57 protein-coding genes, 1 riboswitch and 1 other annotated feature (1 of these 59 running past the window's edge) are annotated in these 57,671 nt (G+C 44.0%); of the genes, 13 read left to right on the top strand and 44 right to left on the bottom strand.

Features of this window, described 5'->3' with window-relative positions:
- The 3 genes in view from ACI3E5_RS07465 to ACI3E5_RS07455 are tightly spaced (at most 10 nt apart) and all read left to right on the top strand, a layout consistent with a single transcriptional unit that may run on beyond the window.
- Positions 1-664, top strand: the 3' portion of a protein-coding gene (locus ACI3E5_RS07465) for an ABC transporter substrate-binding protein (RefSeq protein ID WP_008376147.1). 341 nt of this gene lie to the left of the window's left edge; the window shows 664 of its 1,005 coding nt (coding positions 342-1,005); its start codon lies off the left edge, out of view; it ends in the stop codon at positions 662-664.
- A gap of 10 nt (positions 665-674) precedes the next feature.
- Positions 675-2,123 (top strand): sensor histidine kinase, encoded by a 1,449-nt coding sequence (locus ACI3E5_RS07460; RefSeq protein WP_218212378.1) that lies wholly within the window; start codon positions 675-677, stop codon positions 2,121-2,123.
- Positions 2,101-3,654: a response regulator gene (locus ACI3E5_RS07455; protein WP_015508871.1), complete on the top strand. Its 1,554-nt coding sequence runs from the start codon at positions 2,101-2,103 to the stop codon at positions 3,652-3,654. The genes ACI3E5_RS07460 and ACI3E5_RS07455 overlap by 23 nt, the downstream gene beginning before the upstream one ends.
- A gap of 81 nt (positions 3,655-3,735) precedes the next feature.
- Here ACI3E5_RS07455 and ACI3E5_RS07450 read toward each other — a convergent pair whose 3' ends face one another.
- On the bottom strand, positions 3,736-5,808 hold the full coding sequence (locus ACI3E5_RS07450) for a DNA topoisomerase III (RefSeq protein ID WP_325907473.1): 2,073 nt from the start codon (positions 5,806-5,808) through the stop codon (positions 3,736-3,738).
- Positions 5,741-6,118: a DUF1033 family protein gene (locus tag ACI3E5_RS07445; RefSeq protein ID WP_005227251.1), complete on the bottom strand. Its 378-nt coding sequence runs from the start codon at positions 6,116-6,118 to the stop codon at positions 5,741-5,743. Before ACI3E5_RS07445 ends, ACI3E5_RS07450 begins: the two co-directional genes overlap by 68 nt.
- A gap of 312 nt (positions 6,119-6,430) precedes the next feature.
- On the opposite strand from ACI3E5_RS07445, the gene ACI3E5_RS07440 reads away from it, so the two are divergent.
- Entirely contained in the window at positions 6,431-7,291 is an 861-nt protein-coding gene (locus tag ACI3E5_RS07440; protein WP_081118295.1) for an AAA family ATPase, read from the top strand.
- On the opposite strand, the gene ACI3E5_RS07435 is transcribed toward ACI3E5_RS07440, so the two are convergent.
- Both ACI3E5_RS07435 and mnmA read right to left on the bottom strand, forming a co-directional pair.
- Complete coding sequence (locus tag ACI3E5_RS07435) at positions 7,286-7,639, bottom strand: hypothetical protein (protein WP_498821278.1); 354 nt, start codon at positions 7,637-7,639, stop codon at positions 7,286-7,288. The two genes, ACI3E5_RS07440 and ACI3E5_RS07435, sit on opposite strands and share 6 nt — an antisense overlap.
- 197 nt (positions 7,640-7,836) lie before the next feature.
- Entirely contained in the window at positions 7,837-8,955 is a 1,119-nt protein-coding gene (gene mnmA, locus ACI3E5_RS07430; protein WP_081118293.1) for a tRNA 2-thiouridine(34) synthase MnmA, read from the bottom strand.
- Positions 8,956-9,323: 368 nt separating this feature from the next.
- On the opposite strand from mnmA, the gene ACI3E5_RS07425 reads away from it, so the two are divergent.
- Complete coding sequence (locus ACI3E5_RS07425) at positions 9,324-10,037, top strand: C39 family peptidase (protein ID WP_081118292.1); 714 nt, start codon at positions 9,324-9,326, stop codon at positions 10,035-10,037.
- 86 nt (positions 10,038-10,123) lie between these two features.
- Here ACI3E5_RS07425 and ACI3E5_RS07420 read toward each other — a convergent pair whose 3' ends face one another.
- The 25 genes from ACI3E5_RS07420 to ACI3E5_RS07300 all read right to left on the bottom strand — a co-directional run bounded on the left by ACI3E5_RS07420 (position 10,124) and on the right by ACI3E5_RS07300 (position 37,154).
- Positions 10,124-10,642: an Asp23/Gls24 family envelope stress response protein gene (locus ACI3E5_RS07420; RefSeq protein ID WP_005232258.1), complete on the bottom strand. Its 519-nt coding sequence runs from the start codon at positions 10,640-10,642 to the stop codon at positions 10,124-10,126.
- 56 nt (positions 10,643-10,698) lie between these two features.
- Positions 10,699-10,893, bottom strand: coding sequence for a DUF2273 domain-containing protein (locus ACI3E5_RS07415; RefSeq protein WP_005232259.1), 195 nt, complete (start codon positions 10,891-10,893; stop codon positions 10,699-10,701).
- A gap of 11 nt (positions 10,894-10,904) precedes the next feature.
- Positions 10,905-11,468, bottom strand: coding sequence for an alkaline shock response membrane anchor protein AmaP (amaP, locus tag ACI3E5_RS07410; RefSeq protein ID WP_081118291.1), 564 nt, complete (start codon positions 11,466-11,468; stop codon positions 10,905-10,907).
- A 205-nt stretch (positions 11,469-11,673) separates the two neighbouring features.
- Positions 11,674-12,279, bottom strand: coding sequence for a metallophosphoesterase (locus tag ACI3E5_RS07405; protein ID WP_498821283.1), 606 nt, complete (start codon positions 12,277-12,279; stop codon positions 11,674-11,676).
- Positions 12,280-12,321: 42 nt separating this feature from the next.
- Positions 12,322-13,167 carry an aldo/keto reductase gene (locus ACI3E5_RS07400; protein WP_081118288.1) on the bottom strand — a complete coding sequence of 282 codons (846 nt, stop codon included), beginning with the start codon at positions 13,165-13,167 and terminating at the stop codon, positions 12,322-12,324.
- A 177-nt stretch (positions 13,168-13,344) separates the two neighbouring features.
- Positions 13,345-13,686, bottom strand: coding sequence for a DUF1831 domain-containing protein (locus tag ACI3E5_RS07395; protein WP_005232263.1), 342 nt, complete (start codon positions 13,684-13,686; stop codon positions 13,345-13,347).
- Positions 13,687-13,754: 68 nt separating this feature from the next.
- Entirely contained in the window at positions 13,755-14,894 is a 1,140-nt protein-coding gene (locus ACI3E5_RS07390) for a cysteine desulfurase family protein (RefSeq protein WP_140965109.1), read from the bottom strand.
- A 137-nt stretch (positions 14,895-15,031) separates the two neighbouring features.
- Positions 15,032-16,045, bottom strand: a complete 1,014-nt coding sequence (gene manA, locus ACI3E5_RS07385) for a mannose-6-phosphate isomerase, class I (RefSeq protein ID WP_498855861.1) — start codon at positions 16,043-16,045, stop codon at positions 15,032-15,034.
- A 45-nt stretch (positions 16,046-16,090) separates the two neighbouring features.
- Positions 16,091-17,107, bottom strand: coding sequence for a serine hydrolase domain-containing protein (locus ACI3E5_RS07380; protein WP_081118286.1), 1,017 nt, complete (start codon positions 17,105-17,107; stop codon positions 16,091-16,093).
- Positions 17,108-17,226: 119 nt separating this feature from the next.
- A complete protein-coding gene (locus ACI3E5_RS07375) occupies positions 17,227-17,928 on the bottom strand; it encodes a YesL family protein (RefSeq protein WP_081118285.1) in 702 nt (233 codons plus the stop codon).
- 37 nt (positions 17,929-17,965) lie between these two features.
- Complete coding sequence (locus ACI3E5_RS07370; RefSeq protein ID WP_081118284.1) at positions 17,966-19,597, bottom strand: extracellular solute-binding protein; 1,632 nt, start codon at positions 19,595-19,597, stop codon at positions 17,966-17,968.
- 62 nt (positions 19,598-19,659) lie between these two features.
- Positions 19,660-20,553 carry a carbohydrate ABC transporter permease gene (locus ACI3E5_RS07365; RefSeq protein WP_081118283.1) on the bottom strand — a complete coding sequence of 298 codons (894 nt, stop codon included), beginning with the start codon at positions 20,551-20,553 and terminating at the stop codon, positions 19,660-19,662.
- A 22-nt stretch (positions 20,554-20,575) separates the two neighbouring features.
- Positions 20,576-21,490 carry an ABC transporter permease gene (locus ACI3E5_RS07360; RefSeq protein ID WP_081118282.1) on the bottom strand — a complete coding sequence of 305 codons (915 nt, stop codon included), beginning with the start codon at positions 21,488-21,490 and terminating at the stop codon, positions 20,576-20,578.
- A gap of 410 nt (positions 21,491-21,900) precedes the next feature.
- Complete coding sequence (locus ACI3E5_RS07355) at positions 21,901-22,722, bottom strand: VOC family protein (protein ID WP_498821289.1); 822 nt, start codon at positions 22,720-22,722, stop codon at positions 21,901-21,903.
- A gap of 175 nt (positions 22,723-22,897) precedes the next feature.
- Positions 22,898-23,659, bottom strand: coding sequence for an acetylglutamate kinase (argB, locus tag ACI3E5_RS07350; protein WP_498821291.1), 762 nt, complete (start codon positions 23,657-23,659; stop codon positions 22,898-22,900).
- A 35-nt stretch (positions 23,660-23,694) separates the two neighbouring features.
- Complete coding sequence (argJ, locus tag ACI3E5_RS07345; protein WP_411415697.1) at positions 23,695-24,885, bottom strand: bifunctional glutamate N-acetyltransferase/amino-acid acetyltransferase ArgJ; 1,191 nt, start codon at positions 24,883-24,885, stop codon at positions 23,695-23,697.
- Between the two features lie 78 nt (positions 24,886-24,963).
- Positions 24,964-25,986, bottom strand: coding sequence for an N-acetyl-gamma-glutamyl-phosphate reductase (gene argC / locus ACI3E5_RS07340; RefSeq protein ID WP_411415696.1), 1,023 nt, complete (start codon positions 25,984-25,986; stop codon positions 24,964-24,966).
- Positions 25,987-26,132: 146 nt separating this feature from the next.
- Entirely contained in the window at positions 26,133-27,278 is a 1,146-nt protein-coding gene (gene argD / locus ACI3E5_RS07335) for an acetylornithine transaminase (protein ID WP_194194941.1), read from the bottom strand.
- Between the two features lie 204 nt (positions 27,279-27,482).
- Positions 27,483-29,363, bottom strand: a complete 1,881-nt coding sequence (locus tag ACI3E5_RS07330) for an ABC transporter ATP-binding protein (RefSeq protein WP_086293873.1) — start codon at positions 29,361-29,363, stop codon at positions 27,483-27,485.
- Positions 29,360-31,087: an ABC transporter ATP-binding protein gene (locus tag ACI3E5_RS07325; protein WP_216682210.1), complete on the bottom strand. Its 1,728-nt coding sequence runs from the start codon at positions 31,085-31,087 to the stop codon at positions 29,360-29,362. The genes ACI3E5_RS07330 and ACI3E5_RS07325 overlap by 4 nt, the downstream gene beginning before the upstream one ends.
- Positions 31,080-31,748: a TetR/AcrR family transcriptional regulator gene (locus ACI3E5_RS07320; protein ID WP_077453958.1), complete on the bottom strand. Its 669-nt coding sequence runs from the start codon at positions 31,746-31,748 to the stop codon at positions 31,080-31,082. The genes ACI3E5_RS07325 and ACI3E5_RS07320 overlap by 8 nt, the downstream gene beginning before the upstream one ends.
- Positions 31,749-32,013: 265 nt before the next feature.
- Entirely contained in the window at positions 32,014-33,045 is a 1,032-nt protein-coding gene (locus tag ACI3E5_RS07315) for an LPXTG cell wall anchor domain-containing protein (protein WP_081118274.1), read from the bottom strand.
- 128 nt (positions 33,046-33,173) lie between these two features.
- On the bottom strand, positions 33,174-35,189 hold the full coding sequence (locus tag ACI3E5_RS07310) for a glucose PTS transporter subunit IIA (protein WP_498821296.1): 2,016 nt from the start codon (positions 35,187-35,189) through the stop codon (positions 33,174-33,176).
- Positions 35,189-36,097 carry an N-acetylmuramic acid 6-phosphate etherase gene (murQ, locus tag ACI3E5_RS07305; RefSeq protein WP_498821298.1) on the bottom strand — a complete coding sequence of 303 codons (909 nt, stop codon included), beginning with the start codon at positions 36,095-36,097 and terminating at the stop codon, positions 35,189-35,191. The genes ACI3E5_RS07310 and murQ overlap by 1 nt, the downstream gene beginning before the upstream one ends.
- Positions 36,090-37,154, bottom strand: a complete 1,065-nt coding sequence (locus ACI3E5_RS07300; RefSeq protein WP_498821300.1) for a DUF871 domain-containing protein — start codon at positions 37,152-37,154, stop codon at positions 36,090-36,092. Before ACI3E5_RS07300 ends, murQ begins: the two co-directional genes overlap by 8 nt.
- A gap of 246 nt (positions 37,155-37,400) precedes the next feature.
- Between ACI3E5_RS07300 and def the strand changes: the two genes are divergently transcribed.
- On the top strand, positions 37,401-37,964 hold the full coding sequence (def, locus tag ACI3E5_RS07295) for a peptide deformylase (protein ID WP_005227211.1): 564 nt from the start codon (positions 37,401-37,403) through the stop codon (positions 37,962-37,964).
- A 92-nt stretch (positions 37,965-38,056) separates the two neighbouring features.
- Here the strand turns inward: def and ACI3E5_RS07290 are convergent, their stop codons facing one another.
- The 8 genes from ACI3E5_RS07290 to ACI3E5_RS07255 form a co-directional block, all read right to left on the bottom strand.
- The gene (locus tag ACI3E5_RS07290; protein WP_081118270.1) at positions 38,057-39,265 is read right to left on the bottom strand and encodes a M20 family metallopeptidase; all 1,209 of its coding nucleotides are present in this window, start codon (positions 39,263-39,265) and stop codon (positions 38,057-38,059) included.
- Between the two features lie 58 nt (positions 39,266-39,323).
- Positions 39,324-40,163: a MetQ/NlpA family ABC transporter substrate-binding protein gene (locus ACI3E5_RS07285; RefSeq protein WP_081118269.1), complete on the bottom strand. Its 840-nt coding sequence runs from the start codon at positions 40,161-40,163 to the stop codon at positions 39,324-39,326.
- Positions 40,164-40,215: 52 nt separating this feature from the next.
- Positions 40,216-40,896, bottom strand: coding sequence for a methionine ABC transporter permease (locus ACI3E5_RS07280; RefSeq protein ID WP_010748680.1), 681 nt, complete (start codon positions 40,894-40,896; stop codon positions 40,216-40,218).
- Positions 40,897-41,973, bottom strand: a complete 1,077-nt coding sequence (locus ACI3E5_RS07275; RefSeq protein ID WP_498821303.1) for a methionine ABC transporter ATP-binding protein — start codon at positions 41,971-41,973, stop codon at positions 40,897-40,899.
- Positions 41,974-42,331: 358 nt separating this feature from the next.
- Positions 42,332-42,570 (bottom strand) — a binding site (T-box leader).
- 53 nt (positions 42,571-42,623) lie between these two features.
- The gene (locus ACI3E5_RS07270) at positions 42,624-43,142 is read right to left on the bottom strand and encodes a cysteine hydrolase family protein (RefSeq protein ID WP_086293862.1); all 519 of its coding nucleotides are present in this window, start codon (positions 43,140-43,142) and stop codon (positions 42,624-42,626) included.
- 11 nt (positions 43,143-43,153) lie between these two features.
- Positions 43,154-43,678, bottom strand: coding sequence for a transcription repressor NadR (locus ACI3E5_RS07265; RefSeq protein WP_081118267.1), 525 nt, complete (start codon positions 43,676-43,678; stop codon positions 43,154-43,156).
- Positions 43,675-44,523 carry a chorismate mutase gene (locus ACI3E5_RS07260; protein ID WP_368255032.1) on the bottom strand — a complete coding sequence of 283 codons (849 nt, stop codon included), beginning with the start codon at positions 44,521-44,523 and terminating at the stop codon, positions 43,675-43,677. Before ACI3E5_RS07260 ends, ACI3E5_RS07265 begins: the two co-directional genes overlap by 4 nt.
- A gap of 13 nt (positions 44,524-44,536) precedes the next feature.
- Positions 44,537-45,229: an NAD-dependent protein deacylase gene (locus ACI3E5_RS07255; protein ID WP_368255033.1), complete on the bottom strand. Its 693-nt coding sequence runs from the start codon at positions 45,227-45,229 to the stop codon at positions 44,537-44,539.
- Positions 45,230-45,386: 157 nt separating this feature from the next.
- Here ACI3E5_RS07255 and ACI3E5_RS07250 point away from each other — a divergent pair, with 157 nt between their 5' ends.
- Together ACI3E5_RS07250 and ACI3E5_RS07245 are read left to right on the top strand one after the other, a co-directional pair.
- Positions 45,387-46,055: a response regulator transcription factor gene (locus ACI3E5_RS07250; RefSeq protein WP_368255034.1), complete on the top strand. Its 669-nt coding sequence runs from the start codon at positions 45,387-45,389 to the stop codon at positions 46,053-46,055.
- 14 nt (positions 46,056-46,069) lie between these two features.
- Positions 46,070-46,975 carry a sensor histidine kinase gene (locus ACI3E5_RS07245; RefSeq protein ID WP_498821309.1) on the top strand — a complete coding sequence of 302 codons (906 nt, stop codon included), beginning with the start codon at positions 46,070-46,072 and terminating at the stop codon, positions 46,973-46,975.
- A 73-nt stretch (positions 46,976-47,048) separates the two neighbouring features.
- On the opposite strand, the gene ACI3E5_RS07240 is transcribed toward ACI3E5_RS07245, so the two are convergent.
- Positions 47,049-47,810 (bottom strand): DUF2705 family protein, encoded by a 762-nt coding sequence (locus ACI3E5_RS07240; RefSeq protein WP_195265409.1) that lies wholly within the window; start codon positions 47,808-47,810, stop codon positions 47,049-47,051.
- A gap of 1 nt (position 47,811) precedes the next feature.
- A complete protein-coding gene (locus ACI3E5_RS07235; protein WP_195265412.1) occupies positions 47,812-48,729 on the bottom strand; it encodes an ABC transporter ATP-binding protein in 918 nt (305 codons plus the stop codon).
- A 318-nt stretch (positions 48,730-49,047) separates the two neighbouring features.
- Between ACI3E5_RS07235 and ACI3E5_RS07230 the strand changes: the two genes are divergently transcribed.
- The 4 genes from ACI3E5_RS07230 to brnQ all read left to right on the top strand — a co-directional run bounded on the left by ACI3E5_RS07230 (position 49,048) and on the right by brnQ (position 53,679).
- A complete protein-coding gene (locus tag ACI3E5_RS07230; RefSeq protein ID WP_005227198.1) occupies positions 49,048-49,350 on the top strand; it encodes a hypothetical protein in 303 nt (100 codons plus the stop codon).
- Between the two features lie 147 nt (positions 49,351-49,497).
- Positions 49,498-49,671, top strand: a riboswitch (Lysine riboswitch).
- Between the two features lie 115 nt (positions 49,672-49,786).
- Complete coding sequence (locus ACI3E5_RS07225) at positions 49,787-51,376, top strand: ABC transporter permease subunit (RefSeq protein WP_195265413.1); 1,590 nt, start codon at positions 49,787-49,789, stop codon at positions 51,374-51,376.
- Positions 51,377-51,387: 11 nt separating this feature from the next.
- Entirely contained in the window at positions 51,388-52,122 is a 735-nt protein-coding gene (locus ACI3E5_RS07220; protein ID WP_005227196.1) for an amino acid ABC transporter ATP-binding protein, read from the top strand.
- A 204-nt stretch (positions 52,123-52,326) separates the two neighbouring features.
- Positions 52,327-53,679: a branched-chain amino acid transport system II carrier protein gene (gene brnQ, locus ACI3E5_RS07215; RefSeq protein WP_195265415.1), complete on the top strand. Its 1,353-nt coding sequence runs from the start codon at positions 52,327-52,329 to the stop codon at positions 53,677-53,679.
- A gap of 234 nt (positions 53,680-53,913) precedes the next feature.
- Here the strand turns inward: brnQ and ACI3E5_RS07210 are convergent, their stop codons facing one another.
- From ACI3E5_RS07210 to ACI3E5_RS07195, 4 genes are all read right to left on the bottom strand, one after another.
- The gene (locus ACI3E5_RS07210; RefSeq protein ID WP_001291561.1) at positions 53,914-55,131 is read right to left on the bottom strand and encodes a tyrosine-type recombinase/integrase; all 1,218 of its coding nucleotides are present in this window, start codon (positions 55,129-55,131) and stop codon (positions 53,914-53,916) included.
- Between the two features lie 81 nt (positions 55,132-55,212).
- A complete protein-coding gene (locus ACI3E5_RS07205; RefSeq protein ID WP_000814511.1) occupies positions 55,213-55,416 on the bottom strand; it encodes an excisionase in 204 nt (67 codons plus the stop codon).
- Positions 55,417-55,876: 460 nt separating this feature from the next.
- Complete coding sequence (locus ACI3E5_RS07200; protein WP_000857133.1) at positions 55,877-56,107, bottom strand: helix-turn-helix domain-containing protein; 231 nt, start codon at positions 56,105-56,107, stop codon at positions 55,877-55,879.
- Positions 56,104-56,526, bottom strand: a complete 423-nt coding sequence (locus ACI3E5_RS07195; RefSeq protein ID WP_000804885.1) for a sigma-70 family RNA polymerase sigma factor — start codon at positions 56,524-56,526, stop codon at positions 56,104-56,106. Before ACI3E5_RS07195 ends, ACI3E5_RS07200 begins: the two co-directional genes overlap by 4 nt.
- 504 nt (positions 56,527-57,030) lie before the next feature.
- On the opposite strand from ACI3E5_RS07195, the gene ACI3E5_RS07190 reads away from it, so the two are divergent.
- Positions 57,031-57,384 carry a helix-turn-helix transcriptional regulator gene (locus ACI3E5_RS07190; protein ID WP_001227347.1) on the top strand — a complete coding sequence of 118 codons (354 nt, stop codon included), beginning with the start codon at positions 57,031-57,033 and terminating at the stop codon, positions 57,382-57,384.
- A 59-nt stretch (positions 57,385-57,443) separates the two neighbouring features.
- Here ACI3E5_RS07190 and ACI3E5_RS07185 read toward each other — a convergent pair.
- The coding region (locus tag ACI3E5_RS07185; protein ID WP_498855857.1) for a cysteine-rich KTR domain-containing protein at positions 57,444-57,671 on the bottom strand (228 nt) is incomplete at its 5' end.

The following is a 57,671-nucleotide window of genomic DNA, read 5'->3' as shown; positions in this document are numbered from 1 at the left end:
GGGGATTCCCGTTTTCGTGGTGGACCGTCATGTCAACGTCAGCGATCCCTCCTTGTTTCTGACTCATATCGGGCCAAGCTTCAAAGCCGAGGGCAATCGTGCAGGTCTCTACGTCAGCAATTATTATAAAGAACATCAAAATGAAACGATCAATGTTTTAGAATTGACGGGACTGGATGCTACTTCTCCGACGTATTTGCGCTCAGAAGGGTTCCGAGAAACCATCAAGCGTGATTATGCCCACAACAATGTAACGATCCAAGTCAAAGATGAGCTAAATGGTGACTTCATTCGCCGCAAAGGCAAAGAAGTCATTGAACAATACATCGCAGAAGGCAAAATGGAGCAGATCGATGTCTTGTTCAGTCACAATGACGAGATGACTCTTGGCGCTCTTGAAGCCCTCGAAAAAACCGATATTGAGCCAGGAAAAGATTTGGTGATCGTATCGATCGATGCCCAAAAAGAAATGATCGACAAATTGAAGCAAGGGATCGTCAATTGTGTCGTTGAATGCAACCCAGATGCTGGTGTGTTCGTCAAAAATGCCATCTCGCGCTACTTGGCTCGCGGCGCCGATGCCATTCCTCGTGAAATCTATGTCCATGAAACGGTTTTTTCCAGTGACATGGATTTTGATCAGATTCCGCCGAGAAATTATTGAGGGGATGAAGATGAAAACAAAAAGTATCAAGGGCATCTTCCAGCAGACCAACAAACTGATGATCCTCGTCGCCTTTATCCCCCTCGTAGTAAGCAGTGTCTTTTACTCGCGGCAGATTTTTATTTACCAAAACACCATCAACAATATTGAAGAAGCCAATCAATTATCGGAAAAAGTCGATGCCATTGTCTTGGAAGAAATGTGGGATTTAGTCTTTGGTCAAAAAACCGTCGCACAAGTCCAAGAAACCAATGTGATCGATGAACTAAGGAGCGATCTGCAGCACATTCAAGAAAACACCAGCACTGCCAAAGAGCTCAATATTTTAGCAGTCGCCTTTCGGACGCTCGATTCTTTAGAAACCTATCAGCAACAGTTGATCGATAATATTCTCAACGATGAACCGGTGGAACAAAACCAATACGTCATGATCCAAGTGGATTCGGTGATCGATTTGCTATCCGATATTTTGCAGCAGTTTGTCGGGGTAGAGATCAGCTTAGCCAGCCAAACCAATCACGAACTGGTCCAATCCGTGTTGCTGCTGATCCTTTTTCAGGTCGTGTTGCTTTTGATCATCTTTGCGATTATCAATAAAAACCGCCGCTTTGTTCGTGACAATCTGCAATATCCGCTGGATCGGTTGTTAGACCTTTCCAATGAACTATCCCAAGGACATTTGAGCTACCGAGCAGAACTGCCCGAAACCCCAGAGCTGCGGACTCTGACGAGTAGCTTGAATCGAATGGCAGATGACTTGACTCGGCTCTTGGAAGAAAATGCCTTGAAGCAGTATCACTTAGCCCAAAGTGAGGTGCGGGTCTTACAAGCCCAGATCACTCCACATTTCATCTATAATAGTTTAGATGCGATCGTTTCTTTGATTGAAGCTGCCCGTTACAAGCAAGCAACCGAAATGACTTATGCGCTGTCAGATTTTTTCCGCATTTCCTTAAGCAAAGGGCAAGACTGGATTCCGCTGGAAAAAGAATTGCGGCATGTGGACGATTACTTGAAGATTTTGCAGATCCGCTATGGCAGGATGCTGTCTTACACCATTGAAGATCAAACTGTCAGTCCAGAACTACAGGTCCTGAAAATGGTCCTGCAGCCCCTTGTTGAAAACGCCGTATATCATGGCACCAAATTTGTCCGTCGTGTCGGCATGATTCGAATCACAGTGTCAGAATTGCCTCACCAGATTCAAATGACCATCAGTGACAACGGTGTTGGGATCGACCCTGAGCGTTTGGAGGAGATTCGTCGTAACCTTAAAGAAACCACTGATCCCGCCTCTGAGAGCGGCTATGGCCTATATAACGTCTATCGCCGTCTCCAGCTGAACTACGGCAGCGAAGCGCAACTGACGATCCACAGTCAATACCAAGAAGGCACCACGATTAACGTCACAGTACCAAAAAGGGAGGAACCCAACCATGTACAAAGTGTTCATAGTTGAAGATGAACATCTGATTCGCGATAGTTTGCGCCACCAAATCATGACTCTTGCCAAACAATACCCGATCGTTTATAGCGATGAAGCCGCAGATGGCGAATTGGCGCTGGCTTCGATCCTTGATCTGCGTCCTGATATTATTATCAGTGATATCAAAATGCCGTTTATGGACGGCTTGGTCTTTGCGAAAGAAGCCAAGAAATTATTGCCGCAAGTTCGCATTATTTTCGTTAGCGGCTTTGATGATTTTGACTATGCAAAAACGGCACTGCAGCTGCAAGCAGACGATTACTTGCTCAAGCCCATCAAAAACGAAGAATTAGAACAAGCCATCAAAACCGTCGTTCAACATTTAGATGAACAACAAGCCACTCATCAACAATTATCCAAAGAAGACGATTTATTCGAAATGGAAATCAAAAAGAATCACTTTCTGAATCACCTCTTTAAACAAAAGATCACGATCTCAGAAGCCTTTTTGCAAGCAGAAGAACTGGGCCGGCGCTTTTCAGGCAAACAGTTTTGTGTGCTCTTAGCAAAAACCCCCTTCAATCAAAGCTTTTCTGACTACACTCGCTTTAGCCAGCAGCTGACCAAAGCCTATGAACAAGACGATGCCGTCTTGTTCTCCAGTGTTTCTAGCCGCTTCATCAAGTTTTTGCTTTTTGACCATGACCGAGAACAAGTTTTAGAAAAAGCCTATCAGATCGCTCAAAGCCTCGTTCATGGTTCTGGGGAAGAAGTAGCAGTGGCGATCGGACCGGTAGCAGATCGCTTCTCGGGCATCTCTCTTTCTTATCAGAAAGCTCGTGACATGCTAAAAACCTATGGCAGCATCCGCAAGGAAAAAATCATCAGTTATGAAGACGACATTCGCGAAGGGGAACTATCCCCCACCAATCCCTTCAAAACCGACCTTGCTTCACGGCTGGCAAATGCTGGGAAACAGACGATCCCTGAGCTGATCGCTGAATTGATGGCGCCTCAAGGAACCGTTGAGCGAACGCAAATGTACCGTTTGTTCGTCTTAGTCGAACTGCTAGCATTGTTGAAGAAAAAAGACAGTCATTCACTGCCCCAGATCGTTCAGCACGCCCATGACTTAGATTATCTAGCGGCATTGACCCATGAGCCAGAGAACTATCAAACGACTCTGGCAGAACTGTTGCCATTATTGACTAAACAACCCATCAATCCTGCAATGGCGAAATATCAAAGCGTCATCAATCAAGCCAAAGCCTTTATCAGTGAGCACTTTTCTGATCCCAATATTTCCTTAAATGTAGTTGCTGAAAAAGTTCATTTGAGTCCAGCACATTTTAGCACCATCTTCTCGCAAGCCACTGATTCTACGTTTATCGAATACTTGACCGAGCAACGGTTGACCTTAGCTAAGGAACTGCTGTTAACGACCAATCTGCGGCTATCTGAGATCGCCTTTGATGTTGGCTACAATGACCCAAATTATTTTTCCTTTTTGTTCAAAAAGAAAGAAAAAATCTCACCGAAAGAATACCGTCAAAAAAATGCCTAGATGAGTGAATGGATGGATGCAAAAAAAGAGTGAAGGACAGCAAAATCGTCCTCACTCTTTTTCATTTTCTACCTCATTCAGTTATTTCTTCTCCATCGCAGCTTTTAAAGCAGCTGCTAATGGGCTTTCTTGCGGTTCTTCTTGATTGATTTTGTTCATCAAGCGGCGTTCTTCGTGTTTCGACAGCTTTTTGCTGCGCTCTTTTTTATCCGCCATTTTTTCGGTGGTCCCATCGAATTTACAGCGGAAATAGGCGCCGTTTTTGCCTTCGATGATCTCCATCTTTCGGTGGCATTGCGGGCAGCGTCGGTTTGAAACTTTCGGGTCTTTCCGACGACGGTACTTGCAGGTGCCACTGGAGCAAACATAGATCTTGCCATCACGGGTATTCTTCTCCCGCAATGGTTCGCCGCATTCGGGACAACGTTTTTGGGTCAATGAGAAATCTTGGTACTTGCTTTCGCTTTGCTTGATTTCTTTGACCAGTTGTTTGGTGTCTGCTTCGATTTGTGCGAGGAAGGTTTGGGCAGAATAGGTGCCTTTCGCAATGGCTTCCAGTTCCTTCTCCCATTTTTCCGTCAATTCTGGTGTCACCAAGGATGGATTGACTAAGACTAACAGCTGCTTGCCTTTTGGCGATACTTGCAAGCCGCTTGGGGTCCGCTCCATCAGCTCAGATTTGATCAGCTTTTCAATGATCTCCGCACGGGTTGCCGGCGTACCAAGACTGTGTTTTTCCATTTTGCCTAAAAGAGTTCCTTCATTCAACGGTTTCGGTGGAGTGGTCAACTCTTTTTTGATGGTGAACTCAGGCTTGACGGTACTGCCTTTTTGCCAAGCCACATCACTGGTTTCTTCTTCAGAAGTCGTTTTCCATCCCGCTTCTAACACGGTATTGCGGTTGAATACAAAGGTTTCTGAACCAAAGGTCACGGTCACTTTCTGCTGCTGCTTTTTATGGGGTTTCGCAAAGAGCATCAAGAAACGACTAACGATCATTTGATAGATCCGTTGTTCATCGGTAGTTAATTTTTCATACCGTGCCCGCTGTTCCGTTGGCAATAAGGCATGGTGATCGGTAACTTTTTTATCATTGAAGACAGCTTGCTGCACCACTTGTCCACCATTTTTCAAGTATCCTTTGACTTCTGGGGCAAAATCCGCAACTGCCTGCAGGCGTTCCTTCATGGTTGCCTTCATATCATTGGTCAAATACTTGGAATCCGTCCTTGGATAAGTGACGATCTTGTGGGTTTCATACAAGCTTTGAACAAGCGACAAGGTCTTCTTGGCTGAAAACCCATAACGCTGATTGGCTTCTCGTTGGATCTCGGTCAAATCGTAGGGCAGTGGTGCACTTTCTGTTTTGACCTTTTCTTCGATCGCTGTCACGCGACCATTTTGTTGGCTCATTTGCTTGACCAATGCTTCGGCATCGCTACGTTCTTTTAGTTGATAGGGATTTTTTTGCTGCAGACGGGCCTTGGCATCGCCTACGTTTAGGGTAATTACATGATAGGTTTGCGGACGGAAACTTTCGATTTGCATTTCCTGACTGCGCACCAAAGCTAAGGTAGGGGTTTGGACCCGACCCGCACTAAGATTGTCTTGATATTTGACCGTCAATGCCCGCGTGACATTCAACCCTACCAGCCAGTCGGCTTTTGCCCGCGCAAGGGCGGAGTAGTAAAGATTGTCGTAGTGCTTGGCTGACTGCAATTTTGCAAAGCCTTCTTTGATGGCTTTAGGGGTTTGCGAAGAAATCCACAAACGTTTGACTGGTTTGTCAAAACGAACCCACTCCAAAATCCAGCGAGCAACTAGCTCCCCTTCTCTTCCCGCATCGGTAGCGATCACAACTTCCCCAACATCTTTTCTTTGAGCCAATTGTTTGATGGCTTTTAGTTGATGACCGGTTTTTGGCAACGGTTTGATCCCGATGGACTTCGGGATCATCGGTAATGTTTCCATCTGCCATGATGCCCAGTCTTTATTTAGATCTTCAGGCATTTTCAAGCCCAATAAATGACCAAGGGCCCAAGTAACGATCGCCTTGGGTCCTTCGTAATAATTTTTATGTTTTTGCTCACAGCCCAAAACTTTGCTGAGGTCTTTGGCAACGCTTGGCTTTTCCGCTAGAATTAGTTGTTTCATAAAAATCTTTCCTGCTTTCATCGACGACTTGCTGATATTCTTTAAGCAATGCCAGTCCAATATATTGTTGGAGGTAATCGTCGCATTCTTCGCACCAGCGTTCGTCTTCTTCATTCCAAAAAGCCGTCATAAAGTTTGATTTTGCATTTATGTACGAATACTCTTCTCTGATTTCTTGCCATTTTTGTTCATAAAATGACTGCGCCTCGCTGAAAGTTGCAAATGTGAACGCCTCTTGAATATCTGACTGCCATCCCTCAAAAAACCACCACGGTTCATTGTCCCCATACATGACTACTACTTGATACATTCCATTGCTCCTTTCACGATTCCTTCCTCATATTAGTCACTTTTACTTAAACTTGCAAGGAATAAGTTTCAGCATTTAAACATCGCTTAAAGAATTCATTAAACCTTCGTTTTTTTGTACGTTTTATCAGTTGCTTAAGATTACATCATTTCTATGCCCTTATAGTCTAGCACAGAAGTTTCCTGTTGTGAATATAACAGTAAAAGATTAAAAAAATAGCAAACAAGATTTATTTTAACCTCGCAAAAAAATTTTTATCTGTGATGGATATGCTACAATAATGGCAACCACGAAACTGCTAGGAGGTGCCCCATGTATCTCGAACAAATCACTTTTCCCGATCAAGAAACCGAGTTTGATTTTTTCCTTTCTATCCAACGGACTGTCTATGATTCTTACTACCCTTTTCAGATTCTCAGTGCCCGCCGTTTTCAACAGATCGATTTTGAACCAATCACGATTTTATATGGCGGCAATGGTTCTGGCAAAACCACTGCATTGAACGTGATTGCCGAAAAGATCCACGCGCAGCGCTTTGCTGCGTATAATCGGTCGAATTTTTTCGAGGACTATCTATCCTACTGTTCTGCTCGTAGCAACGACGAACCGCAAGAAAAAGTGCTTTTGACCAGCGATGACGTCTTTGACTTCATGCTGGGTATTCGAAACTTAAATCAAGGGATCGATCATCGCCGAGAAGAAGTGTTTCAAGAATACTACCAAGCAAAGTATGCGGACTTTCGTTTCACAGGTTTTGACGACTACCATGAATTGAAGAAAATCAATCTTGCACGATCCAACACACAGTCCAAATTCACCCGCAAGCACTTGATCGACAATGTCCGAGAATATTCCAATGGCGAAAGTGCCTTTCGCTTCTTTCAAGAAAAGATTCGTCCCAACAGCCTTTACTTATTAGATGAACCAGAAAATTCTCTTTCTGCTGAGCGTCAACTGGAACTGGTGCAGTTACTGGAAGATTTTGTTCGCTATGAACAGTGTCAGTTCATTATTGCTACCCATAGTCCTTTCGTTTTGTCTTTAAAGGAAGCCAAAATCTATGATTTGGATCAAACGCCCGTCGATGTTCGGAAGTGGACGCAGTTAGCTAGTGTCCAGCAGTATTACCGCTTTTTTCAAGCACACCAAGCCGAATTTGATGATCGATCATGAGCAAAGCAACCCAGTTTCCGTCAAAGATTTCTTTTGGTGGCTTTTTTCCGTCGCACTCACACAAAGACCAAAATCAAATTGATCAGCGCAATAAAGAAGGCGACACCCCCCCGCAATTTTGCCCCACTTGACTTCTGCTTGATTATACTGATCGGAATGCCCCGCAATCTGAGAGGACAAGAAGTAGAACTTTTTAAAAACAAGCAAATACCCGACTAAACCCAATAGTACGGCTAAGGCAAGATGGTTGATTTGACTTGAAATGACCTGAGTCTGATGAAGCATCACCACCCCTACGACACTAACGACAAGCCCCCATTTCATGAGATTGGCTTTGGTACGATTCATGATCCTCCCTCCTTCTTTTAAAAATGCCAATACATCAAAAACATTCATTTTCTGACTAAATTATAGCATATTTTGACTAAATTTTTGAAATAGAAAGCGTTCGCTCCAATCGGATTTTCGAATTGATTTATAAAAAGCCCTAGCTAAGTGCAACTGATTGGTTCAGTGTTCTTAGCTAGGGCTGATTGTGTTAGTGGTTAAACATATTGTAATTCTTTGGCTTCTTTGTAGGCTGCATCGATCAAACCGCCGCCCAAGCATTCCATGCCGTCATAAAAAACGACTGCTTGTCCAGGAGTGATGGCGCGTACTGGTTCGTCAAAAATCACTTCTGCCCGATCTCCCTCTAATAGACGCACCGTTACCGGTACATCTTGTTGACGGTAGCGGAATTTTGCTGTGCATGAAAATTCCGTTCCGCGATCTTGGTCTGTGGTAAAGTGGATTTGGCTTGCTTCCAAGCGATCTGCATACAATGCGGGGTGATGGAATCCTTGCCCCACATACAAAGTGTTGGTTGCTAAGTCTTTTCCAACTACAAACCATGGTTCTTGAGTGGCACCGCCGCCGCCAATGCCTAAGCCTTGACGTTGTCCGATGGTGTAGTACATCAAGCCATCGTGTTGTCCTTTGACTTCGCCATCTAATGTAACCATGTTGCCTTTTTTCGCTGGCAAGTAATTACTCAAAAATTGTTTGAAATTCTTTTCTCCGATAAAGCAAACACCAGTGGAATCTTTTTTCTTGGCTGTTGCTAGACCGGCCCGTTCAGCGATCGCTCGTACTTCTGATTTTTCCATACCGCCTAGTGGGAACATGGTTTTGCTCAATTGTTCTTGTGACAATTGGCTTAAGAAATACGTTTGATCTTTGTTGTTATCCACGCCTCGCAACATATGGGTCACGCCGTTCTCATCAACGGTCACTTGTGCATAATGGCCAGTGGCTACATAATCGGCACCAAGATCCATCGCATAATCCAAGAAGGCTTTGAACTTGATTTCCTTGTTACACATGACATCTGGATTAGGTGTCCGTCCGGCACGGTATTCTGCAAGGAAATATTCAAATACACGGTCCCAATATTCTTTTTCGAAATTCACTGAATAATAAGGAATCCCGATTTGCGCAGCCACTTTGGCTACGTCTTTGTAGTCTTCTGTTGCGGTACAAACACCGTTTTCATCGGTATCATCCCAATTTTTCATAAAGATCCCGACAACATCATACCCTTGTTCTTTCAGCAAAAGTGCTGTTACTGACGAGTCTACCCCGCCACTCATTCCAACCACCACACGGGTGTTTTCGTTAGACATGATTGTTTCACCATCATTTCAATTATAGATTCTGAAATCATCTACGATTTGAAGGTCGCAACTTTTCAGTAATTTGCATTATACAACAAAACACAAAAAACTTCACTGTTTACTGTCTTTTCTTAAAAATTCCTTTTTTAGAAAAGACATCTGGAGAGAAGTAACTGTTCGTTATTCCACCTACTCAGCCAAATAGAGGAAGTGCTGCTTTTGTGTCTGTCATCGACAGCTGTTCAAACAGCAACAACTTACTTTTCAAATGGTGGTTGTCATAAAATCGTATGAAATTCTTCAGGAAATGCAGAAATGCTCTTATTAGAAAAAGACTATACTTCTCTTAGATACTACTTTACGAGGAGGGGCATTTCATGCGATCGCACACAAGGACATCAAAAACTAGGAGAAACGATGGGAAGAAAAAGAAGAGCCTTGCACTGCTGCTTTTTCTCATCGGTGGTGTGTTTGTCATTCATTACGTGATTGATCAGGTCAGGGATGCTACGTTTGATCAGACAGCGCTTGTCTCAAAACAGTTCACTCGCCAAGCCAATCAAGCGATTCAACAAGCGATGGCAGACACGCAGCAAGTGCCGTTGATTGTACAAACCGATCAACGCTGGGGCAATAACCCGTATGGATATGGAGAAGAGCAAAATACGTTTGCGGCAAACGGGTGCGCTATTGCTTCTTTAGCCATGATCGATGCTTTTTGGACGGATCATCCGCCGAATCCTGACAAACTATTAAAGTGGGCTGGCGATCAATTTTATCTTCCCAAACAAGGAACCAGTTGGCAAATCTTTCCTCAATTTGCCGAAGCTTTTGGTTACCAATTTGCCGATTTAGGGGATTCATTTGAGGCTGCCTATGAGAAAATGACACAAGGCATCCCCGTTGTGGTCTCGGTTCAAGCAGGAACCTTTACGACATCCGGACATATCATGGTATTGGCTTTGAACAAAGAAGGAAATATCCAAGTATTCGATCCTAATGATTCCCCCGAAAAAGCCCATTATGAGAAAAGCTATCCTAACGATGTCTTTCAAGCAGAAGGAATCCATTATTGGAGCTTTTGGCTTTGATGTTCTGATCGGCTGAAGCTGCAAAAATACACCTTTTGTGGGACAAAAAAAGACTAGCCGAAGCTAGTCTTTTGCTGATCTTGCTATTATTGAACGCGTGGTTCGTTGTTTTCTTGAATACGCGTCGTTGTCCGGTTGAAGGCACCTTTGGCTTTACGTGTTTGTTTTGACGCAAAGTCGCCAGTTGTTTCTGCCGCACTGCTTACTTTGTCTTGAACTGTTTCAGAGTCTTTTTCGAATTGTTCACGTGTTTTGACATCTGCTACATTCACGTTTACTTCGATGACTTCTAAATTCGTCATTTTGTTGACTTGTGTTGAAACAACCTCTTTGATTTGGTCGTAGATCGTGGTCATGTCGCTGCCATATTCTGCAACGATATCAAGATCGACTGCCACTTGTTTTTTCCCAACTTCAACATTGATCCCTGAAGTCACATCATCGGTGTTGACTAATTTACCTGCAATATTTGAGAAGAAACCGCCATCGACTGTTAAGAGTCCGTCTACAGATTCTAATGCAATGCCTACGATTTTTTGAATCACTTTATCTTCGTAAGTTAATTCTCCTTTAACACCTGTTGTTGGTTTTGTTTGGTTTTCCATCGTACATTCCTCCTACTATAATCTTGATATAAATTAAACTAATAATGTTACCAAAGTTAACGGCGCGGTCTTTGAAATTGTTCAAAGAATCCGACTTCTTTGAGATAAAATCCCAGATACGTACCTAGTGCCGTAAATAGCACCAGCAGTATGGTTTTCAAAAAGCCGATCGTTAGAAACAGGATCGCTAGGATCAAACCGAAACCTGCAAAGATAAGCGGGATCTTATAGTGGTAGAACCATTCACTCATACCTGTTCCTCCTAAACTACACGCGGTTGGTCATGGGCTGCTGGCGTTTCTTGCGTATCTTTTAAAACAACTTCCGTTTGGATATTGCTTTCGATACCGAAAAGCTGCTGCAGACTGCTGCTGATCTCACCAACCAAAGCTTCTTGTTTTTGCGGGATGGCTGCTGTTTGTTTCATTTCTCCATCGATTTTTACCGCTACTTTATTCTTGACGATTTTGATTTTTACCGATGGCTGATGGATGAAATCTGCTTGTTTCACCCGCTCGAGCACAAAATGCTCTAAGGCCTTCTTCTGAATCACTAAATCGCCTGTCTTATGGGAAATGATCAAGCGGTCCGAACGTTTTGGATAAAACAAAACGACAAAGAGCGCGATCACGGTAAAAATGGCAAAGCCAACAGATAACCAAAAGAGCAGCATACTCATGGAAGATCCGACCCAAGGATATTCATCCAAAGGAATCAAGTAAACAGGCAATGAAGCCGCTTGCTGATTGGCGATGATCCCAAAATAAAAGACAAGTAAGAGTAAAAGTAATCCGATGATAAAAATCACTTTAGAAATCTTACGCATTGGCAACCTCCTTTACTGCTTTCTACTTAAAGCATACACATTTCTTAAATATCCATCAAATAATAACTCTTGGAATCGATTATTTTTTACATATAAAGTTTATTTTTATCAAAAAAATTTCCTTAATCAAAGCTTGCTGTCAAAGTCATCACAAAAAAAGCAAGCCACCCGAATCTGTTTGGATGCTTGCTTTTCTTGTTATCTGTTAACGAGCTAGCTTGGCAAGTTCTTGTTGTTTTGCATGATACAGCACCGCCAGTTCATTTTCGGAAACTGGTCGACCGAAGGGACGCGGCTGCGGCAGAAACGCCAATTCCGGCGCATCGACTCCTACGTTGAGATTCTCAGCAATTGGAACACTGTGATGATGGATATGCCCATGCAGATTGCGGCTGTTTTTGGTGATCCCCAGCAGCATAGGATAATGGGTCAGTATAAGTTGCTGATGAGCAAACTTCAGCAAGACACCAACATCTTCAAACGCATACTTTTGGGCTCCCAAACAACCAGGATCATGCTTGCGCAAGTACGCAAAGAAAGCCCGGGTATCATGATTGCCTTTGATAAAAACGATTTTGCCCTGCAGCTGTGCTAACAGTGCCGCAATTTCTGGAAAGCCCGCTTCGTAATCAGGGTGCATCGCGACATCCCCTAAATGATAAACGACATCTTTATCCGCAACCACCTCATTCCAGCTGGCGATCATCGTTTCATGCATTTGTGTCACTGTCTCAAAGGGGCGTGGGGCAAAGTCATTGTCCCCGAGCAAGGCTGCATGAAAATAGTGGGTATCAGACGTAAAAAATTTCATAGTCGCTCCTTACTTTACTGCTTTTTTCTGTGATTAGGGTCTTCAAATCATCGCTAACGGCTGCTTTTTCGTCGGTGCAGGAAAACGCGCATCGATTGCTGCCAATTCGCTTTTGGAAAAAATGATTTTGGCAGCTTCAATGTTCTGCAGCATATGCAGCGAGTCACTGGTTTGGGGGATCGCTAAGACGTGGGGTTGTCGAAGGGTCCATGCCAAAAGCAGCTGAAAGATCGTGCAGCCTTTGGCTTCTGCCAGCTCTTTCAAGACTTCATCATTTTTGAAGTGGTGCCCTAGCCGATCGCCTTGAGCAATGGGTGAGTAGGCAATCACCGGAATCTCAGCCTCTGCCTGCCAAGGCAAAAGATCGTATTCGATCCCCCGGGCACCTAAATTATAGAGTACTTGGTTGGCGGCACATTGATCGCCGTTTTCTAACCGCAACAGCTCCTCCATATCTGCCACGTCAAAATTAGAGACGCCCCATGCACGAATCTTTCCAGAGGCTTTGGCAGCTTCTAGTGCGTCAACTGTTTCTGCTAACGGCACATCTCCTCGCCAGTGCAGCAGATACAGATCAAGATAGTCGGTGCCTAAACGCGCTAAGCTGCGGTCTAAAGCTTTTGGCAATTCATCGGCGGAGGCATTCCAGGGATAAACTTTTGAAATCAAATAAAGATTCCCTCGGGTAAAGGGTTGGATCGCCTTGCCAACTAGCGTTTCTGCGTTTCCCTCGCCGTACATTTCTGCGGTATCGATGACAGCCGCTCCAGCTTTGATGCCCGCTTGCAACGCATCGATCTCGGCTTTTTCCTTGGCAGGGTCATCCCCCATATGCCAAGTCCCCATGCCGACGGCTAGCACTGATTGCTTGTTTAAGGTTCGTTTCATCTTGATTCCCTCTTTCTCGTCTTAACTCATCCTGTTCCTGCGAACACCTAGGGTTTGTTTTCTATAGTATAAAAAGAAACCGCCAAAGATACAAAAGAAGTGTATCAATCCCATGCCTGATTGGCGGAGTGACACACTTCTTGCCCTTTGAACGGTATAGCTGCTTTTGACAAAAGCTTACGCTTTGACAAACAACCCGCGGCTGATAAAACCATCCATTAAAAAGTAAAATTTTTCTTGCAGCATTTTGTGCTGTTCATCTTTGAAAATATTGACTGCTTTTAACCCATTGGCTGTCGTGATGGACATCTTGAAGGTTTGCAGATCTTTTGCAACAGTGATTTTTAATTTAAAGCCTTCTTTGCTTTGGGGTGTTGCTTCAAGGCCGCGAATCAATTGGAAGTTGCCGCCGTTCGTTTCTGTAAAGCCATTATCCCGCAACGTATATTTTTTTGCTTCAGGAGCAATGCGGTATTGGGTTGCTGCGCCTAAAACGGTTGCTGTTGTTTCAAATGCCATGTTCTTCACCTCTTTAACATCATTTCTTTCATTATAAATAGTTTTCAGCGAGATTGCTAGCTGTTCTCCTACTTTTTCGTTGCTAAGACAGTTTCTGCTAATAGCTGAGCAAATGCTTCGATTTCCGCCAATGTGTTGCCATAGCCAAAGCTGACTCTGACCGATTCCCGGATAGCTGGATGCTCTTTGCCCACCATCGCTTCGAGCACATGGGAGGGTTCTACATTGCCCGCCGTACAAGCGCTGCCCGTGGAGATGGCGGCCCCTTTTAAATCCAATTTCATCAGCAGCAAGTCACTGCTGACACCTGGGAAACGTAGATTCAAAATATGCGGCAATTTGTGTGCTGGATCGCCATTCAACTGAACATCGACGCCTTGTGCTGCTAAGGTATCCATCAGTACATCGGCAAACGTTTGATATTGTTCTGCCGCTGCTTGCTGCGCTTCGGGGGTATGCAAAGAAGCTGCTTTGGCCATTCCCATGATGGCTGCCAAGTTTTCCGTCCCTGCTCGCCGTTTTTCTTCTTGTTCGCCACCATGGAGTAGCGAAGGTAGCGACAAACCATCTCGTTTATACAAAAAGCCGATCCCTTTTGGTCCGTTGATTTTGTGAGCCGAAATGCTTAGGAGATCAATGCTATTTTCATTGATTTCAAGCGGGATTTTGCCATAAGCTTGCACGGCATCGGTATGAAAAACGGCGGGATGCTCCCGTAAAAGGGCGCCAATTTCTGCAATCGGCAACAAATTGCCCGTTTCATTGTTTGCCGTCATTATGGATACTAAAATCGTATCGGGACGTAAGGCAGCCTCAACTTCACTGACGGCCAATTGCCCCTTTTGATCTACGGGCAAATAGGTCACCTCAAAGCCTAAGCCTTCTAAATAGCGCATACTCTCAATGACCGCCGGATGTTCGATCTGGGTCGTAATGATATGTTTGCCTTGTGCTTGTTTGCTAAGGGCTGTACCGATGATCGCTGTATTATCACTTTCGGTACCTCCACTGTTAAAAATGATCTCATGTTCCTTGACCCCTAGCTGCTGAGCGATCGCTTGACGAGCCAATTCTAATTGAGTGTGGGCATCTCGACCATAATGATGAATGCTTGATGGATTGCCAAAAAATGTCTGCATCGTCTCACTCATCACTTTGATCACTTCTGGGTGCAGCGGTGTCGTTGCTGCATGATCTAAGTAAACCATTCTTTTCACCTATCCTTCATTACTGCCATTATAACAAATCTTCCTCAGACGTCTATCGTGAGTGTCCATACGAAAAAACCTGTCAGTCAAAAGCGGAAAAATCGCCAATGATGACAGGTAGCTGAACGCGTTCAGCCTTACGAAAAATCAGGAACGTGTGCTGTTTTGCTTGTGCGGCTCACGTCACTTACTGATCGTTTTTTTTTTCCAGGTTCAGAGGCAATGACAGTCAATTCACCAACCAATTCCCATTTCTTGATCGGATTTGGCAAAATGCAGCTAGTGCCCATTTTGAGTTCATAGGAATGACCGTCGATCATCAAATGCCCATACCCATCGATCACGGTCATCAAGGTATAATCGGCCTTTTGTGCCAACGATAATTTCCCACGTACTTCCCATTCATACACATTGAAAAATGGCGTTTCAAGATAGGTAACGACTGCTGATTGTCCTTGTTTGACTTCACGGATCGATAATTCTGGCGTCCGTGCAGGAATCGTCGTCACATCGATTGATTGTTGGATATGCAGCTCCCGTGTTTGTCCTTGATCATCAGTACGATCATAGTCGTACACCCGATAAGTCGTATCCGAGCTTTGTTGGGTTTCTAAGATCATGATCCCTTTCCCAATGGCATGGATCGTTCCACTTGGCACGTAGAAGAAATCGCCTTTTTTCACAGGGACTTTTGTTAACAAATCATCCCAACGACCCGCTTCGATCATTTCCGCAAGTTCTTCTTTGGTTTGTGCGTGGTGGCCATAAATGATTTCCGCACCTGGTTCGGCATCAATAATGTACCAGCATTCCGTTTTCCCTAATTCCCCTTCATGGGCTAGCCCATACGTGTCATCAGGATGGACCTGAACGGATAGATCATCTTCCGCATCTAGAATTTTAATTAATAATGGAAAGACTGGTTCGTCTGAATGTCCAAACAGTTCTTGATGGTCTTGCCAAAGATCCGCCAATGTTTTGCCTTTAAACGGACCATTTTCAATGACGCTCACCCCATGAGGATGCGCACTGATCGCCCAATCTTCACCGATTTTGTCACTCGGTAAATCAAAACCAAAAACAGAATGCAGGCGACTGCCGCCCCAAATTTTTTCTTGAAAAACAGGTTTCATAAACAATGGTTCCATAATTGTTCCCCTCTCTAGTTGTTCGTGCATATTATAGCATGAATCCGCTTATTCGGCAGATTCTTTTAAGTAACATTGCAGGATTTCGTCACGATGACCCAAGTAGCTTTCTCGATGATCCACTGGATGGACCCGATTCGATAAGAAAATAAACGCTTTTTTGTTAGGGATATCTACTGCGAGAAACGTGCCTGTATAGCCTGTATGAAATAATTGGTACGGCGCACCCAATAAGTCCCAGCCATAGGTGCGGGGCTTTGTGCTTTCAGGCGTCTGCCTCTGAGCCAGCGCCTGCATCACTTTTTCTGAGAAAAACGGCGCCCCTTGCTGCTGACCATTTGCCAGTAACAGTTGAACGAACAGCGTCAAATCATCCACGGTAGAAAACAACCCGGCGTTGCCGGCATGGTTTCCCAGCACTCGTGCTTTTGGGTCATGGGTGATTCCTCTAAGGATACTGCCGTCTGGCTGCTGCTGGGTAGGCACGATCAATGGCAGCTGTGAAGGAGGAAAAGGCGGAAAGCCGCTGTTCTTCATGCCTAAAGGCGTCAAGACTTCTTCTTGAAAAATCTTGGTCACTGGTTTTTGATACAGCTCCTCCAATAAAAAGCCCAGCAAAATCGTACCAGTATCCGTGTAGTTGACCGTTTGACCGATCGTATCACTGCTTTCAAGCTGCAAATACGCCTTACGCAAGGCAGCAGCACCCAACTGGTCTCGATGAGGAATCCACGTGTTGATGGCTGCCGTATGCGTCAGCAAGTGCTTGATCGTTACCCGATCGTCTTTAAACGCTGGCAACCAACGAGTAAGCGGTACCTCCATCTCGATTTCCCCTTGATCCCAAAGTCTTAGCAGGACGGTGGTTGTACAAATGACTTTCGTCAATGAGGCTAAATCAAACAAATGCTCTTTCGTCATAGGTTCGGTTTTCGGAAGAAGCGCTGCCTGCCCGAATACATGGGTCTCTTGGGTTTCCCCGGCGATAAAACGCAGCACCGCTCCCGGGAAAACGGTCGGCATTTTTTCTTGTATGAGCTGTACTGTTTCTGGGTACATTGTCATCGTTCCATACTCGCTCCTTTCAGGCTTGTCTTGCTTCTAACTTTAGCACTTTTCGCCAATGAAAAAAACTACCCATTAAGGATAGTTTTCAGATTTTTTTCTAATCAGTATTACATAGATTACTCATCGGCTGGTGCAGCTTTTGCTTGCGCCTTTTGAATAATTCTCAAATAACTGTAACAAGCACATTGGCTGCCTAGTCCTCCTACGATCAATCCAGCGAGTAAGGGATGGATCAAGACAAGCAGTAAAGCGAGTCCACTCAACATTCCTAGCAACATCAGCGTCTGGAACGGTGCCCAAAAGATGATGAAAAAGCTTTTGATCAACGCAGTCCGCAAGGGTGCCGCCAAATGCACACTGTCGCAGATAAAATACAGTAACCACAGGAGCAAGATGATACTTAAAAACAAATAGCCGACAGCCAATAAGGGCAGCTGAAAGGAATCGATTTGCCGAAAAGAGCCTAACAGCAGCAAAGCGAGACTACCGAAAAAGAGGCCTGCGGCAACACTGCGCCGATAATTTTCCTGATAGAGCCGCCAAAAGGTCCCTCCGATGGCCTGTCGTGGTTCTTGATAGTACAACCAGCGCCGCATGACGCCAAATAAAGCAAAGGTCGCTGGCAAAAGAATGCTAGGAAAACTAATGATCAAACCAATCAAAGAGAAAAGAAACTGACGAGGAGAGCTGGGGAAAATCAGCCCCAAAGCTAGCAATAGAACGGGCAGATTGAACAGCAACCAGTAGCCATTCACAAGCAACATACTAGCTATCGCTTGACTGGCACCATACCAACGATACCATCGTTCATTTCCCATCAGTCCGGCTCCTTTCTCTACTCAGCTGATTTGTCCTCTAGCGGGCTAAGTTTTGTAGATTTTGCTGCCATTTCGCTGTTTGATAATCCAGCAATTCTTGATAACCGGCTGCTTGCGCTTGTTCTTCTGCCTCAGCAAAGATCGCTCGCACTTCTTCATCGCTATCAGCAAAGATCGCTGAAGCATTGGCTTCTTCAAAAATATCATTGATCCGTTGCTGAATAATTCCTTCTGGTGAGTCTGGCATCGGGTTGATCGCCGCAAATTCTGTGTCATCTTTTTGCGTGTCCCAAGTAATGGCATGCTGCCATTTCGTTGCCCAGTTCATTTGATCTTCGGGAAGATTTAATTCAAATTTTGTTTTAGTATTGTCTAAAAAGGCGGAGTTGCCGTTCCATTGGAAACTTGATGTTGCTTGCTCGATTTCTGAAACGCCGGCAGCATCTTCTGCGTAGGCATCTGTGAACTTTGTATAACCTTCTTCATCGAAGCCATCCCAATACTGCCCTTCTGGTCCAAACATCAGGATCGACTGACCCAATGGCCCTGTTAACCAATCTAAGAAGGCAAAGACTTTTTCTGGGTCTTCTGCATTTCTAGTGATGACACTGACATTCCACCCTAGCATTTCATAGGAACCTGGGAAGATATTGTCAGGATCCAGTCCTGGTTTAGCAATTGGTTCGATATAGAAATACCCCGCATCCGGGTTTTGCTCTTGCAAGATGTAGTGGGCATCGCGGGCATGATTCGATGGACTGGCAGCAGCATAAACTGCTACACGACCGCTGGTTACTTTTTCTGCCACCATATCTGCATCTTGCGTTAAGGTATCTTGGGTCATTAAGCGCTCACGGTACAATCTTGACGCATATTCAATCGATTCTACGTAGTTTTCATTGGCAAAGATCGAGGTCAAAGCATCGCCTTGAGGGACAGCCCGAATGCGGATATCTGCTGGTGAACGCCCTTCCGCAAAGGCGGAGTACAAGACATTGATCCCTTGTCCGCTGACATCTGTTTCAAATGGAATGATATCAGGAAACTCTGTTTGAACTTCTTTCAAATACTCATAAAGATCATCGGTTGTTTTCAATTCTGGCGCTCCTAAAGCATCATGAATCTCTTTATTGACGACATAACCCGCATTGCCAAAAGGCTCAGAGCTATACCAGTTTGGAAATTGATAAAGCTTACCATCTTCTGAACGCAACATGTTGAGGATTTCTTCGCCGGCCCATTCTTTCAAGTTCGGGTATTTATCCAAGTAATCATCAAACGGTACTAAGGCCCCCGCTTCTCGCAACCGTTCCACATCTGACCCACGATCAAGCCAGATAAAATCAGGCAGATCATCACCGGCGATCATTGTACTTAGCCGCTGTGCTGCATTCCCGCCGCCGTCGATCGCCCGGATATCTACATTGGTCAGTTCTTTGATGGCAGCAGTTGCTGGATCATCTCCCCAACGATCCATCGTATACCAATCATAATTACCAAACATCGTGATTTCCAGCGGTTCACTACCAAGCTCAAATACTTCCGAGCTGTCACGTTCGCTCGGTGCCGCTGCATCACTTTCTCTTGTTCCGGACTCGTTGCCGCAAGCTGCCAGCAAAAGACTCATTGCAGTCACTGACAGTACTCCTTTTAATAGCCTTGCTTTCATTCTTTTATCCCCTTTCAACTCTTACTGCTCTCCCCTTCTATCAAAAGGGGCCACCTGCTATGCTAATCTTTCAATGAACCAATCAAAACACCTTTTACAAAATACTTTTGAACAAACGGATAAACCATTACGATCGGCAAAGTCGCCACCATCATGATTGCCATTGATAAGGATTTTCCGGTAACACCAGTCATATCTGCCAAACGAGCAGCTGAGCCAGAATCGATTTGACTCATTTGCGAACTCACCGTGTTCGAATTCAAGACTCGCTGCAAAAACGTCTGCAAGGGAATCAGATGATCCGAAGTGATGTAGATACTTGGCATAAACCAATCATTCCAGTGTCCAACTGCGGTAAACAGCGAGAGTGTGGCAATAACTGGACCTGATAGTGGCAAAATGATCCGGAAAAATGTCCCCCAATACCCGCAACCATCAATTTTCGCTGAATCTTCCAACCCTTTCGGCAGTTGCTGGAAAAACGTTCGGAAGATGATCATATTCCAAACACTGATCAATCCAGGAATGATCATTACCCAAAAAGAATCCATTAATCCTAGTGAACGTACCACTAAGAAGGTTGGGATCAAGCCGCCACTGAAGAACATCGTGAGGATGAAGAAGATCGTAATGTATTTCCGACCAATCAATTCTCTTTTTGACATCCCATAAGCCGCCATCGCTGTCAGCATGATTGATGAAAATGTCCCGATCACGGTCCGCAAGACACTGATGAAAAAGGCATTCATCAAGCGCTGGTCTTGAAAGACGATTTGATAGTTCTCCAACGTAAATTCTCTTGGCCAAAAAGTGATGCCGCCAGTTACCGTATCACGACCAGAATTAAAGGAAATCACCAGCGAATTCCAGAAAGGATAAAACGTTAGAAATGCAAGCGTTATCAAAAATACATAGATGAACACCATCATCGCTTGGTCGCCCCAATTTTTCCTCATTGCTCATTTCCTCCTCTGCTACTCACCATAGACTGTGACCGACTTTGCGTGCGAAAAAGTTTGCTCCGCTCAAAAGCGTGACACTAATGACTGCTTTGAACAAACCAACAGCTGTTGCATATGAATATTGAGAATTGCTGATCCCTACCCGATACACATAGGTATCAATGACATCCGCCACATTCCTAAGAGCTGGATTGCTCCCCAGTAAAAGCAAATCTTCAAAGCCCGCATTTAACAAGTTGCCGATTTCTAAGATCAAGAAGATCGTAATGATTGGAATGATCGAAGGCAACGTGATCAAAAAAACTTGCTGAAATTTTGTCGCACCATCTAAGGATGCTGCTTCATACAACTGCGGATCGATCCCAGCAATGGCTGCCATATAGACGATCGAGCCAAAGCCAATCGATTTCCAAAGATTTGTCGTAACGATGATCGTCCAGAAATAACGGGGGATCGATAAAAAGTTGATTGGTTCATCGATCAGGTTTAAACTCTCCAAAGCAATATTTAAGCTACCGTTATCCATCGATAAAATCGACATCGTAAACCCTGCCACGATCACCCATGATAAAAAGTGTGGGAGATAAGTAATCGTCTGCACCACACGCTTGAAGGCAACATTCTTGACTTCGTTAAGCATCAATGCCAGCAAAATCGGTGCCGGGAAACAAATGACGATCTTTAACACACTGATCATAATGGTATTGCGTAAGATTTCCCAAAAGCGTGGTTCACTAAAAAAGCGACGAAAATTGTCAAAACCGATCCAAGGGCTTCCTGCCATTCCCTCAAAAATATTGTACTGTTGAAACGCCATCAAAATCCCGTACATTGGGATATAACTAAAGATACCTACCAGTAAGATCGCCGGCAGCACCATAAGCTGAAGATCCCATTGAGCAAAATACCGCTGTATCCCCTTTTTTTTCATCACATCTACTCCTTGTCTTCCCGTTACTGCTCACCACCAAAAGAAACCGCATACATTAAAACAACAAACAACCTCTGCGTCCAGAGTCCATCGAATCTCGATTCTTTTTTATTATAAATTAAGAATAACCACAATTCAATATAATGTTTTCTTTTTTTGAATCATAATGGCTATTATATTAAGTTTTAAAATAAGACACCCAATCATTAAATAACAAAACAATAAAATCGAAACAGATTGGACCTGCTCTGCTAATACAGATAAACTACCGTTTTTTCAATGATTGGTCTTCAAACCGATGTAACAGGTTTTTGCACTCTTTCGTGCGAAATAAAAACAAAAGTTTCTTTTTTTGACAAAAAAAAGAAAAAGCAGAGAATCGCCCTCTCTGCTTTTTCTTTCATAACCTATTATTTTTTAACGATAAACCACCATTCGATACCGATCGCATCGTAGGTCGTCAACAACTTCCTTTTTTTGTCGATGAAAAACGCTTGGTTCTTCTCAGACAAGTGCTTTTCCAATGTATCGATATCTTCTTGACTGATGGAGATTTTCAAGAAGTCTAAGCCAAGCACCTCATGGGTCGGCAAATCGATCGTACCACCTTGTGCTTCAGTCAAGCCGACTTGGAAGTCACCATCATTGAGGATAAATTCCTTCGTTTCGGCTTCTTTTGTTTTCAAGCCTAAGCTTTCTTCTAAGAAAAGCTGCTCTTTGGCTAGATCACTGACGTTTAAATACAGCTTGCCAAAATGAGCTTCTTTTGATAAGCCAGCCGCTTTTGCAGGTGCCGCTTTGATCAATTCTGCTTCGTCTTTTGGTACCGCAGTTCCTGCGGGTGCTGTAAATAAGACTTCAATTTTGTTCCCTTCTGGATCAGCTATAATAAAGCCTAATTGATTCGCTTCATAACGAGCTTCTTCGAAAGCAATCGCTTTTTGTTGGGCATTGCTCGCGATAGTTGCCGCTTCTTCTAGCGAGGATACAGCTAAGACGATGCGCTGCATTTTTTTGATCTCGCCGAAGTGATCGTTGGCACGCGGGCTTTCTTCCAACCATAAAACTTCTCTATCTAATCCTTTTAGACCAAAGATGGCCAATTCATTTTCTTCTCTTTTCAACTCAAAACCAAGTACATCCCGATAAAAGGCAATCGCTTGATCGCGGTCTTTTACCCGGATTGCAACAGTCAGCAACTTCGTACTGCTCCCCAATAAGAAATCTGTCATTGTTTCTCCCCCTACTTACATATGTACTCATTGTACTGATAAAACGAAATTCTAGCAAATGAAATCCCTACCTATTTTATTCTTTTTTTAGAGAAAATAAGAAGAAAAGCACAGAAAAGTCAGAATTTTGCATTTTTATGAGTAGAGAAGAGGCATTTGGGTGTTGCTAATGGCTTCAGCTACAGACAGCTGCGGCTGGACTTGCCGCGAGGATCTGGGTTCCTAAACGATCGATTCGATCGGTGATACAAACGGCAGCTACCCCTGCTTTCAAGGCTTTCTGCGCACTTTTTAGTTTTGGCAGCATGCCGCCTGTGACTACTTCTTCGGTGATCAAACGGGGGATCTCTTCAAAAGAAACAGCCGATAACCACTTGCTTTCTTGTTTGATGCCAGGAACATCCGTCAACAAATACAGTTTTTCGGCTTGCAAGCTGGCAGCAACCTGACACGCTACTTCATCGGCATTGATGTTCAGCCATTGACCCTCTGGGGTAATTCCTAGTGGGGCCAAAATCGGAACATGTTTTTTCTCTGTCAAGAGCTGCAGGAAAGCAGCGTTGATTTGTTGAACCTTCCCCACATGTCCTAATTTTTCTTCATCAATGACTTCTCCTTGAATCAGTTGATCACAGCCGGCATTCAGTCCTACGGCATGGAACCCAGCTTGCTGGAAAGCGGTCGTGATCAGCGGTTGAACTTGTCCCAGAAGGACCATTCTAGTTACTTCAAGCGTCTGGGGATCGGTCACCCGCAGGCCGTCTTTGATCGTGACTGTCAACGCCATTTTCTCCATCATTTCTGAGATGTAGTGACCGCCGCCATGGACGATGACCACTTTTTTGCCCGCAGCTTGCCAATCTGCTATAGTCTCAAAGAATGACGGGGTTAAATTGTCTGAGGCGACACCGCCGATTTTTACTACGATCGTTTCCATCTACTCGCTCCTTTTTGTCTAGTACCTGATTTGTATTAGGTGTGGTATAGTGCGTTGATTTTCACATAATCATACGTCAGATCACAGCCCCAAGCGGTGCCAACGCCTGCCCCTTCTTTCAGCTCGACAGCGACTTTGACCTCATTTTCCGCCAACTGTTCTTGCATGATGGTTTCGTCAAAAGCTACCGGTGTCCCTTGGACAAAGACGGGAATGTCGGCTAATGCGATCGATACCGTTGCTGGATCGATGGGTTGCCCACTATAACCCACTGCACATAAGATACGCCCCCAGTTTGGGTCTTTGCCAAAGAGGGCTGTTTTGACCAGCGGCGAACCGACGATGGTTTTGCTGATCATCCGGGCTGCTTCATCCGTCACCGCTCCACTCGTGTGAGCTTCGATCAATTTGCTGGCGCCTTCTCCATCCTTCGCAATTGCTTTGGCTAGTGCGGTCAGAACTGCTTTGAGCATCCCTTTAAACTCCTGATAAGCTGGCGTATCGGCTTCGATCGTTGGATTTTTGGCTAACCCGTTGGCTAAAACTATCACCATATCATTGGTGGATGTATCGCCATCGACCGTGATTTGATTGAAGGTAACGTCGGTCAATTCTTTCAGCAGTGCTTGCAAGAGTGCTGGAGCGATCGCCGCATCCGTCGTAACAAAGGCCAGCATCGTAGCCATATTGGGATGGATCATACCAGACCCTTTGGCACAGCCCGCAACAGTCACCGTTTTGTCAGCGATCGTTGATTGGATGACACTGCTTTTTTCAGTCAGATCCGTCGTCAAAATCGCTCTTTGAAATCGGTGGGCATCCCCTTGCCTGTTTAGTTGCTGAATCCCTGCAGTGATTTTTTCCATCGGTAAGCTCTTACCAATGATCCCGGTGGAGGCTACCGCAAAGGCTTCGGGACTCGTATGTAGCTGGGCTGCTGCCAATTCTGCCATCTCTTGTGCATCTTTTAAACCTTGCTCCCCGGTACAAGCATTGGCATTGCCCGCATTGACGATCACGCCCTGCAAGTTGCCTGCTTGCATTTTTTCCTTTGTAACGAGAATGGGTGCCGCTTGTACTTGATTGGTGGTAAAGACTGCCGCAGCACTGGCTGGCACTTCAGAGACGATCCAACCAAGATCGACTTTCTCTTTCTTCAGACCGCAATGCAGACCGTCGGCAAAAAAACCTTTGGGGGTTGCGATCGTTCCTTCGATTTCTTTCATTTTCTTTCCTCCTACTGCCACCTTTTTGCGGATTGTCCACTGGCTGACACGAGGATCCTCACGTGTCTGTTGGCTATTTTATGGGTATAACGGAGCTTGCATAAGACCGGTCGTTTCTGGTATCCCTGCCCATCGATTGAAGTTTTGGATCGCTTGGCCAGCAGCCCCTTTGCCTAAATTATCGATCACTGCGACAACGGTCAACACTTGGGTCAGCGGATTGAAACTTATGCCAATGTCACAAAAATTCGTTCCCGTCACTTGCCGCAGCTCGGGCAGCTTTCCTAACGGTTGCACTCGGACAAACGGATGGTCTTGATACGTTTTTACGTACTGCTCATAGATGTCCTCTTGCGAAATCGCGTCTTTGATAGGCGCATAAAGCGTCATAAAGATCCCTCTTTTGACAGGCAGTAAGCTGGTAGAAAATTGGATCGGCGGCATTGCCTGATCCCATTGCTGAAACTGCTGCATGATCTCAGGAATATGCTGATGCTGATTTGGCTTATACATCGTCATGTTATCCGCAGCGGTTGCAAAGTGACTGCTGTCGGTCAATTTCTTACCAGCACCCGACAAGCCCGACTTGCCATCAAAAATCAACGTACCGCTGAATAGTTTTTGCTGAACCAACGGCGCAGCCGCTAAAATGGCAGCAGTCGCATAACAGCCTGGATTGGCGATCAAATTGCCAGGAGTCGTTGCAAACTCAGGCAGCGAATAGGTCGCTTGTACCAACAACTCGGTAGGTGCAGCTTCTTGGTGATACCATTTTTGATAGCTATCCCGATCCTTCAATCGCAGATCACCAGAAAGGTCAATCACTGGAAAGTCATTTGCGACAAAAGTCGCTGCGAGTTCTTTGCTGATTCCAGCAGGAGTCGCAAAAAACACGAGTTGATTTTCCTTTTGGATTTTTTCTGCATCAAAAGGTTCGATCAGCTGCTCTGTCAGTCCAATTAAATGAGGATACAAAACTGATGAATTTTCATGCATAGAATGACTATGCAAGGTGCCCACCTCCAATTGGGGATGCTGCTGGATCAAACGAATCAATTCAATTCCGGTATACCCTGTTACACCAACGATTGCTGCCTTCAAACACGTCACTCCTCAAAAGAATTTACTTAAGATTATAAGAAACTCCCATCGCTCTGTCAATGATTATTTATAAAACTATTCAAAATAAATTCGCTGTTATTCGGTTTTTATAAGAAAAAATGTCCAAAAAATCTATTTTTATACAATTATGCTAAGATCGCTTGTAAAATCGCCAATGCTGCTTTCGTTTCCTCTTGCGAGATCGTTAAGGGTGGGAGCAAGCGCAAAACCTTGGTACCCGCCTTTAATGCGAGGAGGCCTTGGTTCCGCAATTGGGTCAACACGGATTGCAAGCTTTCCGAATCGGCTAATTCGATACCGATCATCAGTCCTTTCCCACGTATCGCCTGCACCTTAGATAGTCCTTGCAATCCGTCGAAAAACTGCTGCTGACGCAATTGAACATTGACTTGAATGTCCTCTTCTTGCAACACACTACAAACGGCACTAGCAGCGGCCATCGCTAATTTATTGCCACCAAAGGTCGAACCGTGACTACCGGGTCCAAAAGCCGTTTGCAAGTGGCTTTTGCCTAGCATCGCTCCGACAGGGATCCCGTTACCAAGCCCTTTTGCTACGGTAAAAAGATCAGGTTCAATGCCATATCCTTCAAAAGCAAACAGTGTTCCTGTCCGTCCCATCCCGGTTTGGATCTCATCCACCACTAGCAGTGCTCCCTGCTCCTGACAAAGGGCTGCCACCGCTTGGACCCATGCCACCTCAGCAGGGATCACGCCGCCTTCGCCTTGGATCAATTCTAAAAACACGGCTGCCGTCTGTTCATCTAAAACGGCTTGCAATGCCTCAAGATCATTAAACGGTACATAAACCATCTCTGGTACTAACGGTCCAAACCCATCATGGATACTGCTTTGCCCAGTCAAAGACATCGCGCCAAAAGTCCGACCATGGAAAGATTGTTCAAAACTAATAACCTTACTACGTCCCGTCGCTTTGCGAGCCAGCTTTAAAGCAGCTTCGTTCGCCTCAGCGCCGCTATTACAAAAATAAGCCAGATACGGCTCGTCTGATGCGTTCTTTTGATTTTGGGTCAGCTTTTGGGCAACTTCTTCTTGCAGCTGGCTATCATACAAATTCGGCACATGCCAAATCTGCTCTGCTTGTGCCATCAAAGCAGCTTGCACTTTGGGATGTCCATAACCAAGATTGACGACCCCGATACCGCTTGTTAAATCTAAATATTGGTTACCTTGCGAATCTACGACATAGCTGCCGCTGCCTTGCTGGATATCGATGGGCAAACGGCTGTAATTAGGAAAAAGATGACTCATTGGTTTCACTCCTTCTCTTGGTTTATTCGAAATTATGTATTAATATACATTTTAATCCAGTTAATTGCAATAAATATTTAAAATAAAGCGGCAAAAATTCATAAAAAAAAGAAAGCAGTGACAATCACTGCTTTCTTTCAGTCAACCTTTGGCGGTCTGTTTATTATCATTTGGGGAAGAATTTCTTTCATTACAAACAGTGGATCACGCCACTTCTTCTGAAAATTGACTGTTATACAGGTCTGCATAGAAACCGTTTTGTGCCATCAATTCTTCATGATTTCCAGTCTCAACAATAGACCCGTGATTCATCACGATAATATTGTCAGCATCACGAATCGTAGATAGACGGTGAGCAACCACAAAGCTGGTCCGATTTTCTAACAAACGACCCATTGCTTTTTGGATCAAAATCTCTGTCCGCGTATCGACACTAGAAGTTGCCTCATCCAAAATCAAGACATCTGGATCCGCTAAGAAGGCACGAGCGATTGTGATCAGCTGACGTTGACCTTGGGAGATATTGCTGGCTTCTTCATTCAAGACCGTATCATAGCCTTCTGGCAATTTGCGAACAAAATCATCCACATGGGCAGCTTTCGCCGCAGCAATCACTTGTTCTTTGGTCGCTTTTTCATTTCCATAATGAATGTTGTCATAGATGGAGCCGGTAAACAACCACGTATCTTGCAGCACCATCGAGATATTACTACGCAACTCATCACGAGTCAAGTCTCGAGTATCTTTGCCATCGTAACGAATGCTGCCGCCAGAAACATCATAGAAACGTTCCAAGAGATTGATCAGCGTGGTTTTCCCAGCGCCAGTTGGTCCTACGATAGCCACCATCTCACCAGCTTTGACATCCAGATTAAAATCGGTCATCAATAATTTGTCTGGGGCATAACCAAATTGAACATGATCGAAACGAACTTTGTATTCACTGTCTTCCACTGGTAAACCAGAAGGCTCATCATTCATTTCTTCTTCATCCAAGACTTCAAAGACCCGTTCGGCAGATGCAACGGTTGATTGGATGGTGTTTAGCAAGCTAGCGATTTGAGTGATCGGTTGAGAGAATTGATTGGTGTATTGCAAGAATGCTTGCACATCCCCTAACGTCATATTCCCATTCGCCACTTTGATCCCACCAAGGACAGCCACGAAGACATAGCCTAAGTTTTTAATGAAGTTCATCAAGGGCATAATGATCGCTGAAATAAATTGGGCTTTCCAACCAGCGGAATACAGACGGTCATTTTCTTCTTCAAAAACGACTTGATCGGCGGCTTCATGGTTGAAAGTTTTGACAACTGTGTGACCGCCGTAAGTTTCTTCGACTTGGTCATTGAGCAATCCTAAACTTTTTTGTTGTGCCGCAAAGAATTTTTGCGATTTTGGTGCGACGATCATCACGACGATCAAGCTTAAAGGAACCGTTGCTAAAGCAACCAAAGTCAGTTGCCAACTGATCGTCAGCATCATCCACAAAACCCCGATAAAGGTCACGACACTCGTAATAAATTGGGTTAAGTTTTGTTGCAAGGTACTTGCGATATTATCCATATCATTGATCGCCCGTGACATGATATCCCCATTTGAGTGAGTATCATAGTAAGAGATCGGCAAGCGGTTCATTTTTTCATCTAAGTCACGACGCAGCTCATAAACCGTTCGTTGCGAGACACGAGTCATAATAAACTGTTGTAGAAAGTTGAAGACGGCTGAAATCACATACATGCCGATCGCAATCAAAATGATTTGACCAACTTTCTCAAAATCGATAGGAAATTCTGTCACCTGTTGGCCGGCTTGCATCTGTTGTGCACCGATCATGACACCTTTAAAAATTTCAGTGGTCGCTTCCCCTAAAATTTTCGGTGTTTGGATTTGGAAGATCACGGCTGCGATCGCTAAAACGAAGACGGCAATGATAGCGATAGAGCGTTTCGACATGTAACCGAAAAGCCGTTTGACCGTTCCCCAAAAGTTTTTGGCTTTTGGTCCTTTGGCACCGATGTTACGGCCCGGACCGCCACCCATTGGTCCGCCACGGTGTTGTGTTGTTGTTTTCTTTTCACTCATGCAAGATCCTCCTCTCTCAATTGTGAAGAAACGATTTCTTGGTAGGTTTCATTGTCTGCCATTAATGATTCATGGGTTCCTTTTCCTACGAGTTGTCCTTCATCCAATACTAAAATCGTATCGGCATCCATGACGGTGCTGACCCGTTGGGCAACCACGACCATAATGCTGTCTTGCATGTCGCGTTTCAGCGCTGCACGTAAGTTGGCATCGGTTTTGAAGTCCAGTGCGGAGAAGGAATCATCAAAGACATAGACATCTGCTTGTTTCACTAACGCACGAGCGATCGCTAAACGTTGACGTTGTCCACCAGAGAAGTTGCCGCCGCCTTGTTCTACACGGCTATCTAAGCCATCTGCCAGTTCGGAGACAAAATCTTTGGCTTGGGCGATCTCTAATGCTTGCCAGATTTCTTCGTCTGTCGCATCGGGTTTTCCGTATTTCATATTTTCACGAATGGTACCGGAAAACAGTACCGCTTTTTGTGGAACAAAGCCCACGACTTCTCGTAGATTGTGCTGGGTGACTTCTGCAATATTGACCCCATTGATTTTGATTGCACCAGATTCCACATCGTACAAACGAGGCAAGAGATTGACTAAGGTCGTTTTCCCTGAGCCCGTCCCACCGATGATGGCAACAAAATCACCAGATTTTGCTTGAAAATCGATATCTTCCAACGCCAATTTCTCAGCGCCTTGGTAGCGATACGCCACATGGTCAAAGGCCAAGGTTGCTTGATCCCCTTGTAAGCTCAATGTCGCTGGTGTTTTTGGATCGAGAATTTCATCTTCTTCATTTAAGACTTCGTTGATCCGGTCAGCCGATGCTTGGGCTCTTGGCACCATCACGAAGATCATGGACAGCATCATAAAGCTGATCAAAATTTGCATTGCATAGGTCATAAACGCAATCAAGTTCCCGACTTCTAAGGTCATTTCTGCAATATAATGACCACCAAACCATGTGATGGCAATGTTTGTCCCACTCATGATCAACGTCATCAAAGGCATCATCAAAGCCACGATGGTATTTACTTTAATCGCGGTGTGGGTGTAATCTTTGTTGGCTTCATCAAAGCGATTCGCTTCATAATCCGTCTTATCAAATGCTCGAATAACGCGGACCCCCGTCAAGCCTTCACGAAAGACTAAGTTCAAACGGTCAGTTTTCTTTTGCATACTTTTGAATAAAGGAACGGCAAAATACATAATACCGCCGACCAATACCAGCATGATAGGAATAACGACTAAAAAGATTCGTGTTAATTGGGCATCTTTTTGATAGGCCAAGAAACTCGCCCCAATCAGTGTGATCGGTGCATTGATCATCATACGTAAAAACATTTGCGTCACCATTTGAATTTGGTTGACGTCGTTGGTGGTCCGTGTGATCAATGATGCGGTCCCGAATTTATCGAAAGAACGAGAAGAAAAATTCTCAACTTTTTGGTAAATGTCCGAACGTAGTTTTTGTCCTAATTTTTGTGATTCTCTTGTTGCGAAATACGTATTTCCTAAAGCGGCGATGATACTGATTAATGAAAAGCCGATCATGTAAAAGCCGGTTTTCCAAATGTAATCAATGTCGCCTGTCGCCACCCCATTGTTGATAATATTGGAAGTCAATGTCGGTAGATACAAATCAGAAACGACTTGGATCACCATAAACACCACTGCCATGATGATGGAAATGACGGATACGCGTTTTATCAGCTTAATCATAGGTTTCCCCTCTTTCTTTTTTTGCGCCCTCTCTTAACCAGCGGACTTTACTGTTAAAATCAGCAATCGCTTCGGCAGGATCATAGTCTGGATCAAACGCTGATTGGCGATAGGCTTCGGCAATCGTCGAAAAGACGGTATGCATCAGCAGCTGGATCAGCATTTTCAACTCATGGTCGTCTTTGACTTTCAATAAATCTTTGTCGATCTCTGACAAAAAGATGGCTTGCTGCTTCTGCCGATCGGCTTTGTGTTCTTGATGCATCTTGTGCTGCATCTCGGGCACGACTTTATGGAAGGAACGATAATCCATACTCATAAATAAATTGCGGTAAAAGTTTGCATTTTTGCCTTTAAAAACTTCGGCGATCATCCGTGAAAAGTACCATTCGAACCCCGCAAATAGATCCCCATTTTCATGTTGGATCGATTTCAGCAGGTCACGCTGACTATTTTTTTTCAACGTATGGAAATAATAGTAGTAAAGATCTTCTTTGTTTTCGAAGTATTGGTAAAAACTCCCCCGAGGAATTTCGGCATCTTTGATGATGTTGGCGATCGAGGCGTCTTTCAAAGGCAGCCTGGAAAATTCTTTTTTCGCCGCATTTAAAATGCGCTTTTGTTTTTCCGGCGGCAAGTGAAAAAATGTATCTGTCGGCATCACAAGCATCTCCTTTCTAATTAAAATAAATCACAGCTCTCAATATGACACGATGTCATATGACACTGTGTCATTATACACCCTTCACCAGAGAATGCAAGAATTTAAATTTGACTTTTTTATGAAGGAATCGATTCTGGTCTTTTTATAAAAGGCGTTATTTGAAAAGAAATCATAAATGAAATTTCTGAAAACAAAAAACCTTCGTTTCCCTGATGGAAAACGAAGATTGCTATTTTTTCATTCTGCCTATTATAAATAACGTTCATTTTTTCTTTCGGCGCCATAAAATCAAGAAAACGATCAGCAGCAGGATGATACCTGCGATCAATAAGGTATAGCTTGGCGCTTCATTGGTTTTAGGTAATGTTTTTTCGCCATCGGCAGTAGCGTTGGCCTCTTTCGAAGAAGTCGTTGTCGCTGTTTCTTGAGCGGTCGTCGATGTTGCGGTTGCTTCTTCAGTCGTACTCGTTTGCGTGCCTGTAGGCAGATACATGGAATCATTTGCCGCTTGAATGATATAAGAGATCCGTCCTGGAACAAAGGCACCTGGATCGACTTGCATCTCTTGTTCCATCTGATTCAAATTGGTTAAAATCGAAATCATCCATTCGTTGGAAACGGCTTGATTCAAATGTAAAAAGACTCCGTCTGCTGGATAGACGACCCGTAAATATTCCTGCAACTGATCCACGACAGGAATCAAGTCAGCAAAACTGGCGTAGCTATTCGCATCAAAAGCCAGTTGTGGCTCAATGGCTTCCCAGGATAACGTCTGATCGACAAACAAGGCACCGATGATTTTTGCCAAGTAAGCAATATCAAAGCCCATCGCATCACTAGAATAACGTAGTGCTAGGCGATTGCCATTGGTCAATTCTTCATCTGTCAACTGGTCCAACTGTTCTTGAGTAAATGCGGTCACACTGCCTTCAGTGATCCCTTGAGTTAAGGCACTACGTAGCGAACTAGGTTCATCAGCTAACGTGTTGATCTCATTGACGTTTTGCGTCCCTGTCTCTGCTTGGATCGAGGCAATAACGGCTTCGGAATCGACTGGCTCTTGATTCTCGTCAGCTGTAGTTTCTGAAGTAGCGGATTGATCCGTTTCTTGGTCTTCCGCTGTACTTTCTTGGGCAGAATTTTGGATCTGCTCACTATCTGTTTGCCCTTCTGATGAAAGCGTCTCGCTAACGGCAACCGGATTGTCACTTCCACTCGTAGCCGTTTCATCTGCATGAACCATCAATGGTGAAAATGCCAGCGTCATTAGTCCGAACCAAATTATTTTTTTCATCGTCATTGCCTCCTCGAATGGGATTTCTCCCTTTGTAACGAAACTGTAACATAAAGACCTCGTTTCCGCAATCAATTTAGTAACTTCTTAAAAAAAACCTCTATCTTTATCAGATAGAGGTTTTACCATTATTTTATCGTTGCCACATGCATGACTGCTTGACCTGCTTTTGTTTCCGCGATCGGTAACAGTTCAACGTTGGCTGCTTGGTCCATATTGGTGATAATCACGAGCATCTCAGTAGCTTTGCCTTTGGCTGTCAACTGCGCCAAATCGACTTGGGCAACTTGGGTGGCTGGTGTCACGGCTTGGCCTTCCTCCACCAGGATCTCAAAAGGTGCTCCTTGCAATTCGACGGTGTCGACCCCCATGTGCAGCAAAATCTCTAGCCCGCTGGCAGTCTTGATCCCCAATGCATGTTTCGTTGGAAAAATCGTCGTGATCGTCCCTGCTGCTGGTGCAAAGATCGCCCCATTGTCTGGCAAGACAAAATACCCGTCGCCCATCATTTTTTGCGAAAATACCGGATCACTTGATGCACTGATCGATTTTGTCGTACCTGTTGCTACTGCGTATAAGGGGGTATCGATCGTTGTTGCTGATGAATTTGCTGCCGTTTCCTTTGCCGCCGTTTCACTCGTTTTTTTTGGTTGCGGTTGCACGGAAGTGACGGTTGCAGCTGGTTTTGCCTCCTCTGCCTCGCTTTCTTTGGCTGCTTCTAAGCGATCTTTCGGAATCCCAAAGAAGTAGGTGGCAACGAAGCCGCCAGCATAGCCTGCTAACAAGCCGAAAATATAGCCCATCCAACGGCCGTTGGCAATCAATGGAATCAAAGCTAACCCTGAAGGTCCAATCGCCGTTGCGCCGATATTTGTCAAAGCGCCAATGACCGCACCACCGATCCCACCACCAATACAAGCAGTGATAAATGGTCGACCTAATGGCAACGTCACTCCGTAGATCAATGGTTCGCCGATGCCTAAGATCCCAACTGGCAATGCACCTTTAATCATTTCAGAAAGCTCTTTGTCTTTACGTAGTCGTACCCATAAGGCTAGAGCTGCTCCGACTTGACCGGCACCAGCCATTGCTAAAATCGGTAATAATTGCGTGCTGCCTGTTGCTTCGATCATTTGGATGTGGATCGGGGTCAAAATTTGATGCAAACCAAACATGACCATTGGTAGGAAGGCCGCCCCTAAGATAAACCCAGAAAAAGCACCGCCCACATTCAAGACCCAAGTGATCGAACCGACTAAGCTGTCAGAGATCAGACCGGCCAATGGCATGATCAAGAAAATCTCCGTCAAACCGATGATCAACAAACACAACGTTGGGGTCACGATAATATCGATCGCTTCGGGAATCACTCGATGCAGCACTGCCTCTAATTTCGCCAAAAGCCATACAGCGAAGATTACACCGATGATCCCCCCTTGGTTGGCAGCTAACGCTTCGCCAGTGAACAAGTTTTGGATCGGGGCTTCTGGGTTCATACCTGTCAGCAAGATGATCGAACCGATCACTCCACCAAGGGTTGGATTGGCTTTAAAGACCTGCGCAGCATTGACCCCAGTAAAGATCGCTAAATAGGTGAACATCCCATTTCTTAGGACGTTTAAAATCATGACATAATAATTCCAAGTGTCTCCATCTAATCGGCCAGCCGTGATCATGTTGGTCAGAACGGAGGCGATCCCTGCAACGAGTCCTGCACCAACGAAGGCTGGAATCATTGGAACAAAAATATTTGAAATGTCTTTCAGCAGCGACTTCAATGGCGATGATTTTTGTTTGGCTTTTTGGGCTGCTTTCATCTCTGCCGTTTTTTCTGATAACGCCTCTTTGCCTGATTTTTGCTGCGGGATCTCTTGCCCTAAATCAACACCGGCTTTTGCCACCATTGCGTTAGCTACTTTGTTGACTTTCCCTGGTCCGATAATGACTTGCAGCTGCTCGTCATTGACGACCCCCATCACACCGGGAATCTCTTTTAACCCTTGTTGATCGACCTTGTCGTGGTCGCGGACGGTCATTCGTACGCGAGTCATACAGTGATTGACTGTTTCTACGTTGTCCATTCCGCCGGCTTCTTGAAAAATCTTCTCCGCTAACTCTTCTACCGTCAGTGTTTCTTTTGCCATTACTTTTCCCCTCCTAACGCCGTTTTGACAAACCCTTGTGCCGTGGCAAGTTTTGCTTGTGCTTCGTCTTTCGTGCTATCCGTCAACAGCATCACGATCGCCAATTTAACATTCTGATCTGCTTCTTCAAATGCCACGGCGGCTGTTTCATAATCAGCTTCAGTTGCCTGCATGATGATCCGTTTTGAGCGTTCCACCAATTTTTCGTTGGTCGCTTTCACGTCGACCATCAAATTATTGTAGACTTTGCCGATCCCTACCATCGATAACGTCGAGATCATATTCAAAATCAATTTTTGGGCCGTCCCAGATTTTAAACGAGTCGAACCCGTCAGAAACTCTGGGCCACAATCGACTTCAATTGGAAAGCTGGCATGTTGAGAGATCTCCGCATCTTTGTTACAAGCGATCGTAGCCGTTGTGGCACCAAGCTCATTGGCGTAATCAAGAGCCCCAATCACGTAAGGAGTTCTACCACTGGCAGCGATCCCGATCACCATGTCATTTGGGTTCAACTTCAGATCGACAAGGTCTTGTTTCCCTAGCGTTAAGGAGTCTTCTGCTCCTTCGACAGCGACCGTCATCGCTTCTTCGCCACCGGCGATCAGACCAACCACCATCTCAGGTGATACCCCAAAGGTTGGGACACATTCGGCCGCATCCAAGACGCCTAATCGACCACTCGTACCAGCGCCAAGATAAATCAAGCGTCCGCCTTTTTTTAAAGCAGCGATAGTTTGTTCAATGACTTTTTCAATACTAGGAATTTCTTTTTCCACTGCATAGGCAACTTTTTGATCTTCTTGGTTCATTTTTTGGCACGCTTCTAAAATCGTCATTTCATCTAAATTGCTCGTTTCGCTATTGCGTCGTTCAGTCGTTAATTTGTCTAAATTGATTTTATTCATTGGAATCATCTCTTTCTAATTTAAATCGCATCCCTGCTTTGATTTGTTGGATCAAAGGCAGATCGGCTGGTATCACCTGAGCGGCGAGGTTGACTTTGGGGTCTGCTGGCAAAGGACGTTTGCACACCTGGATCTCTCCCATATAGCGCAAGTACTCTTGGTTATCGATCGTCACAGCACCCACTGGCCGCTCTTGACTAAGTTCAGGTTTGACTTCTGGAATGGCATTGAAACGGGCATCGGCGCTACGCAAGACATCTCGAGCTTCATCGTAACGATTTTGGTGATTCCCTAGTACGTGTTCAAAGTAAGTGGAACCAAGATCTTTGACCCGCAAAACGATCCGCGCTTCTTGCAGATACGTCGCAAACTGCTGGGCACTTTTTGTAGAAACCATCCCATCACCAATATAAACAGCATCAACTGAGCCGGTAGCCAACAAGTCGATCGCTGCGGCAAACGGCGACCAGTTGCGGTGTCTTTCCAGTGTGGGTAATCCTTGAAATAACGGTCCGCGTTTCTTGGCATCTCCTGGAACAAAGGCTTGGACAAAAAAGCCTTGTGCTTTCAACCAGCGGTTCTTCTCCTGAAACCAGTCAGCATCCAGTCCCGTCTCTGGTCGAGGGTAATAATTGTGCCAAGCTTCCAATCGAGTAAAATCGGCTCCATACGCCTGCAGCTCTCGAATGTCTTTTTCCGTTAATGTACTGGCATTCAAACTGATGGTCATTTCCTTTGAAAAAGCGGCGATTTGCTGATTGTCGATCGCATAATCCATTCGTAAACCAGTGACACCGATCTCCCTTAGTTCCGCCAGCTTGTCGATGGAAAAGCCCGCTTCTGCTAAGGCGTTTCCAGAAATATCTACCATTAAAGACAGCTGATGGTCTTTTGCGAAACCTCCCAAGTCCGTCAGACGCTGCCGATAGGTACTGCGATCGTCTTCTGGTATGTGCATGGAGGTGAAAATCCCTTTAAAGCCTGATGCCATCGCAGTCATCTGCTCAAGTTCTGCTGCCGTCAAGTCTTCGTTCATAAATACAGAAAAGCCGAACATCTCTTTGCCTCCTTGGTGAGTCACTTTCGTGATACCGTTTTCTATAAAAGCATTATAACTGATTCTTTTCTCGTTCGCAACTATATTTCATAATTAAATCGTATATATAGAAATATCGTTTCATTTAATAAGAAAGCTTTACCCTTTAAACTTTCTTATGCCCTTCTTTCTACAGTTATGGTACACTTTATTAGGAACGAAACTTGCTTTCGTCATTTTTACATAGTAGGAGGAATCACATCATCAATGATTACAATGGATGATATTATTCGCGAAGGCAATCCAACCTTGCGTGAAGTAGCAAAAGAAGTACCTTTTCCTTTAAGCGAAGAAGATATCGCACTGGGAAAAGAAATGATGACCTTTTTAGAAAACAGCCAAGACCCAGTCAAGGCAGAAGAACTTGAATTAAGAGGCGGCGTTGGTCTAGCAGCTCCTCAATTAGATATTTCAAAACGAATCACAGCGGTCCTCGTCCCTAGCAGCGACCCAGAAAAAACTGAACCTGATTTTAAAGATGTTCTTTACAATCCCAAAATTTTAAGTCATTCCGTGCAAGAAGCTTGTTTGGGTGAAGGCGAGGGCTGTCTCTCCGTGGACCGTGAAGTCCCTGGCTACGTGGTACGCCATGCCCGGATCACGATCAGCTATTACGACATTAACGGTAAAAAGAAAAAAGTTCGTTTGAAGAACTATCCTGCAATCGTCGTTCAGCATGAGATCGATCATTTAAACGGGGTCATGTTCTACGATCATATCAATCAGCAAAATCCTTTTTCATTAAAAGAAGGCATTTTAGTCATCGACTAACAAAAAAGTCTCTACCGACATTTTGCGGCAGAGACTTTTTTTCTTCTATATTATTGAGTATCCTCTGGATATCTTCTTTCACGATTTTGGCATTAATTGCCTTTCGCTAAACTTTCTTGATGATCGGCTTTGATTTTTTCTAATAACGCCGGTTGTTCAAAAAGATCTAACGCTGTCAGGGCTAAAAGTTCAGCCGCGATAGCGATCGACTGCAAGCCTTTTTCACTCTTAGCAGCGGCTTTGAATTCTTCCGAATGCCCCGCAATGTAGTCATCTGAAATCGAAACGGTGGGTTGGATCGTCGGGATCACTTGACTGACATTGCCGACATCAGAAGAACCAAGACTTGCTTTTGCTTCCGTATCGATCTCATCGGCAGGTACGCCCGCTTCTTGGGCATGGGCGAAGAAAATCTCATCAAAACTTGGTGTCACGATCACATCATCGACGGAGTTTTGGAACAAGCCGAATTCATAGGTCGCTCCCGTGGCTAAAGCGGCTCCTTTGACGATGTTTTCGACTTTCTCGTAGACATCATTCAAGGTTGCTCGATTGGCTGCTCGTAAATAAAAACGACCGGCTGCATATTCTGGCACGACATTGGCTGCCACGCCGCCATCGGTGATCACACCATGAATATTGACGTCTTTTGGTAAATGCAGGCGCAACCCATTGATCCCGTTAAAGACTTGCAGCAATGCTTCTAACGCGTTGATGCCTTTTTCTGGTGCAGCTGCCGCATGGGAAGCCCGACCATAGAACTTGATATCCACTGGATCATTGGCTAATGACGCTGTCGTTTTGCCATAGCGATGGGCTGGATGGACACAAAGAGCGGCATCGACATCATTGAAGAACCCTTCACGGACAAAACTACCTTTAGCGGAACCATTTTCTCCACCTTCTTCTCCTGGCGTCCCATAGACTCGAATCTCCCCGCCTAGCTCATCGATGAAAGGTTGTAGAGCACTGGCAGCTAAGACGGAATAAGTCCCGAAGAGATTGTGTCCGCAGGCATGACCGATGCCAGGTAACGCATCATACTCGGCTAAAAAGGCAATCGTCGGACCAGGTTTCCCACTGACATAGCGGGCATCAAAGCCGGTGCGATGGCCTGCCACATCCTTTTTGACAGCAAAGCCTTCTTTTTCTAATTGGGCGATCAGGGCATCGGCTGAATAAAACTCATAGTTGCTGACTTCTGGGTGATTATGGATATCTAATGCCAAGGCTTGATAAGCGGCTAAACGCTCTTGGATAAATGGTTTAATCGTTGCTTTTGTAATAGTTGCTGTTGTCATAATCAAATCTCTCCTTTTTATACATGTTTTTTCAATTTTATATCAAATTGCGTGGTACTTATTTCGCCCCAAAGGTTTCCCAAGCAGGAACACTTGATCCTTTTGACGTTTCCTCGATGACTTTTTTCGTATCCTCTGTTTGGTAAGCAGCGACCACTTTTTGGTATACTTCATTGTCTTCATCTTCTTTACGGGCGGCAATGATGTTGACGTAAGGACGGGCCGTTTCATCAACAGGCTCTAAAAAGATCGCATCTTCGGTTGGTACAAATCCTGCATCTACCGCCATGCCGCTATTGATGACCGAAACATCGACATCGGAAAGTGCCCGAGCGGTTTGCGCTGCATCAAGTTCTGAAATTTCTAAGTTCAAACGGTTTTCTGTAATATCCGCGACCGTTGGTGTTTGTCCGGCTGCTTCATCCACTTTGATCAATCCAGCTGATTGTAACAAAAGCAATGCCCGACCACCATTGGTCACATCATTAGGGATCGCAACTTTAGCTCCTTCAGCCAAGTCGTTGACATCCGTCACTTTGTCGGAATAAATACCTAATGGCGCATTGACTGTATTGCCGATCGATACGAGATCAGTACCAAATTCTTCATTATAGTTGTCCAAGAAAAATTGGTGTTGGAATGAATTGAGGTCGATGGAACCATCAGCCAAGGCTGCATTGGGTTGGTTGTAATCAGAAAATTGGACATATTCTAAATTGATGCCTTCGTCTTTCAAACGATCTTTGACATCATCCCAGACATCGGTGTCTGCACCAATCACCCCTAATTTCACCGTGACTTCTTCTTGATCATTGGCTGCGGCACTGCCATTGTTTCCGCATCCTGTAATAAATAATAATGCTGCCCCTAAGACGATTGATTGTACGAATTTTTTCATTTTTTCTTCCTCCATAGACTTGCTTGTTTTTTTATTTGTACGTAAGTGGTGGTCAGTGTGATACTCGTTTAATGAGTAGGTTGCTGACAAATTGACTGATAAAAACGAATACTAAGATGATCAAGGTCGCCATGATCGTAACATCGGTCTGGAATCGGTTGTACCCGCGGGTGATGGCTAAGTTTCCTAAACCGCCAGCGCCGACTGCTCCTGCCATGGCGGTCAATCCGATCACATTGATCACGGTCAATGCAGAGACCCGAATAATTCCCGCCACGCCTTCTGGCAAATAGACCCGAAAAATGATACCGAAAGGACTGGTGCCCATCGCTTCAGCTGCCTCCACGACACCGGGGTCAACTTCTAGCAAGGCAATCTCGATCTGCCGAGCAAAGAAAGGAATGATCCCAGCAATCAGAGGAACCAATGCTGCTGTTTCGCCGATGGTCGTTCCGACAAGGAATCTGGTAAAGGTTCCTAGTAACGTCAATAAGATAATGAAAGGGATCGAGCGCACCACATTGATGACTTTATCGAGAAATTCAAAGAGCGGTCGATTTTCTAAAATCCCATTCGGTCGAGTCACTACCAAAACGATCCCTAACAAGATGCCTAAGATGCCCGCGATCAAAGAGGTCCAAAAAACCATATACAAGGTTTGGATCGTTGCTGTCACAAATTCATCTTGGATCGCAACAACATTGGGAAAATATCTTTCTAATAAGGCAGCCATCTAAAATCCTCCTTTAATTACATTGTTTAATGGTTCTGCATGATTTTCTTTTAAAATATTGGTGTAAACCCCTTGAGACTTCAAATATTCTAAGGCATGTTTACGCTGTTGGTATTCGCCGGATAAGCTAACGACTAAGCTGCCGATCGGAACTTCTTGCAAGATCTCCACGTTGCCGTAAAGAATATTGGTGGTCACTTTGTAGCGGCTGTACAATTGGGCGATCAGTGGTTCATTGGTTTGATCCCCCACATAGGACAGCTCCACCAGCCATTCGTTCGGTGCCAAGGAAGAAAATTTCGAACTGCCAAGGATCGTTTCTAAGGCTTGGTCGATGTGTGTCGCCGTTCGGATAAAATCTTTGGTCAAAGGTTTTTCTGGTTGGCTGAAAATCTGAACGCTTGAGCCTTGCTCGATGACTTCGCCGTCTTCCATCACTGCCACTTTGTTGCAGATTTCTTTGACAACTTGCATCTCATGGGTAATAATCACGATGGTCAAGCCGAGGGTTCGATTTAATTTTTTCAACAAAGCCAATATCTGTAAGGTCGTTTTCGGATCAAGGGCGCTAGTTGCCTCATCACACAACAAGATCTCTGGATCATTTGCCAAAGCTCTGGCGATGGCGACCCGCTGTTTTTGTCCTCCAGATAGTTGGCTAGGAAACGCTTGGGCTTTTTCTTCCAATCCAACAAGCGCCAGCAGCTCGGTAACTTTTTGATAACGTTCTTGTTTGGACCGTCCCCCATATTTCAAGGAAAAATCCACGTTATCAAAAACATTGCGACTGTCCATCAAGTTGAAGTGCTGAAAGATCATTCCGATCGTTTTCCGTTTTTCTCGCAGAGCTTTCGCCGAAAGCGTGGTCAGCTCCGTGCCATTGACGACGACGCTGCCGCTGCTTGGTCGCTGCAATAAGTTGATTACACGGACGAGTGTACTTTTCCCGGCGCCTGAGTAACCCACGATGCCGTACACGTCCCCTTTGTCGATCTCGATCGATACGTTTTTGACCGCTTGGATCGCGGGTTTCTTTGGTTGATTGAATGTTACTGATATGTCTTTTAATGAAATCATCGTCTTCCCCCTAGTTCTTGTCTTTTTCAATAAAAAAGGCATCCTCAAACAAGTCACTTGTGACTTGTTTGAGGACGCCTTTTTGCGTGTTACCACCTCAGTTTAAGCTGCACTCGCATACAGCTCCTTTTCGAGTACGATCATACTCTAGCCAGATAACGGTCGCTACCGTCGTCGCCTTGCAAACTACTGCTCGGAACGAATCACTCCTTGGCCATTTTCTAAAAGTCGTTTGATGCTTCTTTTCAGCTACCGAAGCTCTCTGTTGAAAAAACGTGCTTTTGTACTTACCAATTCTTCGTGTGTGGTGCTATTTGATTTTTGGTATAAAAAAAGTCCTTTTACCAGCGTTTGCTAGTAAAAGGACGAATACTCGTGTTACCACCTTTTGTTTAGAAGGTTTCCCTTCCCTCAACCCAACGTCTAGCCGTGCTAGAGATTGGTGCACTTTGTAACGGTAGTGCGTATCCGTGATTGCCTACTTATCGACAATCAATCCTCCAAGGCCATTTTTCATCGCTTCTGACTTGACTCTTTCCACCAACCAGAGTCTCTCTTTGAAGTATCCGCGGTTACTTTCCTTCTCAACAGATTCATTATTCTTGTTGAGTTGTACTTTACTGGAAAATGAACGTCTTGTCAACAAAAAATCACAATTTTTTCATCTGAGGATTTGCTAAGACTTCCGCAAAGCGTCCTTGCCAGATCATTTCGTACCAATCAATGATTTCAGCTGCTGATCGTCCTCGGCTTGGATACGTCGTTGTGGCTTGGGCATACACGACGTTTTGATAACCCAGACCATGCGCGAATTTGATCGTGCCATCAAGGCAATATTCCGTCTGAGCACCAGCAAATTCGATACTACGCACTTGATTTGTCTGTAAGACCGCTTGTAGATCTGTTTGAAAAAAACTATTGGCGTGTTTTTTTCGAATCAAACGATCCGTTGGTTCATAGGCCAATGCTGGGTGCAGTTGCCATGCTTTGCTACCGTAGGGCAACGTCTCCTCTTCATGCTGAACAAAAATAACTGGTTTTTCTTCTTTACGATATCGTTGGATTCGTTGGTTGACGAACAGCAATAATTCCGACAAATGGTCAATTGTTTGGTCATTTGTTTGACAGACCCCATTTTGCAAGTCAATGATCAATAAGACATCTTGCATCACTTCACTCCTCAATTTTGGTAGAGCATGCCTTTTTCTGCTAACTGTTGTTTGGCTTTTTCCAGAGCCGCAGGATCGGTGTAGCGCAACGTATGCAAGTGTACCCCATTGGTTAAATCTGAGAGCAAGCGGGCCTCTGCATGTTTGGTTTTGTTGATGAAATCAGTCACGTCTTGGTCTGTTTGGATCTGCAAATTGCCAGTGATCTCTCCATAGATCTCATGCTCAACGATGACATCGACCACTTCCACACCACAAGCGACAAAGATGCGCAATTCTTCTTCCGTTTGTTCAGGTCGATGCTGCACCGCTAGCTTACTGACATGTCCTGCCTCATCCAACAGCGCTTGCAACCGATAGCCGCGAGCCGTAGCCACAATCGCTTCACCAGCTGCTCGCAATAAGGCAATGTCCCCAACGATGATTTGACGGCTGACTCCGAGGGATTCTGCCAGTTTGCTGGCACTGATCGCTTTGTCCGCTTGCTTCAATGCCGCTAAAATATTTTCTCGCCGTGTTGCTCCATCCATACTCATTCCTCCAATTGATTCTCTTGATAGGTTTTTGAGTGGTTCATAATTGATTGAAACATAGCCAAAATCGTTTCTTCGTAGGCTCGATTAGATATCGCCTGCCGAATGTTTTCCAGCACTTTCTCTTCACGATTTTCATCTAATACTGGCAATTGACTGCTTTTCTTCAATTGCACGATTTCGTTGACCGTGCTCATACGTTTTTCCAAAAGATGCGTGAGTTGCCAATCGATGTCATCGATCGCTGCCCGCTGAACAGCCAAGGGAGCTTGCTGGTTGTTTTCTTCTTCTAAGTCGATCGTCTTGATGACCCGTGCCGGATTTCCCGCCAGCACAACATTGTCTGGGAATGATTTTGTAACGACACTGCCAGCCCCCACCACGACATTATTACCTAAGCGCACCCCTGGCAAAATCGTGGCCGCACCACCGATCCATGCGTTATCGCCAATCACGATTGGTGCCCCTAATTCTAAGCCGCTATTTCGTTTGACCGGATGTAATGGATGCGTCGCCGTAAACAACCGAACATTGGGTGCCAGCATACAGTTGTCGCCAAAGGTAATTGGACAAACATCTAATAGCACACAGTCGTAGTTAGCATAGAAGTTTTTGCCGACAGAAATATTGTAGCCATAATCAAAGCGGACATTCGGTTCGATATAGATTCGACCAGTCACAGAGCCGAATGTTTCTTTTAGTAACTGCTCTTTGATTGTTGTATCAGTTTCTTGGTTGATCAGGTTCATTTGTTCACGGGCATATTTTCGATCTGCCACCAATTCTGGATCTGGGGAAAAGTACAATTCGCCAGCAATCATTTTCTCTTTTTCGGTACGTTGTGTCATATCATAAACTCCTTCATTCAATTTTCTGGAAAAACGTTTCGGCTGCTGTGGTCAACATGCCATATTCATTTGGGATCGCCAAAGGTTCCTTATTGATGACCAACACCTGCTGGCTGTAATCGACTAGCCCTGCAAAAGGATAGACTTGCAGCGAAGTCCCCACGACCACCGTCAGGTCGGCTTGAGCAACGGCCTGAATGGCTCCTTCAATGGTTTCATCCGTAAATCCTTCCCCATAAAGCACGATCGCTGGCCGGACCTGACCGCCACATCCTGCATGGTGCCAATCCTGCAAATACGCTTGCCAAGGTACCGGATTGCCACATTTTCGACAATAACAGTTGTACAAGGAGCCGTGAAAATCGATTCTTTGGTGACTGCCTGCTTTTTCATGCAAGCCATCGATGTTTTGCGAAACAACCCAGACGTTTTTTTTCGTTTGTAGCGCAGCCATTTTTTGATGAATGATGTTCGGCTGGACCTGAGGATGGTAGAGGTGCTTGACGAACTGATAAAATGTTTCCGGTTCGTTTTCTAAACAGTCATGGCTTAACAAATACTCTGGCTGGGCCAGTCCTTGATAGACCCCTTTTAAGGAACGGTAATCAGGAATGCCCGATGGGGTCGAAACACCGGCACCCGTCAAAAAGGTCACGGATGATGCGGCGGTGACCGTTGCGATTGCTTGCTCAATAGATACCTTCATCGTTCTAACTTCCTTTATGGCTTTTCTCTTATTCTAACCGAAAAAGAACCGTTTTTGCGAAAAATCAGCCATTTTCTTTTTTAAAAGCAACTAATGCTTTTTCGTGCGGAATTGCTTATAATAGATGCAATAAATACAAGGAGACTGGGAAACCCAAATGAAAATTTTGATTATCGAAGACAACAATGAGATCAGCGAAATGTTGGCTACTATTTTAGCAGCTGACTATACCGTCCAGCAAGCCTATTCAGGTACGGAAGGTCTGCTGCTTTTTCAGCAAGATGCTTTCGACTTGATTTTGCTAGATCGAATGCTCCCCGGTAAAGATGGGACACAAGTCTTGCAAGAAATTCGCCAAACCTCCACGGTCCCCGTCATTATCTTGACTGCCTTAGATGAACCAGCCGATGTTTCCACCCTTTTGCTGGCGGGTGCCAATGATTACTTGACCAAACCCTTCAATATCGAAGAATTAAAGGCCCGTATCATTGTTCAATTGCGCACAAATAAACAAACCCCTCCAGTTGCCAGCAGCCACTCGTATAAAAACATTCAACTGTTGCCTGACTCGTTTCAGCTGCAACGAGGAGAGGCAACGGTTCAGTTAAAGAAAAAGGAGTTTGAGATTTTTTCCCTGCTCTTAGCCAACCCCAAAAAAGTGTATACGAAAGAAATGCTCTATGAAGCGGTTTGGCAGGAACCTTATTACGGTGAAGAAAACACGATCAATGTCCATATCAGCCATTTACGCAGCAAAATCAAAACACTCGATCCAGATGAAGCGTATATCGATACTGTCTGGGGCATCGGCATCAAGCTAGCTTAAAAAGGAGGAACCCCATGCATATACTTCAGTTTTTCGCTGCCTTGATCGTTGTTTTATTGATCGGTTACTGGCTATTCTTACTATATGATCTGAAAAAGTACCACCAGCAATTAGCAAGAATCAGCGAAATCGAAACAAATCAAGAGATCCATTTGCAGACCCGCGTACCCGCTTTAAAAGCGATCGCTTTGTTAAACAATCAGATACTTAGAAAAAATAAGCAGCAGCACTATCAAATGCTGCAAGAAAACCAGCAGTTGGAACAAGCCATTCAAAATATCTCTCACGACTTGCGCACACCTTTAACGGTCGCCAGCGGCTACACACAACTGCTGCAAGCCGATACGACCCTCACCCCGCAACAACTACAGCTGCTGGATAAAGTCAGCAGCAACCTAGAAAAAGTCGAAAATCATCTGGAACAGTTATTGACCTATCAGCGTCTCAAAGACAATCAACTGGCTTTGACTTTGGAAGAATTCGATCTTTCTCGTTTATTGGAAGAAGAACTGCTCCAGCTCTATCCTTCATTCGAAGCGCAACAGTTGCCGTTAACGGTGACGATCCAACCCAACATCATGATCATTTCGGATAAAAAAAGCTGGCAACGAATTTTCCAAAATGTCCTTGGCAATTTACTGGAACATGGCAGTGAGACCGGAGCGATCCGCTTGAATCAGCAAGGAGATCGCGTTGTTTTCCAACAGGAAAATCAGCTGAAGGCACCGATCCAGTACCCAGAAAAATTGACCCACCGCTTTTATACGGAAGACCTTTCGCGGCATAAACAGCAAGCCGGACTTGGTCTGTATATCATCGCGGCATTGACTCATGCATTAGACGGCAAGATCCAATTGGATACAACCGAAGAGACGTTTCGTTTGACTTTGATTTGGCAGCAGTCCGTTGAATCCTACTAACTCATGGCTATACACAAAAAACACCCAATCGCTCGACCTTCACTAGTCGATACGGTTGGGCGTTTTTCTGCTCTTACAATTCTTGTCTCTTAAACACCAGATGCGCAGCCAAAAGACAAAGTAGCAAACTGATCAGACTCCCAATAAAAATTGGTTGGACTGTTTCCCATGTTTGGAAAGTAGTCATGGTCACCATCTCTAACCCACCTTGAAAGTCCAAGTATTCTAAAAACTTCCAGTCGGGTAAAGAGATTCGGGCAATCGCAAAGGCCATCGGAATAAAAATCGTCGCCAATACGCTGACTGCTGTATTTTTGGTTAAATACAGAACTAGCACTGCAAAAGAGGACGTCGCTAATAAAATCAGTACAAAACTAACGAAATAATACAACAAGTTTTCTATCTGTGAAAGGTCATTATAACCAATCCCCCCAATAACCGTTCCCGCTACAAAGCTCACCAAACAAATCGCAACGATCTGTAAGACCAGTACCAATGCATATACCAAGAATTTCCCAAAAAGATAAGCGGGTTTGGAGACACCAACGGTAATGATATTCTTCATGGTCCCTTTCGTGTACTCACTGCCTAAGACCTGCATCACCAATGGCAAGGAGTAATACAGCAACATGGAAGACAGACTGGTCTGGATCGCCAGAAAGCCAGTGATTTCTGTAAGGCCGCCTGCTGTTTGCGTACTATCCCCAAGAGTGACCCCCACACTACCATTAGAAACAACGGATAAAATCACCAACAATAAAATAATTCCTTCTGTGATCCAAAAACTTTTACTTCTTGATAAACGATACAAATCGGCTCGAATAAAATTCAACATCTTACTTTCCCCCTTCACTTGTTACTAACTCTTTGAAATACGACTCTAGATTTTCCCCTTCAAAAGAAATCCGATCAATAGCGATCCCTTCATAAACCAGCTGACGGACCAGGTCCCGAATCAACACATTCTCTTGATAAATATGAATTTTGTGGTCACTGACAACTTTATATTCAGAAATCAGCTGACTCTCTAGCAAGCGGCTAGCTGTGGCTACATCATCCACTTCTAATTGAATAAACCGTTTCGCCATCAGATCGAATTCGTGTTTGGTCATCTCTTTGATCAGACGCCCCTCACTAATGACCCCAAAACGTGTAGCCACTAAGTACAACTCTTCTAAAATATGGCTGGAAATCAAAATCGTCATGCCGCGTTCTTGATTCAATCGTAAAAGCAGCTCCCGAAACTCAACGATCGCTACAGGATCCAAGCCATTGATCGGCTCATCTAATATCAGAAAATCCGGTTGGTTCAATAAAGCGATGGCTAAGCCGAGCTTTTGTTTCATACCCAAAGAAAAATCACGGTATTTCTTGTTGCCGACATTGGTCAAACCAACAAACGACAGTGCCTTACTAACGGCATCAGGTTCCACCACCCCGCTGATTTTGCAATAATAGTTTAGATTTTGTTTAGCGGTCAATTGGTCGTAAGCGACTGGAGTCTCAATCACGTTGCCAACGCGTTTCAGCATCTGGGTGTATGCTTTGCCGCCTTCGACACCAAACAACTGCAGACTGCCACCAGTGGGTTGGATCAACTGAACGATTGCTTTTAATAAGGTCGTCTTCCCAGCACCATTTCTCCCCACCAATCCATAAATATCTCCTTTCGCGATCGTTAGATCGACATCATGCAGCGCCTGCTGTTTGCCGTAACGTTTGTTTAATCCTTTGATTGTTAGAACATTTTCCATTTTTACTTCCTCCTTGCTTGCTTCTGTGATCATTCTAGCAAGCAGATCTAAATCAGCTATTAACTAATTATTAATTGATTCTTAACTCGTAGTTTTCTGCAAAAAAAACAGTTTATTTCTATTATACACAGCTAAAAATGAACCAATCTAGAAAAATCGTCCCTTTTTCAGCAAACCCACCAATAGCAAATGTAGCAGACGATCTTTTCATTACTGCTTTTGCGCTTTGTTTTTTGCCTCACAAAGAAAGAGATTCCTTCATGACAAGGAACAAAAAACGTGGTAAACTAGTCACGAATCAAAGTGAGGTGAAATACATTGGTAGCAGCTATTATTTATTGGGCAATGATCATTATCAGTTTCGGTTGGTTGGCAGTCAGCTTATATTTCTCTATCTTCTATTTAGCACGTAAAGAAAATGGCAATCTATGGGCATTTGGCTTTTTAAATGTCATCACAGCAATCATTCAAGCCATCGTCCTTGTGGTGTACCGTACCTTAGGACAAGATTGGGGCGTTACACAATACTCAAGCCTCATCTATCTAGCACTTGGCTTATTGCTTGGTTTGACAGTCATCCAAGCTGTTTTAGGCCGTGAACCAAAAGCGAAAGTCGCTTAAGGGTTCCAATAGACACTCGTAAAAACGATCCGCTTTCTCTTTGATAAAAATAGGGAAATGGTCGTTTTTTTGTTAAAAAGAATTGACATTTGGGTGCTTTTCTTCTAAACTCTGAGAAGAATCAAATTAAATACGAGTACCCTTTAACATTTAGGTAGAGGTCGCGAGGTTCATTAATCCTGCTGAGTGAAGCAACACGTTTACAGCAGAGCTAGGGAACATCGCCGAAACAAGATCGGTTTTGCTTGCATCGATTTTGTTGGGCCGCAAATGAACAATTTGCGGACTGTCTTAGCTTGTCTAAGTTGCGCTATGTTTTGTGAAAGGTTTGTCGACGATGACTTGTCAACAGCCGTTTTCCAATCATGGAGTACGGCTGTTTTTTTGCTTTTTCATCCTTACCTGCTTGTCCAACTCGTGAAAGGAAAGAGAAAAAATGAAAAAAAATAATTGGATCTGGGCGGTCTTCGCCCTCTGTCTAACCCTCATTCAGCTGCCCTTAACTGTGCACGCGGATGACCAAACACCAGCAGAACAATTCCGTGTCGGCATGGAGGCGGGTTATGCGCCATTTAACTGGACGCAAACGACGGACGCCAATGGTGCCGTGCCAATTTCTGGGGAAGAAGGCTCAGCATTTGCCGGCGGTTACGATGTCCAGATCGCCAAACGAATCGCTGAAGGCTTAGGCAAGGAATTAGTGATCGTTAAAACCCAATGGGACGGCCTGCCGCCAGCTTTACAAGCGGGGACTATCGATGCCGTGATCGCCGGAATGTCACCAACTGCCGAACGTCGCGAGCAAATCGATTTTACCGATCCTTACTATGAATCAGATTTGGTGGTAGTGGTTCGTAAAGATGGCGAGTACGCCGATGCCAAAAGTCTCGCTGATCTTGCTGGAGCGAAAATCACTGCTCAGCTGAATACTTTCCATTATACCGTCATTGATCAAATCCCTGAGGTCCAAAAAGAACAAGCCATGCGAGACTTCTCCTCCATGCGCGTTGCTTTAGCTTCGGGAATCATTGATGGCTACGTCAGTGAACGACCAGAAGGCGTCACTGCCGTCGGTGCAAATCCTGATTTGAAGATGGTCGAGTTCGATGAAGGGGCCGGTTTTGAAACCAATCCAGAAGACGTTCAAGTAGCAGTTGGGATGCGCAAAGGCGATCCGGATGTGGAAAAAGTCAATGAGATCCTTGCAGGAATCTCTGAAGAAGAACGGGTTTCCCTGATGGATCAAGCAGTCTTGGATCAGCCTGCAGATGCCAGCGGAGAAACAGCGGATCAAGGTCTGATCGCTGATTTCAAAAAAATCATTGATGATTACGGCATGCTCTTTTTGCGAGGTGCTGGCTTGACCTTATTCATCGCGATCCTTTCAACGATCATCGGATTGATCATTGGTCTCTTAGTCGGTATCTTCCGAACATTGCCGCTTTCAGAAAATCCAGTAGGACGTTTCCTCCAACGGATCGTTAATGGGTTACTAACCATCTATATAGAAGTTTTCCGCGGGACCCCAATGATGGTTCAAGCAATGGTTATTTTCTACGGAACCGCTTTGGCTTTTGGCGTCTCAATGAATCGAACGCTGGCAGCCGTGCTGATCGTTTCTATCAATACCGGTGCCTACATGTCTGAGATCGTTCGTGGTGGGATCTTTGCTGTAGATGATGGTCAATTTGAAGCAGCTCAAGCCATCGGTATGACCCATTGGCAAACCATGATCAAAGTCGTGTTGCCGCAAGTGATGCGCAACATTTTACCTGCTACCGGGAATGAGATCATTATCAATATCAAAGATACTGCCGTCTTAAGTGTTATCAGTGTTGCGGACCTCTTTTTCCAAGGTACATCAGCCGCTGGAACGAACTTCCAATACTTCCAAACATTTGCGATCATCGGTGTGATCTACTTAGTCTTGACCATCAGTGCTACCCAGATCTTGCGCTTTGTTGAACGCAAAATGGATGGTCCCAGTGCGTATGTCAAATTAGAAGACATCAACCCGAACGAATAAGGAGGAAGAACATGTCAGCAATCATTGAAATTGACCATTTAAAAAAGAGTTTTGGCGACAACGAAGTCTTAAAAGACATCAGTTTGTCTGTTAATAAAGGAGAAGTTGTCACGATCATCGGTTCTTCTGGTTCAGGAAAATCCACACTTCTTCGCTGCATCAACTTATTAGAAAAACCAACCAGTGGACAAATCATCTACTTAGGTGAAAATGTGCTAGAAAAAGGCTATGACTTGCCGAAATACCGGACACATCTAGGGATGGTTTTCCAATCCTTTAACTTGTTCAACAATATGAATGTATTAGAAAACTGCGTGACTGGACAAGTCACTGTTTTAAAACGCGATCGCAAAGAAGCGGAAGCGACTGCCAAAGAAAATCTGGAGCAAGTCGGTATGGCTCAATATGCCAATGCCAAGCCTTCCCAGCTTTCAGGTGGACAAAAACAACGGGTAGCCATTGCCCGTGCCTTATCGATGAATCCAGATGTCATGTTGTTTGATGAGCCGACTTCTGCGCTAGATCCAGAAATGGTCGGTGAAGTGTTGAAGACCATGAATACCTTAGCTCATACTGGCTTGACGATGGTGATTGTTACCCACGAAATGGGCTTTGCCAAAGAAGTGTCTGATCGGGTCATCTTTATGGATCAAGGCGTCATTGCCGAGCAAGGAACACCAGAAGATATCTTTATTCATCCAAAAGAGCAGCGCACCAAAGAATTCCTTTCCCGTGTGTTGAATTAATTCTCTGTCTTGAAGCACTTAGTGTTCTTCTTCCGAGCTTTTTATCCTTTTTTCAGTAAGCTTGGAAGAATTCAATGCTAAGTGTTTTTTTATTACGGGAAACAGAATCGTCAGAATTTACCGAAAAATAACAAAAAAACATTGCTATTTGTCGGAAAATTTGTTATTTTTTTTAAAACTAAGGAATTATAGGAGCTTTCACTTATGGAAAAAAAGTTACAGTTTAAGGATTATATGTATGTTGGATCAATGCTTTTCGGTCTGTTCTTTGGTGCCGGAAATCTAATCTTCCCCGTTCACATGGGACAAGAAGCTGGTGCGAATGTCGGCTTAGCCAATCTTGGGTTTTTAGTGACCGGAATCGGCTTGCCATTTTTAGGAGTAATCGCCATTGGGGTATCCCAAAGTAGCGGAGTTTTTGAATTAGCTTCTCGGATCAATCGACGCTATGCAATGATATTTACGATTTTGCTTTACTTAGTGATTGGGCCTTTCTTTGCTCTGCCCCGTTTGGCCACTACTTCTTATGAGATCGGGATCGCTCCCCACGTTTCATCAGATATGCAAACTTGGTTATTGGGCTTGTTTTCTGCCCTATTTTTTGGTGCTGCTTGGTGGTTTTCACGTAAACCAAGCAAAATTCTTGATTATGTCGGGAAGTTTTTAAATCCCTTGTTTCTGGTCTTACTAGGTGTTCTGCTATTTTTCGCCTTTTGGCAACCCCTAGGAACGGTCAGCGATGCGCCGATCTATCCTAGCTATCAAAACGATGCCTTCTTCACTGGTTTCACCAATGGTTACAATACCCTTGATGCATTGGCATCCTTAGCATTTGGGATCATCATCGTCTCAACGATTCGCAATATGGGGGTTGAGAAACCTACGACAGTCGCAAAAGACACGATCCTTTCCGGCTCTGTCAGTATCGTGTTGATGGGGATCATCTATACCTTACTTTCTTATATGGGAACCAAAAGTTTAGGCCAGTTTCCCATCAGCGAAAACGGTGGGATCGCTTTGGCACAAATCGCCAACCACTACCTTGGCACCATCGGCAGTCTGTTATTGGCATTGATCGTCATCTCTGCCTGCTTAAAAACCGCCATCGGTTTGATCACGGCCTTTTCTGAGACCTTTGCTGGGTTGTTTCCAAAACAAAGCTACGGTTTCTTTATCGCATTGACAAGTATCTTACCAGCGATCTTCGCCAACGTTGGCTTGACCAATATCATTGAATTCTCCATTCCAGTCTTGATGTTTATTTATCCACTGGCGATCACCTTGATTTTGTTGGCGATCATCAGTCCATTATTTAACCATCGCGCCAGTGTCTATCGAATGACGACGTATTTCACGTTGATCGCTGCAATCATCGACGGCTTAAATGCAAGTCCCGCACTGATTACCAACAACGCTTTCGTGCAAGGAATCTTGTCTTTTGCGTCAGATTATCTGCCCTTCTTCCAAATCGGGATGGGTTGGGTCGTACCAGCGGCGATCGGATTTTTGATTGGTTTGCTATGGTCGTGCTTCAAAAAAGATCCTATTTCGGCCTAAATTAGTTAAAAAGACGAAAATAACCTACCTTTTTTTTAAAGGTAGGCTATTTTTTTGATTAAACAAAGTATAAATTTCTAATTATCTTTTTATATTTTCTTAAATGCTCGTAAAGCCTTATTCTATGTGCTTTCGAGTATTTTTACTGTAGGAAGATACTTCACGTTTCTTTGCATATTTCCTCATGTCTTAGCTGTCAGAAGTGGTAAATAAGTAGTAAATTCATTTGTACTACTAAGCAACAAGACGCTCCTGTTGCTTCTCTTTATTCAAGCGTTTCATTTCTGCCATTGCAGAATCGAATGTTGCATGTGCGTAATAGTTCAGCGTCATGGCTATATTAGCATGTCCCATAATGTACTGTAATGCCTTTGGATTCATTCCTGCATTTGCATAGTTGGTACAGAATGTATGTCGCAAACTATGTGGAGTGATGTGTGGCAATTTATCCTCGTTATACTTATTGTATTTCTTAACAAGACCTTTCATCATGCCGTTGTAATCACTTGCCACTTTTGGATAGTTCTTTCTATTAAGAAAGAGAAAATCACTATATCCATCAATCTCAACACGCTTATCATTCTTTCGATTCGCTAACACTCGCTTAAATGCTTGATAGGCTTCTTCAACCATAGGAACTTGACGTTCGCCACTTTTGGTCTTTGGTGTTTCAATGTAGTACCCAATTTCAGTATCTCTCAATAGCTGATGGTCTATATTGACAAGACGATTCTCAAAATCTAAATCTGGAAGTGTCAAACCACCAAACTCTGAAATACGAAGACCTGTTTTTAAGAGTATCAGAATTTCATCATAATTTTTGCTGTAGGTTTTATCAGCTTTTGCAAAGGCTAACAGTTTTTCTTCCTGTTCTTCTGTTAGTACGGTCTTAGGGACAGTATCATCATCAAGAACTGCTTTCAGTTGAAAGTCAAATGGATTCTTCCGAACACAATCATCTTGTATAGCAATATAGAATGAAGCCTTTAAAGAACGTTTGTAGTTATTGATGGTTTGATAAGCATAACCATTTTCACTCATTCTAATAGCCCATTCTTTAGCGTCTGATGGCTTAATACTGTCAATACTTCTTACACCTAACTTGTCTTTCTTCAAAATATCCATAAGATATTTGCGTCCAGTTTCAGTGTTTTTTCTAACCTTTGGTCTTTGAGCGTTCTGTTTTGCGTAAAGCTGGCAGAGTGTCATTTTCTTTCCTACAACATCAATACCATCATGAATGTCTTTCTGTAACTCTGCGATTTTCTCTCTAAGTGAGATACAATCACGCTTTCCTGCTGGTACTCGGTCTGTAGCCACAAGTTTCCACGAGTAAACAAATTGCGGTTCTCCAAATGAATCTATATATTTGTATAAGTATCTTCCGTCTTTTCGTTGGCTCTCTCCAGTCTTTAAGATTCGACCTTTATTGTCACGTCTTTTTTCTGACATGGCATTTGCTCCTTTCCTTTATGGAAAGAGCCTTGATACGACTTAATACTATTTTATCATATACAAGACCCTTTGGCGACGCTAGATTGCGTCCAATGTATCTATAATTTTTTCAAATTGTTTTCGTTTAATCTGAATACGATTGCCATTCATAATCAGCCAATTTGCATTTTTATTTTCCTCTGCCAAGCGTCGTAGCTTGTTTTCGCCAATACGAAAATATTTTGACGCTTCTTCAATGGTTAGGGTATAACGTTCCCAAATAGGAATGTCAGTCTGCTTCATAAAATCCTCCTTTCCAAATCACTTATTTGGATTTCATAAAAGTTGTTTTACCAGCAATCGAACAGCTTTAGCAAAGCTCACGGGAGTTCCACCCCTGCATGGTTCTCATGTAGCCATACTCATTGCCTGCGACGGTTTTATCACGCTCGGACTATTGACTGTATGGGAGTATCATTATCACGATAAGAATGTCGTTGCAGGCAATCCTGCTAAAGATTGCTTCTCGGATCACTAACATGAATCGCTCGCTATCTTTATAAGATAGGTCATGGCGGTTAGTTCCGTTGGCTCTTTTCTTATCGAAACGTATTCGATTACTTTTATTCAGTTTTCAAAGAACAATGGCTCGTTAGCCTATCAAAACACATTGAAAGCTCAATATGCTTTGGTGGAATAACAAACCTCCCTGTTCGGGAAGCGTGGAATGGTTTAGCACGCTTCCACGAAAGGAGAGAGGATATTACTTAATTTCAAATGACAAAATCTTTGTAATCAGTCTGGTTTCCATTCTTCCACGTAAGACTTCATCAACGACCATACTTTGATTGCCATATTCATCTTTCATAAGTCGTAGGGAACGCTTCGTTATGTACCCTCTGTAATGATGTAGAATCTGGTTAATCGCTTCGGTATCGCCATCTGTTGCCTTTACAATGAGAGGAAAGGGAATCATAGGATATTGTGTTTTCATTCTTCAAATTCCTCCATAAACTTTTTAATTAAGGCTAGTCCACTGGTTCTATGCCGATAGACAGTAGAACGGTTCAATTTCAACAGGTCTGCAATTTCTGAATCGCTCATGTCCATAAAGTAAAACAGCAGTAGAATTTCACGTTTCTTGTCTGGCAACTCACGTAATGCTTCACTCAACAAATCATTTTCAACGCCTACTGATAACCCATTGAGTGTAAAAATCTGAAAGTCAGTTGAATAGTTATCTGTTGTCGCAAACTGGCTAACAAGATAATCGCCAACATCCGAAAAGGACACCTCACGCTTTGCAATCCTTGAAAGATAAAGCATATAATTCTTTCGCTCGTCTTCCATAGCACGTTTACAGATATAGTCAAACTGATTTTCTATTGTGGTCTGAAAAGAAGATGGTTTCATGTTTCTCACCCCCTTTCTGTCTAGGAAAGGAAGTGAGCCTTGCTCGTTTATCTCCTTTCACTCTTAGTCCCAATGTGAAAGGGGGATTTGTTGCATTACTGATAAATAAACTTTGTAAAAAAGTTCTGAATAGCCAAAAAAGCATATAAACAGATTTATTTCTCTGTTTACATGCTTCTGTTATTCTATCTATATGATTTATAAAACCACATTGGTGGACGTACTTATCTATTGCAGATAGACGACTTTTTTTGACAAGAACCCAATGTAAGGAAATTTATTGTATATGATGTACTTCATGGCGACGTTGACCTCCAACAAACCGCCATTTGGAAGTAATATACAATATTTTAACAGCGTAAATAGCACTACCATATAACGGTTTTTTTTATTGGCGTTTAGTAGTGCTTTTTATTAAATATAAACCTATAAACCATATAACACGTTTTTCTATACCTGTTTTTAATTCAGTAGGAACAATAAAATGTATAGAGGTGGTCTACTATGCGTAAAAAAGAAGATAAATATGATTTTAGAGCCTTTGGTTTAGCCATTAAAGAAGCTCGATTGAAACGAGGTTTAACTCGTGAACAAGTGGGAGCATTGATTGAAATTGACCCACGGTACTTAACTAATATTGAAAATAAAGGGCAACACCCCAGCATACAAGTTCTTTATGACCTTGTATCGTTACTTCATGTTTCCGTTGATGAATTTTTCTTACCTGCTAATAACTTGGTAAAAAGCACCCGACGATTACAGATAGAGAAATACATGGATAGCTTTACAGACAAAGAACTATCCTTAATGGAATCTTTAGCCAGCGGTATCAACGAAGCAAGAAACATCGAAGACTAATTAAAAGAATCCATACATAACGGAAAGAGCCGATAAAATGAGATTGTATTAATCTCATTTTATCGGCTCTGCGTCTTTGCGTCTGGCTCTGTAATCACAGTTACTTTGAACTGCTTTATTTCAATTAAATTTTCTTGTCTGCATTTCGGACAATAGAGGGGGAATTTTTTTAATTCAGTATCTTCCCTTATCTTTAATCGTGTTTTATTTGGTTCTACAATATTTAGTGTTGGTGGAAAATCTACGGATTTTCTACTGACACTTTTTTTATAAAAAAAGATAGCAAA

Origin of the sequence: Candidatus Enterococcus avicola, assembly GCF_047470845.1 — a bacterium.
Taxonomy (GTDB): domain Bacteria; phylum Bacillota; class Bacilli; order Lactobacillales; family Enterococcaceae; genus Enterococcus_D; species Enterococcus_D casseliflavus.
This window is presented reverse-complemented; position numbering and strand designations above follow the sequence as displayed.

Coding starts and splice junctions, on each gene's coding strand:
- ACI3E5_RS07260 (WP_368255032.1), bottom strand. CDS start 44,523: ATGACACAACGTACCGAAAAAGAGAAAATGATTGCTGGCGAATTGTAC.
- ACI3E5_RS07220 (WP_005227196.1), top strand. CDS start 51,388: ATGTCAGCAATCATTGAAATTGACCATTTAAAAAAGAGTTTTGGCGAC.
- ACI3E5_RS07415 (WP_005232259.1), bottom strand. CDS start 10,893: ATGAGTGAATGGTTCTACCACTATAAGATCCCGCTTATCTTTGCAGGT.
- ACI3E5_RS07315 (WP_081118274.1), bottom strand. CDS start 33,045: ATGAAAAAAATAATTTGGTTCGGACTAATGACGCTGGCATTTTCACCA.
- ACI3E5_RS07355 (WP_498821289.1), bottom strand. CDS start 22,722: ATGACAGATTTCTTATTGGGGAGCAGTACGAAGTTGCTGACTGTTGCA.
- ACI3E5_RS07375 (WP_081118285.1), bottom strand. CDS start 17,928: ATGGGAAATGAACGATGGTATCGTTGGTATGGTGCCAGTCAAGCGATA.
- ACI3E5_RS07250 (WP_368255034.1), top strand. CDS start 45,387: ATGAAAATTTTGATTATCGAAGACAACAATGAGATCAGCGAAATGTTG.
- ACI3E5_RS07435 (WP_498821278.1), bottom strand. CDS start 7,639: ATGAATCGTACCAAAGCCAATCTCATGAAATGGGGGCTTGTCGTTAGT.
- ACI3E5_RS07300 (WP_498821300.1), bottom strand. CDS start 37,154: ATGTTCGGCTTTTCTGTATTTATGAACGAAGACTTGACGGCAGCAGAA.
- ACI3E5_RS07190 (WP_001227347.1), top strand. CDS start 57,031: ATGCGTAAAAAAGAAGATAAATATGATTTTAGAGCCTTTGGTTTAGCC.
- ACI3E5_RS07245 (WP_498821309.1), top strand. CDS start 46,070: ATGCATATACTTCAGTTTTTCGCTGCCTTGATCGTTGTTTTATTGATC.
- ACI3E5_RS07290 (WP_081118270.1), bottom strand. CDS start 39,265: ATGACAACAGCAACTATTACAAAAGCAACGATTAAACCATTTATCCAA.
- ACI3E5_RS07255 (WP_368255033.1), bottom strand. CDS start 45,229: ATGAAGGTATCTATTGAGCAAGCAATCGCAACGGTCACCGCCGCATCA.
- murQ (WP_498821298.1), bottom strand. CDS start 36,097: ATGAATAAAATCAATTTAGACAAATTAACGACTGAACGACGCAATAGC.
- ACI3E5_RS07380 (WP_081118286.1), bottom strand. CDS start 17,107: ATGACAATGTACCCAGAAACAGTACAGCTCATACAAGAAAAAATGCCG.
- ACI3E5_RS07200 (WP_000857133.1), bottom strand. CDS start 56,107: ATGAAAACACAATATCCTATGATTCCCTTTCCTCTCATTGTAAAGGCA.
- amaP (WP_081118291.1), bottom strand. CDS start 11,468: ATGCGTAAGATTTCTAAAGTGATTTTTATCATCGGATTACTTTTACTC.
- ACI3E5_RS07400 (WP_081118288.1), bottom strand. CDS start 13,167: ATGAAACGAACCTTAAACAAGCAATCAGTGCTAGCCGTCGGCATGGGG.
- ACI3E5_RS07425 (WP_081118292.1), top strand. CDS start 9,324: ATGCGATCGCACACAAGGACATCAAAAACTAGGAGAAACGATGGGAAG.
- ACI3E5_RS07205 (WP_000814511.1), bottom strand. CDS start 55,416: ATGAAGCAGACTGACATTCCTATTTGGGAACGTTATACCCTAACCATT.
- ACI3E5_RS07320 (WP_077453958.1), bottom strand. CDS start 31,748: ATGCCGACAGATACATTTTTTCACTTGCCGCCGGAAAAACAAAAGCGC.
- ACI3E5_RS07365 (WP_081118283.1), bottom strand. CDS start 20,553: ATGAGGAAAAATTGGGGCGACCAAGCGATGATGGTGTTCATCTATGTA.
- ACI3E5_RS07330 (WP_086293873.1), bottom strand. CDS start 29,363: ATGAGTGAAAAGAAAACAACAACACAACACCGTGGCGGACCAATGGGT.
- argD (WP_194194941.1), bottom strand. CDS start 27,278: ATGAGTCATCTTTTTCCTAATTACAGCCGTTTGCCCATCGATATCCAG.
- def (WP_005227211.1), top strand. CDS start 37,401: ATGATTACAATGGATGATATTATTCGCGAAGGCAATCCAACCTTGCGT.
- ACI3E5_RS07325 (WP_216682210.1), bottom strand. CDS start 31,087: ATGATTAAGCTGATAAAACGCGTATCCGTCATTTCCATCATCATGGCA.
- ACI3E5_RS07370 (WP_081118284.1), bottom strand. CDS start 19,597: ATGAAAGCAAGGCTATTAAAAGGAGTACTGTCAGTGACTGCAATGAGT.
- ACI3E5_RS07195 (WP_000804885.1), bottom strand. CDS start 56,526: ATGAAACCATCTTCTTTTCAGACCACAATAGAAAATCAGTTTGACTAT.
- ACI3E5_RS07235 (WP_195265412.1), bottom strand. CDS start 48,729: ATGGAAAATGTTCTAACAATCAAAGGATTAAACAAACGTTACGGCAAA.
- ACI3E5_RS07420 (WP_005232258.1), bottom strand. CDS start 10,642: ATGGAAAACCAAACAAAACCAACAACAGGTGTTAAAGGAGAATTAACT.
- ACI3E5_RS07360 (WP_081118282.1), bottom strand. CDS start 21,490: ATGAAAAAAAAGGGGATACAGCGGTATTTTGCTCAATGGGATCTTCAG.
- mnmA (WP_081118293.1), bottom strand. CDS start 8,955: ATGTCTAACGAAAACACCCGTGTGGTGGTTGGAATGAGTGGCGGGGTA.
- argJ (WP_411415697.1), bottom strand. CDS start 24,885: ATGAAAGAAATCGAAGGAACGATCGCAACCCCCAAAGGTTTTTTTGCC.
- ACI3E5_RS07395 (WP_005232263.1), bottom strand. CDS start 13,686: ATGGCATTTGAAACAACAGCAACCGTTTTAGGCGCAGCAACCCAATAC.
- ACI3E5_RS07280 (WP_010748680.1), bottom strand. CDS start 40,896: ATGGCTGCCTTATTAGAAAGATATTTTCCCAATGTTGTTGCGATCCAA.
- brnQ (WP_195265415.1), top strand. CDS start 52,327: ATGGAAAAAAAGTTACAGTTTAAGGATTATATGTATGTTGGATCAATG.
- ACI3E5_RS07265 (WP_081118267.1), bottom strand. CDS start 43,678: ATGAGTATGGATGGAGCAACACGGCGAGAAAATATTTTAGCGGCATTG.
- ACI3E5_RS07405 (WP_498821283.1), bottom strand. CDS start 12,279: ATGAAATTTTTTACGTCTGATACCCACTATTTTCATGCAGCCTTGCTC.
- ACI3E5_RS07225 (WP_195265413.1), top strand. CDS start 49,787: ATGAAAAAAAATAATTGGATCTGGGCGGTCTTCGCCCTCTGTCTAACC.
- ACI3E5_RS07270 (WP_086293862.1), bottom strand. CDS start 43,142: ATGCAAGATGTCTTATTGATCATTGACTTGCAAAATGGGGTCTGTCAA.
- ACI3E5_RS07285 (WP_081118269.1), bottom strand. CDS start 40,163: ATGAAAAAATTCGTACAATCAATCGTCTTAGGGGCAGCATTATTATTT.
- ACI3E5_RS07390 (WP_140965109.1), bottom strand. CDS start 14,894: ATGGTTTACTTAGATCATGCAGCAACGACACCGCTGCACCCAGAAGTG.
- argB (WP_498821291.1), bottom strand. CDS start 23,659: ATGGAAACGATCGTAGTAAAAATCGGCGGTGTCGCCTCAGACAATTTA.
- ACI3E5_RS07275 (WP_498821303.1), bottom strand. CDS start 41,973: ATGATTTCATTAAAAGACATATCAGTAACATTCAATCAACCAAAGAAA.
- ACI3E5_RS07440 (WP_081118295.1), top strand. CDS start 6,431: ATGTATCTCGAACAAATCACTTTTCCCGATCAAGAAACCGAGTTTGAT.
- ACI3E5_RS07460 (WP_218212378.1), top strand. CDS start 675: ATGAAAACAAAAAGTATCAAGGGCATCTTCCAGCAGACCAACAAACTG.
- ACI3E5_RS07210 (WP_001291561.1), bottom strand. CDS start 55,131: ATGTCAGAAAAAAGACGTGACAATAAAGGTCGAATCTTAAAGACTGGA.
- ACI3E5_RS07445 (WP_005227251.1), bottom strand. CDS start 6,118: ATGTATCAAGTAGTAGTCATGTATGGGGACAATGAACCGTGGTGGTTT.
- ACI3E5_RS07455 (WP_015508871.1), top strand. CDS start 2,101: ATGTACAAAGTGTTCATAGTTGAAGATGAACATCTGATTCGCGATAGT.
- ACI3E5_RS07310 (WP_498821296.1), bottom strand. CDS start 35,189: ATGGCAAAAGAAACACTGACGGTAGAAGAGTTAGCGGAGAAGATTTTT.
- ACI3E5_RS07450 (WP_325907473.1), bottom strand. CDS start 5,808: ATGAAACAACTAATTCTAGCGGAAAAGCCAAGCGTTGCCAAAGACCTC.
- ACI3E5_RS07240 (WP_195265409.1), bottom strand. CDS start 47,810: ATGTTGAATTTTATTCGAGCCGATTTGTATCGTTTATCAAGAAGTAAA.